The organism is Litoribacillus peritrichatus, from assembly GCF_039537985.1.
GTDB lineage: Bacteria > Pseudomonadota > Gammaproteobacteria > Pseudomonadales > Litoribrevibacteraceae > Litoribacillus > Litoribacillus peritrichatus.
Genome location: NZ_BAABBN010000007.1, coordinates 241,802 through 299,472, shown reverse-complemented (window position 1 = coordinate 299,472; position 57,671 = coordinate 241,802). Strand labels below are relative to the sequence as shown.

At 46.2% G+C, this 57,671-nt stretch carries 43 protein-coding genes and 2 pseudogenes; 26 read left to right on the top strand and 19 right to left on the bottom strand.

Annotated features, from left to right (window positions below; all coding sequences use genetic code 11):
- The first annotated feature begins 23 nt into the window (after positions 1-23).
- Both ABD744_RS11055 and ABD744_RS11050 read left to right on the top strand, forming a co-directional pair.
- Positions 24-980: a DMT family transporter gene (locus ABD744_RS11055; RefSeq protein WP_344798471.1), complete on the top strand. Its 957-nt coding sequence runs from the start codon at positions 24-26 to the stop codon at positions 978-980.
- Between the two features lie 231 nt (positions 981-1,211).
- A complete protein-coding gene (locus ABD744_RS11050) occupies positions 1,212-3,125 on the top strand; it encodes a beta-ketoacyl synthase (RefSeq protein ID WP_344798469.1) in 1,914 nt (637 codons plus the stop codon).
- Positions 3,126-3,178: 53 nt separating this feature from the next.
- On the opposite strand, the gene ABD744_RS11045 is transcribed toward ABD744_RS11050, so the two are convergent.
- Entirely contained in the window at positions 3,179-6,898 is a 3,720-nt protein-coding gene (locus tag ABD744_RS11045; protein ID WP_344798467.1) for a hypothetical protein, read from the bottom strand.
- A 213-nt stretch (positions 6,899-7,111) separates the two neighbouring features.
- On the opposite strand from ABD744_RS11045, the gene ABD744_RS11040 reads away from it, so the two are divergent.
- From ABD744_RS11040 to gshB, 3 genes are all read left to right on the top strand, one after another.
- Complete coding sequence (locus ABD744_RS11040; protein WP_344798465.1) at positions 7,112-8,071, top strand: ABC transporter substrate-binding protein; 960 nt, start codon at positions 7,112-7,114, stop codon at positions 8,069-8,071.
- 150 nt (positions 8,072-8,221) lie between these two features.
- Positions 8,222-9,067, top strand: a complete 846-nt coding sequence (locus ABD744_RS11035) for a crotonase/enoyl-CoA hydratase family protein (protein WP_344798463.1) — start codon at positions 8,222-8,224, stop codon at positions 9,065-9,067.
- Positions 9,068-9,174: 107 nt separating this feature from the next.
- On the top strand, positions 9,175-10,215 hold the full coding sequence (gene gshB, locus ABD744_RS11030; protein WP_344798461.1) for a glutathione synthase: 1,041 nt from the start codon (positions 9,175-9,177) through the stop codon (positions 10,213-10,215).
- 39 nt (positions 10,216-10,254) lie between these two features.
- Here the strand turns inward: gshB and ABD744_RS11025 are convergent, their stop codons facing one another.
- Positions 10,255-10,689 (bottom strand): hypothetical protein, encoded by a 435-nt coding sequence (locus ABD744_RS11025; RefSeq protein ID WP_344798459.1) that lies wholly within the window; start codon positions 10,687-10,689, stop codon positions 10,255-10,257.
- Between the two features lie 64 nt (positions 10,690-10,753).
- On the opposite strand from ABD744_RS11025, the gene ABD744_RS11020 reads away from it, so the two are divergent.
- The 4 genes from ABD744_RS11020 (at position 10,754) to ABD744_RS11005 (ending at position 17,132) form a co-directional block, all read left to right on the top strand.
- Positions 10,754-12,703, top strand: a complete 1,950-nt coding sequence (locus tag ABD744_RS11020) for a DNA topoisomerase III (protein WP_344798457.1) — start codon at positions 10,754-10,756, stop codon at positions 12,701-12,703.
- A gap of 175 nt (positions 12,704-12,878) precedes the next feature.
- Positions 12,879-14,498 (top strand): alkaline phosphatase, encoded by a 1,620-nt coding sequence (locus ABD744_RS11015; RefSeq protein WP_344798455.1) that lies wholly within the window; start codon positions 12,879-12,881, stop codon positions 14,496-14,498.
- A gap of 228 nt (positions 14,499-14,726) precedes the next feature.
- On the top strand, positions 14,727-16,769 hold the full coding sequence (locus ABD744_RS11010; protein WP_344798453.1) for an oxidoreductase: 2,043 nt from the start codon (positions 14,727-14,729) through the stop codon (positions 16,767-16,769).
- Positions 16,770-16,892: 123 nt separating this feature from the next.
- A complete protein-coding gene (locus tag ABD744_RS11005; RefSeq protein WP_344798451.1) occupies positions 16,893-17,132 on the top strand; it encodes a ribosomal protein L7/L12 in 240 nt (79 codons plus the stop codon).
- 47 nt (positions 17,133-17,179) lie between these two features.
- Here the strand turns inward: ABD744_RS11005 and ABD744_RS11000 are convergent, their stop codons facing one another.
- Entirely contained in the window at positions 17,180-17,974 is a 795-nt protein-coding gene (locus ABD744_RS11000; protein WP_344798449.1) for a substrate-binding periplasmic protein, read from the bottom strand.
- Positions 17,975-18,111: 137 nt separating this feature from the next.
- Positions 18,112-18,528 (bottom strand): hypothetical protein, encoded by a 417-nt coding sequence (locus tag ABD744_RS10995; protein ID WP_344798447.1) that lies wholly within the window; start codon positions 18,526-18,528, stop codon positions 18,112-18,114.
- 109 nt (positions 18,529-18,637) lie between these two features.
- Between ABD744_RS10995 and ABD744_RS10990 the strand changes: the two genes are divergently transcribed.
- Positions 18,638-19,204, top strand: a complete 567-nt coding sequence (locus ABD744_RS10990) for an NADPH-dependent FMN reductase (RefSeq protein WP_344798445.1) — start codon at positions 18,638-18,640, stop codon at positions 19,202-19,204.
- A 4-nt stretch (positions 19,205-19,208) separates the two neighbouring features.
- Here ABD744_RS10990 and ABD744_RS10985 read toward each other — a convergent pair whose 3' ends face one another.
- On the bottom strand, positions 19,209-21,023 hold the full coding sequence (locus ABD744_RS10985) for a GMC oxidoreductase (RefSeq protein WP_344798443.1): 1,815 nt from the start codon (positions 21,021-21,023) through the stop codon (positions 19,209-19,211).
- Between the two features lie 174 nt (positions 21,024-21,197).
- Here ABD744_RS10985 and ABD744_RS10980 point away from each other — a divergent pair, with 174 nt between their 5' ends.
- Complete coding sequence (locus ABD744_RS10980; protein WP_344798441.1) at positions 21,198-21,881, top strand: DNA-3-methyladenine glycosylase I; 684 nt, start codon at positions 21,198-21,200, stop codon at positions 21,879-21,881.
- A gap of 54 nt (positions 21,882-21,935) precedes the next feature.
- On the opposite strand, the gene ABD744_RS10975 is transcribed toward ABD744_RS10980, so the two are convergent.
- From ABD744_RS10975 to ABD744_RS10965, 3 genes are all read right to left on the bottom strand, one after another.
- Complete coding sequence (locus tag ABD744_RS10975) at positions 21,936-24,017, bottom strand: TonB-dependent receptor plug domain-containing protein (RefSeq protein ID WP_344798439.1); 2,082 nt, start codon at positions 24,015-24,017, stop codon at positions 21,936-21,938.
- A 259-nt stretch (positions 24,018-24,276) separates the two neighbouring features.
- A complete protein-coding gene (locus ABD744_RS10970) occupies positions 24,277-24,510 on the bottom strand; it encodes a DUF3565 domain-containing protein (RefSeq protein WP_425562163.1) in 234 nt (77 codons plus the stop codon).
- 48 nt (positions 24,511-24,558) lie between these two features.
- A complete protein-coding gene (locus ABD744_RS10965; RefSeq protein WP_344798437.1) occupies positions 24,559-25,359 on the bottom strand; it encodes a type IV pili methyl-accepting chemotaxis transducer N-terminal domain-containing protein in 801 nt (266 codons plus the stop codon).
- A 462-nt stretch (positions 25,360-25,821) separates the two neighbouring features.
- Here ABD744_RS10965 and ABD744_RS10960 point away from each other — a divergent pair, with 462 nt between their 5' ends.
- The 4 genes from ABD744_RS10960 to ABD744_RS10945 all read left to right on the top strand — a co-directional run bounded on the left by ABD744_RS10960 (position 25,822) and on the right by ABD744_RS10945 (position 34,532).
- The gene (locus ABD744_RS10960) at positions 25,822-26,976 is read left to right on the top strand and encodes a substrate-binding domain-containing protein (protein WP_344798435.1); all 1,155 of its coding nucleotides are present in this window, start codon (positions 25,822-25,824) and stop codon (positions 26,974-26,976) included.
- Positions 26,963-29,371 carry a sensor histidine kinase gene (locus ABD744_RS10955; protein WP_344798433.1) on the top strand — a complete coding sequence of 803 codons (2,409 nt, stop codon included), beginning with the start codon at positions 26,963-26,965 and terminating at the stop codon, positions 29,369-29,371. Before ABD744_RS10960 ends, ABD744_RS10955 begins: the two co-directional genes overlap by 14 nt.
- Positions 29,372-29,598: 227 nt before the next feature.
- The gene (locus ABD744_RS10950) at positions 29,599-32,103 is read left to right on the top strand and encodes an EAL domain-containing protein (RefSeq protein WP_344798431.1); all 2,505 of its coding nucleotides are present in this window, start codon (positions 29,599-29,601) and stop codon (positions 32,101-32,103) included.
- Positions 32,104-32,333: 230 nt separating this feature from the next.
- Complete coding sequence (locus ABD744_RS10945; RefSeq protein ID WP_344798429.1) at positions 32,334-34,532, top strand: DUF7151 family protein; 2,199 nt, start codon at positions 32,334-32,336, stop codon at positions 34,530-34,532.
- Between the two features lie 98 nt (positions 34,533-34,630).
- On the opposite strand, the gene ABD744_RS10940 is transcribed toward ABD744_RS10945, so the two are convergent.
- On the bottom strand, positions 34,631-35,743 hold the full coding sequence (locus tag ABD744_RS10940; protein ID WP_344798427.1) for a cyclic nucleotide-binding domain-containing protein: 1,113 nt from the start codon (positions 35,741-35,743) through the stop codon (positions 34,631-34,633).
- A 27-nt stretch (positions 35,744-35,770) separates the two neighbouring features.
- A complete protein-coding gene (locus ABD744_RS10935) occupies positions 35,771-37,081 on the bottom strand; it encodes a cation:proton antiporter (protein WP_344798424.1) in 1,311 nt (436 codons plus the stop codon).
- Positions 37,082-37,396: 315 nt separating this feature from the next.
- On the opposite strand from ABD744_RS10935, the gene ABD744_RS10930 reads away from it, so the two are divergent.
- Positions 37,397-38,224 carry a substrate-binding periplasmic protein gene (locus ABD744_RS10930; RefSeq protein WP_344798422.1) on the top strand — a complete coding sequence of 276 codons (828 nt, stop codon included), beginning with the start codon at positions 37,397-37,399 and terminating at the stop codon, positions 38,222-38,224.
- A gap of 74 nt (positions 38,225-38,298) precedes the next feature.
- Here ABD744_RS10930 and ABD744_RS10925 read toward each other — a convergent pair whose 3' ends face one another.
- From ABD744_RS10925 to fabR, 3 genes are all read right to left on the bottom strand, one after another.
- Positions 38,299-39,447 carry an acyl-CoA dehydrogenase family protein gene (locus ABD744_RS10925; protein WP_344798420.1) on the bottom strand — a complete coding sequence of 383 codons (1,149 nt, stop codon included), beginning with the start codon at positions 39,445-39,447 and terminating at the stop codon, positions 38,299-38,301.
- Positions 39,448-39,539: 92 nt separating this feature from the next.
- Entirely contained in the window at positions 39,540-40,628 is a 1,089-nt protein-coding gene (locus tag ABD744_RS10920) for a DUF4344 domain-containing metallopeptidase (RefSeq protein ID WP_344798418.1), read from the bottom strand.
- A 67-nt stretch (positions 40,629-40,695) separates the two neighbouring features.
- A complete protein-coding gene (gene fabR, locus ABD744_RS10915; RefSeq protein WP_344798416.1) occupies positions 40,696-41,313 on the bottom strand; it encodes an HTH-type transcriptional repressor FabR in 618 nt (205 codons plus the stop codon).
- A gap of 256 nt (positions 41,314-41,569) precedes the next feature.
- Here fabR and ABD744_RS10910 point away from each other — a divergent pair, with 256 nt between their 5' ends.
- From ABD744_RS10910 to ABD744_RS10895, 4 genes are all read left to right on the top strand, one after another.
- Positions 41,570-42,814 carry a ferredoxin reductase gene (locus ABD744_RS10910; RefSeq protein ID WP_344798415.1) on the top strand — a complete coding sequence of 415 codons (1,245 nt, stop codon included), beginning with the start codon at positions 41,570-41,572 and terminating at the stop codon, positions 42,812-42,814.
- 39 nt (positions 42,815-42,853) lie between these two features.
- Positions 42,854-43,969 (top strand): fatty acid desaturase family protein, encoded by a 1,116-nt coding sequence (locus ABD744_RS10905; RefSeq protein ID WP_344798413.1) that lies wholly within the window; start codon positions 42,854-42,856, stop codon positions 43,967-43,969.
- A 67-nt stretch (positions 43,970-44,036) separates the two neighbouring features.
- Positions 44,037-44,357, top strand: a complete 321-nt coding sequence (locus ABD744_RS10900) for a hypothetical protein (RefSeq protein WP_344798411.1) — start codon at positions 44,037-44,039, stop codon at positions 44,355-44,357.
- 33 nt (positions 44,358-44,390) lie between these two features.
- Positions 44,391-45,425 carry a hypothetical protein gene (locus tag ABD744_RS10895; protein WP_344798409.1) on the top strand — a complete coding sequence of 345 codons (1,035 nt, stop codon included), beginning with the start codon at positions 44,391-44,393 and terminating at the stop codon, positions 45,423-45,425.
- A 297-nt stretch (positions 45,426-45,722) separates the two neighbouring features.
- On the opposite strand, the gene ABD744_RS10890 is transcribed toward ABD744_RS10895, so the two are convergent.
- Both ABD744_RS10890 and ABD744_RS10885 read right to left on the bottom strand, forming a co-directional pair.
- Entirely contained in the window at positions 45,723-46,007 is a 285-nt protein-coding gene (locus tag ABD744_RS10890) for a cytochrome C oxidase subunit IV family protein (protein ID WP_344798406.1), read from the bottom strand.
- A gap of 7 nt (positions 46,008-46,014) precedes the next feature.
- Positions 46,015-46,629 (bottom strand): cytochrome c oxidase subunit 3 family protein, encoded by a 615-nt coding sequence (locus ABD744_RS10885; RefSeq protein WP_344798404.1) that lies wholly within the window; start codon positions 46,627-46,629, stop codon positions 46,015-46,017.
- Positions 46,630-47,081: 452 nt separating this feature from the next.
- Between ABD744_RS10885 and ABD744_RS10880 the strand changes: the two genes are divergently transcribed.
- Together ABD744_RS10880 and ABD744_RS10875 are read left to right on the top strand one after the other, a co-directional pair.
- Positions 47,082-47,351, top strand: a complete 270-nt coding sequence (locus ABD744_RS10880; protein WP_344798402.1) for a hypothetical protein — start codon at positions 47,082-47,084, stop codon at positions 47,349-47,351.
- A gap of 48 nt (positions 47,352-47,399) precedes the next feature.
- Positions 47,400-47,687, top strand: coding sequence for a c-type cytochrome (locus ABD744_RS10875; protein ID WP_344798400.1), 288 nt, complete (start codon positions 47,400-47,402; stop codon positions 47,685-47,687).
- Between the two features lie 799 nt (positions 47,688-48,486).
- Here the strand turns inward: ABD744_RS10875 and ABD744_RS10870 are convergent.
- A pseudogene (locus ABD744_RS10870) lies at positions 48,487-48,828 on the bottom strand (transposase); the annotation flags it as partial.
- Positions 48,829-49,219: 391 nt separating this feature from the next.
- Here ABD744_RS10870 and ABD744_RS10865 point away from each other — a divergent pair.
- The 3 genes from ABD744_RS10865 (at position 49,220) to ABD744_RS10855 (ending at position 54,135) form a co-directional block, all read left to right on the top strand.
- Positions 49,220-50,062, top strand: coding sequence for a hypothetical protein (locus tag ABD744_RS10865; RefSeq protein WP_344798398.1), 843 nt, complete (start codon positions 49,220-49,222; stop codon positions 50,060-50,062).
- A 204-nt stretch (positions 50,063-50,266) separates the two neighbouring features.
- Positions 50,267-52,225 (top strand): ATP-dependent nuclease, encoded by a 1,959-nt coding sequence (locus tag ABD744_RS10860; RefSeq protein ID WP_344798396.1) that lies wholly within the window; start codon positions 50,267-50,269, stop codon positions 52,223-52,225.
- Positions 52,226-52,233: 8 nt separating this feature from the next.
- Positions 52,234-54,135: a UvrD-helicase domain-containing protein gene (locus ABD744_RS10855; RefSeq protein WP_344798394.1), complete on the top strand. Its 1,902-nt coding sequence runs from the start codon at positions 52,234-52,236 to the stop codon at positions 54,133-54,135.
- Between the two features lie 426 nt (positions 54,136-54,561).
- Here ABD744_RS10855 and ABD744_RS10850 read toward each other — a convergent pair.
- The 3 genes and pseudogenes from ABD744_RS10850 to ABD744_RS10840 all read right to left on the bottom strand — a co-directional run.
- Positions 54,562-54,657: pseudogene (locus ABD744_RS10850) on the bottom strand (transposase); the annotation flags it as partial.
- A 167-nt stretch (positions 54,658-54,824) separates the two neighbouring features.
- Positions 54,825-55,361 (bottom strand): hypothetical protein, encoded by a 537-nt coding sequence (locus ABD744_RS10845; protein ID WP_344798392.1) that lies wholly within the window; start codon positions 55,359-55,361, stop codon positions 54,825-54,827.
- A gap of 38 nt (positions 55,362-55,399) precedes the next feature.
- A complete protein-coding gene (locus tag ABD744_RS10840) occupies positions 55,400-56,113 on the bottom strand; it encodes an AHH domain-containing protein (protein WP_344798390.1) in 714 nt (237 codons plus the stop codon).
- Between the two features lie 283 nt (positions 56,114-56,396).
- Here ABD744_RS10840 and ABD744_RS10835 point away from each other — a divergent pair.
- A partial coding sequence (locus ABD744_RS10835; RefSeq protein WP_344798388.1) for an IS1380 family transposase occupies positions 56,397-57,671 on the top strand: 1,275 nt, incomplete at its 3' end.

Below are 57,671 nucleotides of genomic sequence, written 5' to 3'. Positions count from 1 at the left end.
TAGGTACAACTGGAGGGTTAAACATGAACCGTTTATTCGCACAACGGAATTCACTTTCAACTGCATCCTCCTCCGGGGAGCATGCACTGACTCACACTTCAAATGCCACGATTAAAAACCCTGGCATTAAAGCGAGTCCGAAAGCCATTGGTATTACCAAAGGCTTGGTCGCTGTCATTATGTTCAGCCTGACCGTACCTATGACTAAAATTGCACTCACCGGTTTCAGTCCGGAAACCATAGCCGCTTTCCGAATATTACTGGCAGGCATCTTTAGTCTGACACTGATCGGTAAACTGTCGTCCAGATTGCCAACACTGAAAGAAACCTTTGGCTTACTCGTGGCCGGACTGGGCGTTTGTATTGGTTTTCCTTACGGCATCAGCTTGGCACTGCAACAAACCACAGCCACTGAAATGGGCGTAGCGTTAGCTGCATTACCCTTGCTTACGGCTGTCATTGCGGTATTTGTGGCCAAAGAACGCCATAACATCGGATTTTGGATCAGTGCCTTTGCAGGCTTTGGGTTGTTGGTGCATTACTTCAGCAACGATTTATCGGTATCACTGCCTTTCTCATTGTTGGTGACATTAATCTCGGCCGCTGGCGGATACGCTGTCGGCGCTCGGGTAGCTCAAACTCTGGGCGGATGGCAAACCATTTGCTGGATGACTATTCTGTACTTGCCGGTTTCTGCGCTTGCGTTCGGTTACAACGCCAGCTTCGAGGCAACCTGGAACCTGGAAGCAGGCCTGGCATTGATCTTTCTGGCTTTCGTCAGCCAATGGTTAGGGTTCCATTTCTGGTATGACGGCATGGCCAAAGCGGGCATTGGCAGAATCAGTCAACTGCAATTACTACAACCGTTTTTGACGCTAACGTTTGCAGCACTGCTGTTAGGCGAAGCCATCACCCTGAGCCAATTAGGCTATGTGTTGCTCATCGGCATTGCGGTCGCCGGCGCGCTGAAATTCCGATAACAAAGATCAAAAAAGCGTCGTATTTTGTGCTCGTCTCAAGAACGTTTTGACCCTTACAGCAAAACGTTCTTGTTTTCCCTTTGGTCAGTTATTCATTAACTGGCCTTTTTTATGCCTGACCTTTTCATGTCTCAAGCGCCCGCATTTCACATTCGATAACATAAAATTCACCCATTTTTCATCAAAACAGCGTACACTTGCACCATTTCAAATCGGCTGTATGGAAATTTTATGACTTCATTACCTGTAATTGTCGGCATGGGAGGCATTAATGCCTCCGGAAGAACATCCTTTCATCAAGGCTTCCGTCGCATCGTTTTAGACCTGTTATCCGATGAACTTCGCCAAGAAACCTACCTTGGCTTAGCGTGTCTAATGAAATTGGTTCGTTTTGAGGACGGTCAGTTACTCGACCAACAAGGTAACCCGATTCAGGCCACTGAAATTGAATCCAAACTCGGCGAACAAGTGTTAGCCGGAACATTAATCCGCAAGATTGAAAAAGAACACTTTGACCCGGATGCAACTTATTGGCAGCAAAAAACTTCCCTCTCCTCAGAAAACGAGTCTTTAACCTTTACTATTGCCAAAAAAGACCTGCCAAGACCATTACCCGCCAGCTGGTCAATCCAGGAATTAACGAACGAAGCCAATGAAGCAACCGGCACTCTGCAAGTCTCTGTCGCTGGTAGCCTGGATGTGTTATTACCTTCCACACTCGACAACCCGATTAAAGCCGCAGGTCAATTACCGACTGGCTTTGATCCTGCCAGCTTATACAACAGCCACCACCAGCCTCGTGGTTTACAAAACGTGATCTTCGGTGCCACCGACGCCATCCGCTCAACGGGCATCGACTGGCAAGACATTCTGAATACAGTGAACCCGGATCAGATCGGCACGTACTCCAGCTCCACTCAAGGTCAGCTGCATGACGAAGGTTTGGGCAACGCCATGCAAGGCCGCCTGAAAGGCAAACGCGTGGGTTCTAAAAACGCTGCGATGAGCTTAAATACCGCTCCCAGTGACTTCATCAACGCATACGTGACAGGCAATGTCGGCTCCACCATCAGCGCCACCGGTGCTTGTGCCAGCTTTCTTTACAACTTAAAAGCCGCCGTTCACGACATTCAAAGCGGAAAAATACGCGCCGCCATTGTAGGCAACTCCGATGCCCTGATTGTGCCCGAAGCCGCTGAGAGTTTCGGCAACATGGGGGCTCTGGCCAATGAAAAATACCTCAAAATGATCGGCGGCTCAGACACCATCGACTACACCCGCACCAGCCGCCCGTTTGGTGAAAACTGCGGTTTCACGTTAGGCGAAGGGGCGCAATATTTTATCCTGATGGACGATGCCCTCGCCCTTGAACTAGGCGCAAACGTATTGGGTGCCGCCGCTGACGTGTTTGTAAATGCCGACGGAGTGAAAAAATCCATTACCTCGCCAGGCCCGGGCAACTACATTTCCATGGCCAAAGCAGTAGCGCTGGCAACAAATATTCTGGGAGAAAAAACCGTTCAGCAAGACAGCTTCATCTTGGCTCATGGCTCCAGCACCCCTCAGAACCGAACCACCGAATCCCACATTTTCCATACCGTGGCAGAAACCTTTGGCATAGAAAACTGGCCGGTGACCGCGCCCAAAGCGTACCTAGGTCACTCGCTCGGACCTGCCAGCGGCGACCAGCTTGCCTGGGCGCTCGGGATCTTCGAACACGACATCATGCCGGGCATCACCACCATTGATAAAGTCGCGGACGATGTGTTCACTCAACACCTGAACATATCCACCACTCATGAAACATGTGCGCCGAAAGACGTGGCCTTCATTAACTCCAAAGGATTTGGCGGCAACAACGCCACCGCCGTGATTTTTTCGCCGAAAGCAACCTTAAACATGATGGCAAAACGTCATGGTGAAGAAGCAATTAAAACGTATCAAGAAAAACTGGAAGCCACCAAGGCCAACCAAAACGCATACCGCGAACAGGCCAATCTGGCGCAATTCGATTTATTCTACCGTTTCGGTGAAGGCATGATTGATGCTGAAAAGATTGAGATCACCAAGAAATCGATGACGTTGCCGGGTTACGCAAATCCGATTTCTTTGGATCTGAAAAACCCGTTTGAGGATATGGTTTAAAACACTTACCCAATAAATAAGGGGCTTTTTTAGCCCCTTATTTATCAGTTTTATTATCTGGTCATATACATAGCTTCATTTGTACCGAAGACTAAACTATTATTATCTTTTCCGTAACGTAAACTTCTGTCAGGAACAACACCCACTAAATCAGGACTAGACCAGATTTTTTGGCCTGTTTTAGATGAGTACAACCCGACATTGTACTTATCTTGATAATAATTATTATTTGAATGACTCGATGTCCTGGTTGTAGAGGCTACCAATAAATTACATAAACCTGGTTTACAACCTTTTTTAATGGTGATATCAATAACTTGATCAGTCACTGCTATTTCCTCTATTACCTCAAGAGAAGTGTTAAAATATTTAACTGCCGAAAAACGATCAGACCTTTGAAGGTATTCACTCCAAGAATAACCATAATAACCTAAGCACAGAATGTCTTTCGACTCTTTCGAGATAACATTACCAACGAGTAGTCTTTTACATTCTTGATTTACAGTTGCTGTATTGGTAAATCTATTCTCTGTATTTGTCCAGAGATAGATTCTACTCGATACATAAATAACAACATCTAAATCCCCATCTGAATCAACATCATCTACAACAAAATCTTTAATTGATCCATTCGATGGGCTCGTCCATAAAATCGACTCAGCTACCGTATCTCGTATTATTAATTGACTATTATCTGAATAAATAACTTCCGACACGTCGTCATTGTTAAAATCATGCGCTGTCACATGCCTAATATTATTGCTATGCTCTCCGGAACTCCAAATTTCAGCATATGAATCTAAGTCAACTAGGTTAACCGCGCCGCTATAGGTTTGCGTAAAAAATAAAAGCTCAACATTACCATCAGAGTTGTAATCGACAAGCTCACCATAACCATCAGAATGACCTGAGCTCAGACGAGAGCTTAATTCAATATTTCCTTCTGCATCCATAGTTATCAATCGCTGACCCGTTTGACTATTACTTGCGTGAGGAACTAAAAAAGCCGCCTCACCGTTCAACGGCGGTAGATCAGAGACACCTAACGCTATAAATTTATTAAAGTTAGGTAGATGGTCTCGATTATCTATAATTTCAGGGTCATCAAGTGAAATATCAGCCATATAAAGACTGTTATTTGAGATATCATGTAAAACCAGATCTTTTGTTCTGTCACCAATCACACCTAAACCCACTATGTTTAAACGCGAGCCTAGGTTCGTATTAAAAGAATATGAATTAGAAAAACCTTGATTATAGTCAAGAATTGCTAGTTTATTGTATGAAAAACAATTAGACGTCACCACTTCCAAGGCACTGTCTTCATCTAAATTCAACGCTTTAATGGAACAAGAAGAATGACTCCAGCCACTCTCAGTATACGAAGCCATTATTGAGCGAGATTGCGCATCTAATACTTCAAGAATCCGGCCTTGAGACTTATACACTAAGATTTCATCTATACCATCCCCATTAATATCGCCTACATCATTAGTGTTTCCGAATCCGTCTGAATAGAACCATTGATTGTCCAAATGCTGACCATCAAAAACATGACCTGTTTTTAACACAACTTCAAGGTATGCGTCATTATCCACATTACCTACTTTAATGGTTCCTGCATTTCCTTGAAAAGCAGCAGTTGAAGCTACTTCAAATGTACCCATATTAATAACATGGATTTCACCTGAACTATAATTACTATATGAAGACTCGCTGACTGAAAGAACTAACTCATTCACATCATCATTATTTAAATCGGCATACTCAGCCGAATATATATACTCAGTTTCATAGCTGTATACTTTTCTGGCAATAGAAGACAAATCATCCAGAACAAAAATCTCTTTTTGAGTCACCACAATTAATTCCGGTGTTGGATCATTATCTAACTCCCCGGATAACACAGTAACAATGCGATGCTCCGTATCTAGCGCAAATGGATACATCCAATCTTGCTGAAAAAAACCGTCCTTATATTCGGCCGTATAAAACTTTCCTTTAGAGTCATGTAAAAGAAGTTCATCAACATCATCCCCATCAAAATCAGCAGCAATGAGATCCTGAGAATTAGTCATCAGATCCAAACCGGATTTAACTATCGGACGTTTCGCAGGATTCCCTTTCACTAAAACGTTCTGAACATCACCAACAGGAAGGCCTTCTGCATCAGCAAACTGAAAATGCACGTTTTGATCAACACCAAACTCTATGGTTTCAGCTTGCCAGGAGACATTACCTTGCTCGTCGATGGTCATCCCTGACGGGCCAAAATATAAATTAGGAATCAGAGAGGGTTCTTCACTGTCCGGGTCTGTAATTTGTGCTGAAAATTGCACACTTGCGTTTTGTTCAACAGATACGGGTATATTAGAAACCGTAATAACTGCGGGTGCATCACCCACAGTCAAAGATTTAAACTGCGTGTAAACAATATTCACACCATCACTGACACGACCCCTTACTGAAACACTGTCCCCTTTCTTTGCAGTACCGGCCGATAGAACGTTTGATGTTTCTATTACCGATTCGTTATTAATCAACCACTGATAACTGAGAGTTAGCTCTTGGTTTTCAGGGTCGGAATACCCATAAGATTCAACTTCAATTTCATCTAGGGTATTAACATCTGACGTTATAAATCTGACATTACCTGCCGCAGGAGGCAGACTTAGTTCTTCAGAAGCCACAAAACTGATTTGCTCACCGTCATAGTTTGCGGTTCTTAAAGTCTCGTCATCCAAATAAATACCTAAGGCCGACTCCCCTTCAATATTTGAATCAACTTGAAGTTTGATATTAGAGTCTTGAAACTCAACAGAAACCAAAGACTCATTTTCACCTATCAGGTTTATGGTTCCACCTATAAATGTTCTCCAATTCTTAGTTAATGTTTGCGGGGTGGAAATTGAAACAGAACCAGAATCGGATAAACTCAGAGACCCTTGGATTGAAACTTGCTCATTGGAGTTGGCATAAATGGTTGTTGTAGCATAGTCTTCAAATTTGAGTGACCTACCGCTATCCATGTTCTTAATGACATAATTATTCAAAGTAACATTCGGCTCGATAGCATTTTGTACCTCAATCCAGCCATTCATGGAAAAAGTACCGATATATTCTTTTGTTACTAAATTTTCATAATGATAAACAACGTTCGTACCTTCCGAATCCAAATAAGACACGACGATTCGTCCGCTGACTACAGTTCCGTTCATTTCACAGTCGGTGTATTCAGTAACCACATTTCCAACACCAAACTCATCAAACTGCCTAAGCGAATTGCTACTGCCTGTGCGACATAAATGATTCAGTTGATTATTACTTATTGAAACACCACCTGACGCTGCCTTCGCGCTTAAGTCTTGCTGTCGTAACGCATAAGAATACGAATGCAATGTATCATCGAGAGAAACAGAGGCACTCGTTGCTCCCAGTTCGATGGGCTCAAACCCCGTCACCTGTTTTTCAGAAAGCAGCAATTTTAAATCTTCACCGTAAGCGGCGCTGGCAAAGTCCAGAGCGTTGGCTTCATTAAGAGAAGCTTCCTGGCTCTCGCCCACATAATGCTCGTCTACCATTGCGGCAAAAGCGACCTTCAATTCCTCCGAAGGCATTTCAAGTAATTCTTGATTACTAAAGCTAGGTTTAGCTGTACTCGGCGCGTCAGAGCTACTGCCCCCGCCTCCACCACCACATGCGGTCAGCACGAAGGGTAGTGTTAATATTACCCACTTGGTATTGATTCCCTTCTTAAATTTAACGTCCTTCACTTAATTACCTCTTGGCTTATAGCTCATATTTCAATCAATTGCGCCAAATAATAAACTCTGTAGTCCACTTTTCCAAACAATACTGTGCAGTAGAGAAATAAAGTAAACACCCAAGCGCCAACAGATGGTTCTTATGACCCATTAAAAAGTATTATTTCGCAATTAAAAGTTAACTATACTTATCAACCTGAGCCTCTCATAACCGAGCTCTTTATGTATAAATATCTCTATCACAGCCGCATATCGCTCTGTTTATTACTGTCTTTTTGCTCATTACTTTCTCTTAGCAAGCCAGTCTTTGCCGACGACCCTGTCACCCTTTTAAAACTGGACTGGTCCAGCCAACAGGTACTGAGCCACATTGCAGGTGAACTCTTAACAGAAAAAGGGATCGCCGTGGACTACATTCAAGCCAGGGCCAACGGCCAATGGTTTTTGTTAAGTAGTGGTTCTGCAGATGTCCAAATGGAGGTTTGGGAAGGGTCTATGGCCAAGCAATTTGAACGGCAAGTGCAACAAGGTCGTGTCGTTGATGCCGGAGACCATAATACCATTACCCGAGAAGAATGGTGGTTTCCAGCCTATGTCACCCAGTTGTGCCCTGGACTGCCGAATTGGCAAGCGCTCAACGCCTGTGCATCTCTGTTCGCCACACCAGACTCCGACGGCAAAGGCGTTTATTACACCGGCCCTTGGGAAAAGCCCGACCGAGCTCGTATTCATGCCTTAAACCTTAACTATACAGTCATTGAGCTGAAGGACGGCCCAGCCATCAACCAAGTTCTGACTCAAGCCATTGCAAAGCAACAACCCATTCTTATTTTTAACTGGACTCCGAACTGGGTTGAGGTCATCCACGAAGGTGCTTTTGTCGAGTTCCCACCCTATGATCCGGCATGTGAAAGTGATCCTGGTTGGGGAATAAATAACCAATATCCCTGGGATTGCGGCAACCCCTCCGGAGGCTGGCTAAAAAAGGCAATCTCTGCACAACTTCCCAAAAAATCCCCTTGCGCAGCCAAGCTCATTAAAGCAATGGTGTTCACCAATCAGGACATTGCAGAAATCACTTTGCAGGTTGATATCAACAACCTCTCGGTGGAAGCAGCAGCGAAGCACTGGCTTGAAAACAATGATGATCGCAAAACGCAATGGTTAACCCTTTGTGACTGATTCGCACAACAGGCTTACACCCAAAATCTGACACCGAGCCTGACATTGACACAGGTTAAGTTTGATCGTATCTTCTTTAACACCAATATTTACACTGTATAGTTAACTGTTTCTGAACGAACACTGACACGCCATTCGGGAGAAAGGTCCATGGAATTAAAAAGCTTAAAAGTTGAAATCAAAGACCACATAGCTCATGTAATTTTGAATCGCCCGGATGCGTTAAACGCCATGAATATCGACTTTTGGCGGGAGTTCCGAGGCGTCATTGAAGAAATAGACGCTAAGGCTGAAGCCAGAGTCATTGTTTTATCCTCAACCGGTAAACACTTTTGCGCAGGTATGGACCTTTCCGTATTCAGTAACCCAAAAGCTCTGCCCACCAAAGGTGACCCCGCCCGTATGGCTGAAAGCCTGAGACGTTTGGTGTTGGATTTACAAGACGTATTTAATGTTCTGGAAAGTGCCCGTATGCCGGTTTTGTCGGCCATTCACGGCGGTTGCATCGGAGGCGCTGTGGATATGATATGTGCCACCGACAGCCGATACTGTACCGAAGATGCGTTTTTCACCATCAAAGAAACACAATTGGGCATGACCGCCGACCTGGGCACCTTGCAACGCTTTCCTAAATTAGTCCCCGGAGGCATCGCTCGTGAACTTGCTTACACCGGCCGAAAATTCTCTGCCCAAGAAGCGAAAGAAATGGGTTTTGTGAACCGGGTATTCGAAACTCAGGAAGCCTTATTAGAGGGAGTAATGACCGTCGCAAAACAGATTGCCGAACAATCCCCAATGGCTGTGGCAGGCTGCAAAGAAATGATTAACTTCAGCCGAGATCATTCCATAGCAGACAGTTTAAAGTACATGGCAACCTGGCAGTCAGGGATGTTCCGCCCCAACGACATGATGAAAAGTTTTGCCGCCAACGCTCAAAAAACCACCGCTGATTTTGAGCCAATTTTACCGAAAAAAACGCTGTTTGAGGATTTATAAGCCATTTTAACGTTTGCAGTAAATATCCGTATAAATTGCTTTTCAAAGTCGTGTTTCTGGAGTTAAATTGAAGTCCATTTAACTCTATAATTTGTGAGATCACGACTTTGTACATCGGATTTATCATCAATGCCTGGGAAGACATCGAGCCGGGCAAAAGTGCGACGCTTTCGATTATCCAGGAATGCATCACCCGTAAGCATAAGGTAGCGGTTTTGTACCCACAGAACCTGACCGTCAGGGAGAACATTGTTCATGGTTTCGTCAAAATCATCGACCCTCTGGACCGTGTACCCGATAAATACGACAGCTTTTATCGTAAGGTAACTTTTCAGGAAAAAATGGTGCCGCTGCATGCGTTTGATGCTTTGTTTATTCGCAAAGACCCTCCATTAGACCCGATTCTGCTCAACTTTTTGGACTCCATAAAAAATGAAACCGTGGTATTGAATGATGTTGACGGCTTACGCAAAGCCAGCAACAAACTGTACACCACCACCTTTCACGATCCGAACAACACCTTTTTACCCATTACCCACGTTTCCAAGAACAAGGATTACTTGCGCCGAGTCGTCAAGGACTCCAACAAAGACAAAATGATTTTGAAACCGCTGGATGGCTCAGGTGGTCGTGGTGTCATCGTCCTGGAGAAAAACGCACAATCCAATATCAACTCCCTGCTGGATTTCTACATCAGTGGCCAAGGCAACAGTAACTACGTAATTCTTCAGGAGTTTCTGGAAGGAGCGGAAGAAGGCGACGTTCGGGTACTGATGCTGAACGGCAAGTTCATTGGCGCCTACCAAAGAAAACCGGCAGAAGGCGATATCCGGGCCAACATTCAACAAGGCGGCTCTGCTCATAAGTACGTCATGACAGAAAGCCAACTGCATGTATGTAAGAAAGTCGGGCCAAAACTTGCTGCCGATGGCTTATTCCTAGTTGGCCTGGATATGATCGGCGATAAGATTTTAGAAGTAAACGTTTGCAACCCTGGCGGCATTACCAACATCAATCGACTCAATAAAGTCAAACTTCAGAGACAAGTAGTGGACGAAATTGAGGAAAAGGTTAATGAAAAGCAAGAACAACGCGCCGAGTTGGAGTTTTTAATTAAACGCCTCAACGACATCCGAAATCAACACTAGAAAATGATTCCTAGTGACTAAATACCAGGGTCAACGAAACTAACGTTTGGCCCTGACCTTTCGGGTATACACTATTCTTTTCCCAAACAACGCCTTACGATTATAAGTCACAAACGAGCCCAATAACGGTAACCAAGCCAGCATAAACGTCGCAAATTCATTCAACATGTGCAAATCGAACCAGGCAACCCACACCGAACCTTCCAACCCATAAAACAGCACCAGACTCAGCAGCGTAAAACTGATGCCATAGTCCAATTCAGCGATATCATCCGACTGACCATACTCCACCAGGTTGGCCTGACACTTAGGACAAAGAAAACCCTCTTCGTAGCCCTCTTTAAAACCATCCACAGCATCGGTGCACTTAAAACACTGTCCACAACCAGCACATTGATATTGTTCTGTTATTCGTCGAATCATCTGGCTTTCCGGCCCTGCCTGTCTGTCGAAGTCACAAGATGATTCTAACAAACATTGAACACCTGGCTCCATTTGGTTATATTGCAAAGATACTGTTTATTTATACATAAGAATCATGATTTTATACATCGCCGAAAAACCAAGTCTGGGCAGAGCCATCGCCAACGCACTGCCAAAACCTCATAAAAAAGAAGACGGTTTCATTCGTGTCGGCAACGGCGATTGCGTCAGTTGGTGCATTGGCCACCTTCTCGAACAAGCTGAACCCGATGCTTACGGCAGCCAATATAAATCATGGAAAATGGATACCTTGCCGATCATTCCTGAACAGTGGGCATTAAAAGCCAAAACCAAAACCCGTAAACAACTCAGCGTCCTCAGAAAGCTCATCAAGGAAGCCGACGCATTAGTACACGCAGGCGACCCGGATCGCGAAGGTCAGCTGTTGGTCGATGAAGTCATTAATTTTCTGAAAACCCCAAAAACCAAACAGGCAAACACTCAACGTTTATTAGTCAATGACCTCAACCCTCCTGCCATCAAAAAAGCCTTGTCGGATTTACGACCTAATCGCGATTTTATTCCGTTATCGACCTCGGCCTTAGCACGCTCGCGTGCGGATTGGTTGTACGGCATTAACATGACCCGCGCCTACACACTGCAAGGCCGTCAAGCCGGTTTCAACAGTGTGCTCTCTGTTGGCCGGGTGCAAACGCCTATTTTGGGGTTAGTCGCAAAACGGGATGAAGAGATTGAACACTTTGTCTCCAAGCCGTTTTATGAGGTCTTGGCTCATTTAGAAACCGAACAGAAAGAAGCGTTTACTGCCAAATGGCAACCCAGCGAAGCCTGCCAGCCCTACATGGATGAAGACAACCGGGTTCTCTCCAAGCCCTTAGCTGAAAATGTGGTGCAGCGGATCAGCCACCAACCCGCGACCGTTAAACGTTTTGAGAACAAACAGAAACAACAGGCACAGCCATTACCCTACAATTTATCGAGCCTTCAAATTGACGCGTCTAAGCGATTCAACATGTCCGCTCAACAAACGCTGGACACCTGCCAAAGCTTGTACGAGAAACATAACCTGATCACCTACCCCCGATCGGACAACCGTTATTTACCGACAGAACACCACGCACAGGCTTCCTCCGTATTAGCAGCCATAGAACACAACCAGGGCGCAACCTCAGAAGTCGTCCAAAACGCCAACCCGGATATCAAAACCAAAGCCTGGAACAGCAATAAAGTAGAAGCGCACCACGCTATTATTCCCACAGAAAAACGTACTCAGCCAAACAAACTGTCTCAAGCCGAACAAAACATATATCAGTTGATCAGTCGCCAGTATTTGGCTTTGTTCTATCCCGTCTATAAGTACGCCGAACGCAGTGCTGAAATCGAAATTCAACAAGGAAAGTTCAGCGCTAAATCTAAACAAGATCTTGATTTGGGCTGGAAACAACTGTTCCCTTCGGCTTCTAAAAATTTAACCGAAGAAGCGCCCACCCTCATTCCCGAATTAGCGCCCGGGCAACCTCTGCAAAGCCTTCAGGCTCAACTGCTTGAGAAAAACACTCAGCCACCCCAGCATTTCACCGATGCCACCTTGTTAAGCGCCATGACCGGCATTGCCCGATACGTCAAAGACCCGGCCATTCGTAAAATACTGCGAGAAACCGATGGCCTTGGCACAGAAGCCACCCGCTCAGGCATCATCGAATTATTATTTAAACGTAAGTTTCTAAGTCGCTCCGGCAAACAGATTCGTGCCACAGACACCGGCAAACAGTTAATTCAAGCCCTGCCGGACAGTGCTTCCACTCCAGACATGACCGCACAATGGGAGGCGACTCTCAATGCCATCAGCCAAAAAGACGCGTCTTACCACGCCTTCATGACGCCACTGAGTCAACAACTGCACCAATTGATTGAGCAAGCCAAAAATACGACCATGGCGCCAATGACCCCAATCAAAAACGCACCAAATAAATACAAATCAAGCCAAAGAGTACGAAATAAGTACCAGAAAAAATCTACTTCACCTCGTAAAAAAGCGTCTTAAACGACGTTTCCCATAGCCGATTCATCCCATCTTAAGTCCGTTATTGAATAATCATTCAACAAAAGCTTTACTGTCATCAAATTGACATCAAAATATTGTTTTTTGGACATCAAATTGCAATACGCTTCACGTTAATAAGAAGTAAATCAACGCTATACCCAACAGGGAAGACTCTATGAATACCAATTTTAAACTCAAGAAGACCTTTGCTCTGACCGGTCTTTTATCCTCCGTTATTTTATTTGCTGGTTGTCAAACCGCAGAGAAGTCAGAACCCCAGGCTGACGCTAAAGTCAAAAATGTGATCATGATGATTGGTGACGGCATGGGCCCACAACAAGTGGGCTTGCTTCAGGAATACGCGACCAATGCACCAAACTCCATCTACAAAGACGCTCCAACAGGTATCAGTAAGTTCATGGAAGCAGGTGTTGTGGGGTTATCACAACATAACCCGGCTTATAACATCGTTGTAGATTCCGCCAGCTCTGCATCTCAGTTAGCCACAGGGGTTCCGTCTCCTTCCGAATCCGTTGGTTTGGACGCGCAAGGCAACCCAGCTGAAACCATTCTGGAACTGGCTCAAAAATCAGGCAAAGCCACCGGCTTGGTGTCTGACACTCGCCTGACCCACGCAACTCCGGCTTCTTTTGCTGCCCACCGAGCGCATCGCTCTTTGGAAAACAGAATCGCCGAAGACATGTTAGAAACCAAAGCAGACGTCATGCTATCGGGTGGCCTTCGTCACTGGATTCCGAAAAGTGCCAACGACAAGGGCGAGTTGTATCAACAGCTGACCAAGCGTACCGACGGTACAGTGAAAATTAAATCCAAACGAAAAGATGAGAAAAACTTACTGACCGAAGCCGAACAATCGGGTTACCAGGTTGCACTGACTCGCGCCGAACTGGATTCCGTGAAAGACGGCAAACTACTAGGCTTATTCGCTTACTCTGGAATGGCGGATGGAATCCAACACACACTGAACAAAGACAACCCGGCACGTACTCAGCCAACGCTGAAAGAAATGACGGAAAAAGCGCTGAATATTTTGTCACAAGATCCGGACGGCTTCTTCCTGATGATCGAAGGCGGCCGTATTGACTGGGCTGGCCACGACAACGATGCTTCCACCATGTTGCATGAAATGCTGAAATTTGACGAAACCATCAACTACGTTTACGAGTGGGTCAAAGACCGTAACGACACCTTAGTGGTTATTACGGCTGACCATGAAACCGGCGGTTTCGGTTTCTCATATACCCGTGCCAACATACCTTCACCGGAAGCACTGAACGGCGAAGGCTTTAAAGAGCAAGCCTATAAGCCAAACTTCAACTTCGGTTCATTCGACATTCTGGACAAGATGTACGCTCAGAAAATGAGCTACCCGGACATGTTCTCTGCGTTCTCAAAAACCGACAAAACCGCTGCGGACTTGATGAAAATCGTCAATGAAAACAGCGCTTTCGACATCACACTGGCACAAGCGGAAGAAATCCTGGCGTCTGAGCCAAACTTCTATCAGGTGGACGACCACAAATACCTGAGCGCAAAAAGCTTCCCGAAAGTGAGCGACTTCAAAGCATTCTATGTTTACGGTGAAGAAGTTCGTCATGACCTGCTTGGTCGTGCGGTTGCTGAAGAACAAAACGTCATCTGGGGAACAGGAACGCACACCAGCACACCGGTACCAGTGATTGCGTTCGGTCCGGAATCTGCATCCAAGCAATTTGGTAAAATGATTCACCACACAGACCTTGGCCGTATGGCTAAAGAAGTGGTTGCTAACTAATCTCGTATACAAACGGTTAGAAAGTCTCTTTTTTTAAGAGGCTTACCGTTGGGTAAAGCCTGAACAGGCCTTACCCAACCTCTCATCTTCTGCTAATCAAATTATCTCTCCGATGTCAATTACATATGATGTCGCTTTCCCGCATACGATCTGTATAGTTAGCCTGATATAAATTCGTCTGAATTATTGATCTATCAACATCGAACAACTAAAAACGAGCTTGATGAAATGAACAAACATTACCCGAATCTACTGCAACCGTTGGATCTAGGTTTTACCACATTAAAGAACCGCGTCATCATGGGTTCTATGCACACTGGCCTGGAAGACCGCTTCTACCACATTGAAAAATTAGCAGCGTATTTTGCTGAACGTGCTCGTGGTGGTGTTGGTTTATCAATCACAGGCGGTTATTCACCAAACCGTCGTGGTGAGTTATTACCGCTTGGTTCACGCATGGACAACAAAATGACGGCCCTTTTACACCGTCGCGTTACCTCTGCGGTGCACAATGAAGGCGGTAAGATTGCCCTTCAGCTGCTTCACGCCGGTCGATATGGCTACACCCCTTACAGTGTGTCTGCTTCCAATAAAAAATCGCCAATTACGCCGTTCAAACCAAGCAAACTTTCTGGCAAACAAATCGAGAAAACCATTGCTGATTACGCCAATGCTGCAAAAATGGCGCAATACGCCAACTACGACGGCATTGAAATCATGGCTTCGGAAGGTTACCTGATTAACCAATTCCTGACCGAGCGTGTGAATGACCGTAAAGACAAATGGGGTGGCAGCGCCGAAAACCGTATGCGCTTCGCAATCGAAACTGTAAAGGCCGTTCGTAAAGCCGTCGGTGAAAAGTTCATCATCGTTTATCGTATGTCATTGATGGACATGGTTGAAGGCGGCCAGAGCTGGGACGAAGTAGCCGCCCTGGCCAAGGAAATCGAAAAAGCCGGTGTAAACATCATCAACACAGGTATCGGCTGGCACGAAGCCCGCATTCCGACCATCGTAACCTCCGTACCTCGTGCTGCGTTCTCTTTTGCGACAGCAAAGCTTAAAAACGAAGTAAACATTCCGGTCTGTGCAAGTAACCGTATTAATACCCCGGAAATTGCCGAAGGCATCATCGCTAACGGCGAAGCGGATATGGTTTCTATGGCGCGTCCTTTATTGGCCGATCCGTTCTTCGTCGCCAAAGCCGAAGCAGGCAAGGCAGACGAAATCAACACCTGCATTGCATGTAATCAGGCATGTTTGGATCACACCTTCCAGATGAAGCGTGCTTCTTGTTTGGTCAACCCGCGAGCGTGTCACGAAACCGAGCTTCGTTATCTTCCAACCCAGGATAAGAAGAAAGTTGCGGTGATTGGTTCAGGTCCTGCGGGCATGGCCTCTTCCACAGTTTTGGCGGAACGCGGCCATGATGTCACCTTGTTCGACGCAGATGACAAGATCGGAGGCCAGTTCAACATTGCCAAGCAAGTGCCGGGTAAAGACGACTTCAACGAAACCATGCGTTACTTCGGTAAAATGATCGAAAAATATGGTGTTAAAGTCCAACTGAATACATTTGTTTCTGCTGATGACCTAATCAAAGAGGGCTTTGACGAAGTCATCGTCGCAACCGGTATCACGCCTCGTAAGCCTGGTATCCCGGGCGTAGATCACGATAAAGTCATGTCTTACCTAGACGTCCTTCGCGATAAAAAGCCCGTCGGTAAAAAAGTCGCCATCATCGGTGCTGGCGGCATCGGTTTCGACGTGGGTGAATACCTGGTACACAGCCACGCCGGAGATGCCGAAGCAGAAAAGCAGCAGTGGTATAAAGAATGGGGCGTGGACACTTCGCTTGAAAACCGTTCAGCGTTGGCTCAACCTGAAGTACTGCCAGCAGAGCGTGAAGTATTCTTACTGCAGCGTAAAGAAAGCTCTGTGGGTAAAAACCTGGGGAAAACTTCCGGCTGGGTTCACCGTGCTACATTGAAGCAAAAAGACGTAACTATGATTCCAGGTTGCAGCTATGACCTCATCGACGACAAAGGTCTTCACATCACCGTCGATGGCGAAAAGCGCATTCTGGACGTCGACAACATCATCATGTGTGCAGGCCAAACATCTAACCGCTCGTTAGCAGATGATCTGATCGCCGCCGGTGCCGAAGATAAAGGCATGAAAGTGCATGTTATCGGTGGTGCCGACGTTGCCGCAGAACTGGACGCAAAACGCGCCATCAACCAAGGCTCTCGCCTGGCAGCAGAGATTTAATTCTCAGCTAGGCAAGAACTTAAAGTGGAACTTCGGTTCCACTTTTAAATCCTCCCTATTTTTTTCTCAGCACGACTGTTTATACTCTGTAAAGAACGCCACTCATAAACCAGAGCAATCAAAATGAACGACCTTTCTCCTGAAGTTACTGACGCAATCAATCGCGGCCGTAAGATTGAAGCCATTAAAATACTGCGCGAACAACAAAATTTGGGGCTTAAAGAAGCAAAGGACATCATTGATCAATACATCACAGACAACCCCGATAAACTCTCTACTCATGCGAACCCAAAAGGAAAGTTGAGCTGGTCACTGATTATGATGGTTATTATTTTAGCGGCGATATTTTGGGTGAACAGATAAAAATGAGAGTGTTCAAAACACCGTGTCAGCTAATAAACTTGAAAAGGTTATTTGCCTCGGTATCTTTCTTTGCCGAACTTTTCTTTTGCTAACATCCATTTACGATAAATTCTTTCAATAGCACCAGACTCGACCAGTTGCGCCATTCTGCTATCAAAAATTGTAAGCAGCTCTTCTGATCTGGCCGTATTAGAGTAAGCCAAATAAAGCTTGCTCCCTAACTTAACAACTTTCATTTCAAAATCTTTTACTAAAGAAATCTCAAGTTCATGAGCCGCTTTTCTGATCCCGGATTCATAGTCCAATAGCCCATCTACCCGACCATGATTTACCATTGATAATCCCTGCTTGACGTTCCTTATCTCAAAACTGTTCACAGAAAAGTCCTTCAAGAACGATTGGTCGAAGTCGTATCCACTGATCCAGGCCAAACTTGTATGTTCTAGTGTTTGAATTCCCTCTTTGGCCCAATTTGGCAGACGATCCTTTTTGAAAACAATCATCACAGGGTCCTCTACACTTATATGCCATTCAGGGTAAAGGAACTCTTTTCCATCTTTTTCTTGTGAGTAATAGGCCCCTAAAACAGCGTCTGCTTTTTTTTCTGCCACCGCTAACAGCGCACGTTTCCAAGGGACTATTCTCGTATTTACTCTGATACCTATTGGCTCATAAACTTCTTTGACCACTTCCCAATAAACACCACTTCCGTCTTTATTGGTATAACCTTCCCAGTCTTCGCATAAGACCTCTATGGAAGTAACCGGATCTGCCGATCCATGTACAACCGAAAATTGAGCCAACCCCAAAACAGCAAGAAAAATAGGTAGCAAAGTCCTCAAGCACCCACCCCTTAGGAATACAACTTTTATTCTGAACAAGTCTCCATAAAGAGTAGCAACCTTTTAGCCAAACAGTGCTTTATAGTTGATAGCATCATCAAAAGACCATGCAACCCCAGGTCAGGCATGAAAAAGAATTAATTCCAGGACGCCAAACAGCCGTCTCTGAAATACAAATACAGGGAGGAATCAGAATACTGATACACCCATTGTTCCATCCCGCCAGAATCACGGTTCACGACCGCAGGCTTACCTCTCGCTTTAATCACGTCCGACGCCATCATGCCTTTTTCAATGTCGTTTTTAATGATCATACGTCGTAATTTGGTGGAGTTAATAAACACACACGGTGATGCGGAATCATCCGAAGTGACTAATGCATTCTGCATCGCTGCCTGCCGGTCTTTCAGCGCTCTGATCTCCTGAACGCTTAGTTCTTGATAATCCTTTGAGCCGGCATACACGCCCTGAACAATGAATCCTTGAGACAGGGTCAGCAACAGCGCCCAACCAAATAATTTTTTACTCCGAAACACCTTTAATCTCCAGTTCATAACTTTCTCCTTCCGTTGGACATCCTTTGATTATACTAGTTCTGTCACTCATCCGTTTCTCAGCATCCGGTAGACAACACACAACGTCAATACGACTAAGGAAAAGATCATGACAAAAATACTGGCATTTTCTGGCAGTACTCGCACAGATTCAGTGAATTCAAAGCTCGTCAAGATCGCCGCCGAAGGCGCCAAACAGGCTGGCGCAGAGGTGTCCGTCGTCGATTTGGCCGATTATCCGATGCCGATTTTTAATCAGGATTTAGAGGCCAGTCAAGGCGTACCAGAGCCCGCCAAACAATTTAAAAAATTGCTGATGGAGCACGACGGCTTGTTGATTGCCTCACCAGAGTACAACAGCGCCTTCAGCCCGCTCCTCAAAAACGTCATTGACTGGGCCTCTCGTGCCACGGAAGACAACGAGCCGCCGCTCGTCGCTTACCAAGGAAAGTCAGCCTGTATTATGTCGGCCTCACCAGGCGGTCTGGGAGGGCTTAGAGGACTGGTTTTCTTAAGGATGTTGTTAGCAAACCTCGGAATTCTGGTATTGCCAGAACAACAGGCCATTGCTCAGGCATTCAAAGCGTTTGACGAACACGGTCAGCTCATCGACCCCGCCCAACAACAAAGTATTTTAAGGTTAGGGTCGAATTTAGCCGCGCACTTACAAAGGTAACGGCTTAGTTCGTTCCGGAGGAAATATGAATAACGTTTGCATCCTCCGCAGCCTGTGAACGCTTAATGGCTTCAGCCAGCAAGTCTCCTTCGCCGTCCAGGGCAGACACCATGCCCGGTAACGGCTTGGAAAACTGTACGTGCGCCTTATGCTCACAACCTTCTTTCTCTGGAACATGCGACATTGCAAACTCGCTCAGTGCTAAAATGGTTAACGAAGGATTCACCGCTAAGTTCCCCGGAATGACGGAACCGTCCAGCACACGCAGCCCCTGATAACCAAACACTTCTCCGGACTCATTGACCACGCCGTCTTTAGCACTTTTGCCTATCGGTACACCACCCATGATATGAGCAGTGACCGGCGTATTGACCAAAATATCCAGCGCCACATTACCCACTTCACCCTGGGATTTTTCGGCGTATTTCCGAGCCACCTTTTGGCCAACGTCAAAATAAGTGGTCAGCTTTTGGTCGCCCGCTTCCTGTTCAATGGTTAAACGCTTTCGAAACAGCTTAGTCCAGGCTCTCTTCCATTTTGCATGCACGTAACTGTCTGCACTCTGCATGATCATCAGCACATTATTGCGCTTGGCTTTGCCTACCGGGTTAATCAGTTTCAGGGTGGTCAACGGTTGCATAATCATATTGATCAACAAGCGAATTCCCCGGGGAATCCCGCCTGCATCCGTCAGAGGTACCATACCAAAGCTGAGCCAGGCAGAATCCGAGCCTTTATTAAATCGAACCGGTTCGATGGTGGTAATGTCATCTGGCTTAAAAGAAGAAGTAATCGCCAGACCTTTTGAAATATCCGCTTCTTTGAATGTATTTTTAGTATCAAAACCCACCGAATAAAAGGTTTCGGAGTTGGTGCGCACCTGTCGACCAATCAAATCCGAGATATTGGTCAAAGTACCTTGTTTGTATTTGCTGGCCATCAATAAATTTAATGACCCCACCACCCCAGCAGAAAGCACCACACCTTTGGTTCGAATGCGATACGTCTCACCAAACCAGCCGGTGGATGTTTTCACTGTTAATTCATAACCACCGGAGCCATCGCGTTCTCCATTCTCACCTGGCAAAGGTTCAATCCGCGTAACCTGTGATTCCGAGCGAATTTCAGCGCCATTTTTTTCTGCAAAATACAGATAATTTTTTTCTAACGTATTCTTGGCATTTTTGGGGCACCCCACCATACACCGGGCGCATAAATTACAGGCCGCTCGCTCAGGCCCTTCACCGGAAAAATACGGTTCCGCTTTGTTGTCGGCGGCTTGATATTGATCTTCGTAATAGACCCCGGTATCCACCAGCTCATAGGTATCTTCCCGCCCCATATCCTGGGCAACTTCTTTCAGCAGCTTATCCGCCACCCCTTCGTAACGGCCTTCACTGGTGCCTAACATTCGCTGAGCCAACCCGTAATAAGGTAACAATACGTCGTACCAGTTTTTGCGGGTTCGGGTCCATTGTTCCGACTCAAAGATGGTTTTATTAGGAATGTAATGGGTATTGGCGTAAATCAGAGAGCCACCACCCACACCAGACCCATGAATGGCCACTACTTTGCGGGTAAACGACATCTGCCATGGGCCGGTGAAACCAATTTTAGGTGCCCACAGGTATTTTTTGAAATTCCAGTTGGACGAGGGAAAATCCTGATCCTGCCAGCGCTTCCCTTTCTCAAGTACGAGTACCTTGTAACCTTTTTCGGTCAGGCGCAGTGCACTGCACGAACCACCAAAACCAGAACCGATGACCACCTGATCATAATCAAATTGAGTATTTATCGTCTCTGAGTGTTGCTGGTTCATACTTCTTTCCCCACACGGTAAAATCTTTTGGAACCTTCTTTCGTTATAGTGTTCTAGAAGGCATTCTATTATCGTTATTATTTGATTATTTCTTGAACCACAGGACGCCGTCAATCAAAAACTGAGTAATTACTCTAATTTATCGCCATATGGTAAGTTCCAGGACGAATCCCCATGACCAGTTTTAATAGCATTTACCAAAACGCCATTGAGCAAAAGGGCTCCGAAGCCAACCTGAAAGCACTGATCAAAGGCCGATATTCGTATCAGCCACACACCATTTCGGACATCAATAACATCACGGATGACCGCTATTTATCCACCATCAGCCTGCGCATCTTCCGGGCCGGATTAAAACACAGCTTGGTGGACGCCAAATGGCCGGCGTTTGAAAAAGCCTTTCACAACTTTAATATCCTTGGCAACGCACACCTCAGTGACGATGCCATTGCAGAACACATGCAGAACACCGACTTGATCCGTCATTTGGGCAAAATTAAAGCCATTCGAATCAATGCAGGCATGATCCTTCACGCCTCTGAAGAGCACGGCAGTTTTGCTCAATTCATCCGGCAATGGCCGGAAAATGACGTCATCGGATTATGGGCCTATCTGAAAAAACACGGCTCTCAGTTAGGTGGCGTGTCCGGCGCCTATGTATTAAGAATGACGGGCAGAGATACCTTCATGTTCACCAATGACGTAGTAACCGCGCTCATTGCTCGAAAGATCATCGATAAGAAACCCACCGCCCAACGCGATTTACTGGCCGTCCAGGAAAAATTTAATCAATGGCGGGAAGAGTCCGGCTGGTCTTACGCAGACCTCAGTTTATTACTGGCACTCACGGTCGGCTAACGCTAGGGAGCTTCTGAACAAGTCCGCTCTATCTCTGCGGGTGCTAGAGGCTCCCTAGAAGTCAAGCTCGACGCCTGCCATCCACAGACTGTCCAAACGATCCATGTACTGCAACTGTGGCTGGCGGCTATTCACCAGATTTCGACCATTGATGAACACGCTGCCCACGCGATGAAATTGATAGCTCAGCTTCGTGTTTAAGATCCAACGACTGTCTTCTTGGTAGACCGAATCGTCCAAGGTTCGCTCGTCCAACATACGGTAATCAAACGCTTGCTCATCCAGATAGTAAGCATTTACATTCCAGTTCCAAACGGCCGTAGGCCGGTAATTAACAACCACACCGCCATAATAAGTCGGGGTACCTTTGTGATGCCGGTCTTCCAGCGTTCCCGTAAACGTAGGGGCATCGTTCAAGTCCGTGTTTTGTGCAGTGACATAAACGTGGCTGGAAACCTGCGAACTCCAGGACGATTGCCAGGACAAAGTACTGCCGATGATCCTGGCCTTCAACCTGAGCGTCTCAAACTTTGAGTCGGTCACGACCACACCATTGTCTACGGAGATGTCGGTCTCAATATCCGGATAGGAGTCTGCTTGCATAACAAACAACTCCCAGTCCAGATTGTGACCTTCCCGAATACGATACCGAAAACCGACTTCACCGCTTTCGATAGTGGTCAGCGCCATATTGTCATTGCCCTGAAATTTTAGTCTGCGATTGCTGCTCGGCATGACATCGGCATTCACATTCGTTTCAATAAAAAACGGGCTTTGATAGGCTCGGCCCAAATAAGCCCGACCATTCAGATCATCACTTATTTGATAATTCATTCCCCCTGAAAAGGACCAGAAAACATCGTTCGGCGTTTCAAAATAATCACCTCGAACGGCCGCTGTTACACGCAGTTTCGAATTCAACTGATGATGCAGTTGGCTGAACAGCGCGCTGTTAAACTGATCTGCTTTACCATTATGCCCTAAGAAGCCGGATTTATACTCTGTGCCACTCAGCGCGCCACCCAGCGTCAAAGACGAGGTGCCATCTGACCAGGTTTTATGCTCCAACGTTGTGTCGTACACCTGATAGTCAAAATCAAACCCCATAACCGATAACGCCACCAATTCACCCTGCTTCACACTACCAGCCCAATGCAGTGCCTGGCTGTCGTAGACCGCACTCAAATACTGATGCTGACTTTTATAACTGCCCAAAGGCGTTGCTCTGCTGTCGTGAAAAACTGACTGGTAGCTCGAATGAGCAAGGCCTGCTGACAACCTTAACGATTGACCCGCAGCGGGCGTCATATCCAAAAAAAGATTCAGTCCTTGTTTATCAAGGGATAAGCGCTGATCAGGATAACGCTTATCCAGCTCGGTAAGGGGTAGGTCGGTCACTAATGAATTCACCGATGCCAAAGGCCGGTAACCCAAGGCATCAAAACTGTAATATTGATCGTCACTTCGATCCCGTTGGCTGCGATGAAATGACCCGGAAAAAGCCGCCGTATCGCTCAACTTAGAAGAAAATCGCGCCCGTAAATCTTCACTGTGATTTTCACCCCGGGCAACACTGACATGGTTGGCTTCCTCAAACGCATCCTGAGTAATGAAGTGAATCACACCGGAAGCGGCGTTTGCGCCGTACAAAGAACCGGATGACCCCCGCACCAACTCAATTCGGGCAAGATCATGCAACTCAATAGGCAATTCTTGCCAAATCACAGCACCATTGAAGTAATTATAAACCGGCCTGTGATCAATCATGACCAACGCCGATTTGTTGAACATATCCGGATAACCTTTATTGGGTGGAACACTGTCCAACCCACGGATATGCACATCATAATGACCGCTAGCCATTTCCCGAACGATCACTCCGGGCATCAGTCTTAATGCTTCGGGTAAACTGGTGACACCACTCTGTCGAATTTGCTGCTGGGTTAATACGGAGGTGGATACGGTCACCCGGGACAACCGCTGAGCTCGACGCCCCGGAGTCACCACCGAAATATTCATCAGCTCTTCGAAATCAGCCTCCAACAACTGATCGAAGTCCAGTTCATCGCCATGTAACCAAGCCGTGTTGAAAATCAAAAAGGCGACCAGGCAAGCCTTCAAAATAAACAATCCCATAATGAGCCGTCTATTTTCGTTAACGTCACTTCACTATAGTAGAAATTTACAGAAGGCTATTTACAGAAGATTTTTACAGACGGTTTTTTACAGACCTAGCTAGCAGGCTGTTGATTTCGTTATCGAGGCAGGACTAACAAGGCAAAATCAGACGAAAAAGCGGAGTCAGTGTGCCCCTTGGGTATTATGTTCATAAATGAGCATTTTGAGCCTGATTTTAACGCCGTTAGGGCAACACAGATAGAAAATCAACAACCTGCTAGAGGTGCTTTCGGGCAATCGACTCATTCACCGGCTCTCGCCGATCGCAACGAACACAGTTCAACCTGTGCCCTAACATGCTTTGACGCCCCGCCTCATTCACGACCCAAGGGCGGTTAATGAACGGAGGCTGATGACGAACATGTTGACCGTGGAAACAAGCCAATTCGGCAACCCAGTCACCCTGTTCGTCTTGATGGTATCCGATGATGGGTTGTTGCATACAAGTCATTATAAATGAATTTCAGGCAACCAACGCACTCGCTTAATTTGTTGCCCGCTAATTCGCTGCCACTTGTCGGCTTTGTGTGATCATCAATTGCTCGTATTGCTTGGTGATCTGATCCATCTTTTTCAGAATCGACTCGGTCGTCACCGCAATCACGGTCGGTACATACCGGCCGTCGTCGCCCAATTTAAAACCGGACTGAGAGAACTTCCACTGGTTGTTTACCTTACGCAATGACTTTAACAACGCATCCGTATTGCGAGAGTAGTCATTCAGGGTTGTTAACGACTCATCAAATAACTTAACCGCCTGCGTAAACTCTTGTTCCAGTACCTCAGAGCTCACTTTCCAGTACAACGCCATGTAAGCCTTGGCTATTTTCTGAGACAACATCCGTTGTCTACCAGACATATCAACCAGCTGAGCGCTGTCAATTTTCGCGTATTTAGCAATGGCCTTCACCACATCATCGCATGCTTTCAATAAAGATAAATTCTCAGCCATCAATTCAGCAGCCATATCTTTATTCGGCGTCGAAATAATTTTCGCTCTGTGGATTTGCCACAGCGACTCCACCTTATCCAGTTGTTTATTCACCGCAGACGTTGGCGCGTAATCTCTCAGTTCTAAGAGCTGCTCTTCAAACAGAGCCACACTGGCATCCAGCTGCTTTATCGCCACATCCACTTTTACGTCAGCGCCCACCATCAAATAACTCTTCATCATTCGCTGAGACAACATACGCTGTCGCCCCGACTTATTGATCGCCTCTGCATCCGTCATGCCCCAGCTGTAATTCGGTGTTAACAGGGGAATTAAACTTAAAATCACAAGCCTGATAAATAATTTCACTGACGTACCCTCTTTTAAGAAATGCGAAGCCATGATCTCTGAAAATCACTTTGGAACCACTGATTTGCATCATAACTGTGTAAACTCTTTCCCTGACTAGCATTTAACGCGCCAACTAATAAAAAAGAATGATCTCAATAAAATTTGTTTTCAACAGAGTTACCCACAAGAAAAACACCAAATAAACCCATTAATAAACAGAGTTATCCACAGTAATCACAAATACGCTTCACACCTTAAATGTCTGCCTTGCCGTTTATGTTTATAGATAAATGAACTGCACTATTTCAGGGCATCCAGCAGCTTGCCATCAGAAATAAACACCTGACAAAAAGATCAAGAAATCCTTTTAAATACAGAAAGATAGAATCAATTTTAATTTGAAGACTTACTACTTTTGAACTATGTTAAAGAACGTTTAAAACAATAATAAAACAACAGCATTATGAAGCAGGAGCAGGCATGTTATCAGTGCAAACGCCCGATCAATATCAAAGACTTCTCCAATGCAGTTGCCTGATACTATGGCTGGCAATTTCACCTCTGGGTTTGGCCGATATCCGGTTTAACGGCTACTGGATGATCGATGAATATCACGAGCAATACCCTGAACAGCGTGCTATCTCCGAAGCATTTAATCTGAGAGTACAAAGCCAGGTCGAGCCCATACCAACTCACCCGGACGCCATCAAGATCATGGTCGTTTATCCAGGGCTTCAAGTCTCTGATTATTGGCGAAGAAGTGTAGCCGCGTTGACCAAAAGGCTGGATTTAATTGGCATCAACTATGTGCTGGATTCTCAATTCACCAAGCCAGGCACAGATCTCAACCTGCAATCGAAACTGATCGGCAACGCCTTCCATGACACCCCTGATTACCTCATATTTACGCTGGACGCCATCAAACACAAAAAACTGATCGAACGTGTGATGAGCCAAGGGAAGACCAAAATCATTCTCCAGAACATCACCACACCATTAAAGTCGTTTGGCAACAACCAACCGTTTTTATACGTCGGATTTGACCACGCCACCGGCACCCAGCTGCTAGTCAAAGAGTATCAGTCAAGGTTTCCTTCCGGGGCCAACTACGCGATTTTATTCGGTACTCAAGGTTATGTGAGTAAAATCAGAGGCGGTGTATTTGAAAGCCAGATGAATGCCACCGTCAATTACCAGCTGCGCGACAGTTACTACGTCAACTTCAACCGCAACATGGCTAAGGAAGCCACCCTACAGCTCATTCAAAACCACCTAGAAAACGATGAATTTAAGCTGGACTTTATCTACGCTGCTTCCACCGACATAGCGTTAGGTGCCATTGATGCCCTTCAGCAGCATGATTTAAAAGAACAAGTAATCGTCAATGGCTGGGGAGGCGGTTCCAACGAATTGGCCAGCATCAAAAACAAAGTACTGGATTTCACCGTCATGCGAATGAACGATGACAACGGCGTCGCTATGGCCGAAGCCATAGCTCTCGACCTGTCTGGGCGAGCATCCCAAGTGCCCACCATTTACTCCGGCAGCTTTCGGTTAATCCAGCAAGGCATAGACCCGGAACAATTGCAGCGATTTGAAAAACGTGCCTTCAGGTATTCCAATGAAACTCCCTAACCCATTCCAGCCACTGTTCCCCAAACAAGGAATTGCCTTCAGTAAGCTGATTGCCCTTTGTCTGATCACTGCGCTCGGCATTACTGCGGCCACCACACTGAGCCTGTATTATTTAAACGCGCTGGAAATTGCAAAACAAAGCACCTACGAGCACAACCAGCAGCAAGCCGAAATCACCAACCTCCGCTTTGAAGAACTGTTGAGTCAGACCAAAAATGCGGTCATCGCATTCAATAACAAGGGGTCGTTTCAGACCGCTATTCAGGACAACCCGGCGCAGAAAAGTAAGGCTCAGGACATTCAAGCGCTGATGAATCAATCGCTTCGCTCAAATGCGGCGGACACTCTGGATTTAATGGTGTTCATGAAGTCCAAATACAGCACGCCCATTATTGGCGGCGCCTCACCGTACCCTACGCAATCCCTGTTCGCTCCGTTGCCACACAGCTTACCTTCCGCCGGATTCCATTTCCTTCATGCGCCATCGCCAGACGGCAGCATGGGCGCTGTCTCTGCGATCAGTTATGGCATTGAGATCGTCTCCGGAAAACTCAATCGCCGTCAAGGCTACCTGTTCGGTATTGTGATTCTCAACGACAACGTGTCGTTGCTGAACCGAATCATGAAAAGCACCCGTAGCGATGCCGTAACCTTGTTTTCATCCACCGCGTCTGCTCCAAACCAAAACAGCTCAAACACCCAAGTTGAATGGCCTCAACACCCCCCTATAGCGTGGGTAAACGCCGTCAGTTCAACGGCCAAATATACGCCAAACAACGAATCCAATCATGATCATTTTAATCAATTTGAGCTTACACCACTGTCGTTAAATTCGGGGCTGACAATGGTGTTATGGCAACAACAATCCTGGCTTGAAACCCACCAGTTTCTGTTCTGGGAAACCCTGGCTTACGTCACTTTGATCGTCCTGATTCTGATCCTCAGTATCATCAGTTTCGTTACCATGGTCAGCAGTAAATCCTTGCAGTACCTGAACCAATTTGCCCAAGCCAAAACACAACACACGCCTCGAATTCGATTCGAAGCCACCCTGATCTCCGAAATAAACCAGGTTGGTAACCGCTTAGAAAAAGCCATTCATGACCTCGCCGTTAATGAAGAGATGTATCGAAATATTCTCAATAACTCTGGGGCTGTGGTGTACCTGAAAGACTTAGAGGGCCGTTATCACTTCGTAAATACCGAGTTTGAATGCGTTACCGGTATCAGCTTACAAAAAGCCCTGTCCAAACGGGACGATGAACTCTTTGACAAAGCACAAGCAGAACACTTCATGAATCACGATCAGCAAGTGGCAAAAGCACAAAGAATGCTGACCTTTCGTGAAGAAGTTCAACAGAATAACGAAAACATTTCGTTCATCAGTGTGAAGTTTCCTATTAAAGACGCACAAGGCAACATTCGATATATCTGCGGCTTTTCCACCGACATTACCGGGATCATTCAAACTCAGGAAGAACTAAAACGCGAAAAAGAGCGTGCAGAACAAGCCACCCAGACAATCAATGCCTTAAACAAAAATCTGGCCGACACCATCGCTAAAAAGACGTTAGAGCTTGAAGCAACCCAAAAAACACTGATTCAATCAGAAAAGCTGGCCTCTTTGGGTGCCTTAGTCGCAGGCATTTCACACGAATTAAACACCCCTATTGGCACTGCGCTTACGGTCGCCTCCACCTTAGAAACCAAAACCGCTGCTCTGGCGGATCAGTTTAAGACCAACAAACTCACCAAACAAACCATGGCAGAATACATTGACGACTTAACCACTTCGGAGCAAATTCTAACACGCGCATTGAGCTCCGCCATTAACATCATCAGCAGCTTTAAACAGATATCCGTAGACCAAACCAGCGAACACCGACGAACCTTCAATCTTGCTCAAACCATCCGGGAAATTGCCACCACTCACAGCTTCCTATGTGATGATAAAAACATTCAGTTGATTGATTTGGTCACCATCAACGGAGAACTGGATTCGTATCCGGGCGCGTTTACCCAAGTACTCAACAACCTGATCAACAACGCCGCCACCCATGCCTTTGATGAGCATGAACACGGCACCATATCAATCAGTGCCAGTTGTGAGCATGAAAAAGCCTATATCGTCGTCAGCGACAACGGAAAAGGCATCCCCAGAGAAAATCAGAATAAAGTCTTCGACCCTTTCTTCACCACCCGTTTAGGTCAGGGCGGCAGTGGTCTTGGCCTTCACATCGTCCACACGATCGTCACCGGCATCTTGGGCGGTTCCATCGAATTGCACAGCCGGCAAGGTGGCATAAACAGCGGCACCGATATTCGTATCACCGTTCCTCTGACGGCGCCAAAGGCTGAACACCGTCAGGACTTAGCAACAGAATCCAAGCAATAACATCAGTTAGGACCTGTTAACACCAATGAAGACCAGCTAAAACACAAAGACTCGTCATACAGAAAAAGCTGACCTAATGATCTGTTTATTAATCCAGATCAACAGGTTCCATCCATAAGACAATATAATGCCCCGTTCTGTTTCAAGCCCGCTCTGACCCCACCCTGTCATGATGATGGTCACAGTCGAGAGCGTCTTATGTATCTTCAAAACTCGATGTAATTAATATGCACTTTGATCTTCCTGTCGGCAACGTCGCCAGCCGTAATCTCGTTTATTGTTCACCGGACGACACCTTGGCGCACGCGGCACACGCCATGAGAACACACCAATGCAGCTCTATTCTGGTGAAAGACAACCACAAGATCATTGGTATTTGGACAGAAGCAGACACCATTAAACTGAACTTCAACCGGGCGGACATTATTTATCAATCGGTTGGCTCTCATATGACCAGCCCGGTGGAGAGTGTTCCCAGTCAAACGCGAATCGGCGAAGTGGTGGCGCTGTTTCGTCGGAAAGGATTCCGTCACTGCCTGGTAGACTACCCCGACGGCTCACAGGGCATAATGAGCCAAACCGACATTACCTTGAACATCAATGTCGACCACTTCTTAACGCTTTATAAAGTGAAAACCGTTCAAGAACTCTGTTTAACGATGGATTCCAGCCTGGCATTTGCCAAAGCGGTGGACATCATGCGCCTGCGCCAGACCGATGCCGCTGTGGTCATTGACGCGCACGCCAAGCCCATTGGCATCATCACTCAGGCGGATCTGGTCAAAGTCATAGCCAACGGCAATATCTCGCTCACATTAGAACACGTCGCGTTAAAAGATCTCATTGTCATCAATAAAAACGATTCTTTACTGGCCGCACGAGAAGCCTTGTCCTCGAACCGAATTCGGCACCTGGTCGTAACGAATGATGAAGGCCGGGTTGAAGGCATGCTGTCCATGCGGCATATCCTTCACTTTCTTCAGCTGGAGTACTCCTCCCAGCTTCAGGTGGCCCTGTCAAAACGAGACGAAGCCCTGAAGCAATCCATGCAAGACCTCAATCTGGCCGAGCGCGTCTTTGAGTTCGCCATGGAAGGCATTATCATTACCGGTCCCGAGGGACAAATCATCCGAACCAATCCAGCCTTCACCCTATTGACCGGTTACAGCGAAGAAGACGTGGTAGGCCAAACGATGAGCATACTGGCCTCCGGCAAACACGACCCTGCATTTTACGGTCAAATGTGGCACAGCTTAAAACACGAAGGCAAATGGAGCGGTGAAATATGGAACAAGCGAAAAAACGGCGAACTCTTTTTAGAGTGGCTGACCATCACCGCTGTTTATAATGAATTCAACGACATCACCCATTACACCGGGCTATTCAGAGACGTTACCGAACACAGAGAGCAAGAAGAACAAATTCGGCATCTGGCCTATTTCGACGAATTGACCAGCCTGCCTAACCGTCGGTTATTAAAAGACCGCGTTTCACTGGCCATCGCCAGTGCGCACAGAAAGCAGCACCAACTGGCCGTAATGTTCATCGACCTGGATCAATTCAAGCGGATTAATGATAATTTCGGTCACAGTTGTGGCGATGATGTATTGGTTGAGCTGGCTGACCGACTGAAACGCATCACCCGAGAAGACGACACTCTGGCTCGCTTGGGCGGTGACGAATTTGTCATCTTAATGCCAATGATTCACAGCTACAAAGACATCTCAACGCTAGGAAAACGCATCAACCACGTTCTGAAAGAGCCATTTCAGCTTACAGAAAACCAAACCATGCACGTCACCACCAGCATCGGCGCCAGTGTTTACCCGGACGACGGTTCAACCGTTGAAGACTTATTAAAAAATGCCGATACCGCCATGTACAGCGTCAAAGCCAATGGCCGCAACGGTTTACAACTGTTTCAGGAAGAGATGGCACAACGCTCCATGCAGCATTTCACTCTGGAAGCCGCGCTGAGAAATGCAATCGACAACCATGAATTAGAGGTTCATTATCAACCCAAGGTGGACGTGAAGACCGGTGCCATTTGCAGTTCAGAAGCCTTACTGCGCTGGACTCACCCCGAACTGGGCCATGTATCGCCAGCGAAGTTCATTCCTCTGGCAGAAGAAAACGGCTTGATTGAAAGCATCGACCAGTGGGTCATGAATCAAGTCTGTCAGCAATTGAAACAATGGCAGACTCAGGGCATCGCCGTCACCACCGCCATCAATGTTTCTCCCATCAGTTTGCGGCATCGTAATCTGGTGAAAGAAGTGAAAGACTTACTGAACCACTACGACATCCAACCTGAGCTGTTACAACTTGAAATCACCGAAAGCGCTTTCATCGACGACATCGAGGGCGTTGCCACGCAATTAAAAACCCTCAATGATTTTGGGGTGACGGTGGCGCTGGACGACTTCGGAACCGGCTACTCCAGCCTAAGCTATTTAGCATTGCTGCCCATCAATGAACTCAAGATTGACGGCAGCTTCATCCAAAACATCCCCGACTGTAAAAACAGCGACATGCTGTTCAAAGCCATCACCGGAATGGCCAAGAATCTCAAGCTCAAAGTGGTGGTTGAAGGGGTTGAGACCCAACGCCAATTAGATTACGTGAAGCAGCTGGGCTGCGATGTGGTGCAAGGCTACTTAACAGGTCGCCCCTCAACCGCCTCAGTACTGGAGGCCGCTTTGCTAAAGCAGAATGCTCTGGAAACCGTTTGACCCAAGTAGCCGAATTCATACCAAAAATTATCAAACCATTCCCTTAGAAGCCCGACCTGGCTCACCCGAAAAGTGAGAACCAGGTCACACATTCTTGCCATAATAGGTCAGTGACCAATTTCCTTCCTCGTACTATTTCGACCAGCGCTGAAACACCCTGTTTCCATGCGCTGTCACCCATCTGAATTTACAGATGAGACTCATAACTCTCGAGTAAAAGGAATTATTCAATGATCAAACAACCCGGCTTTCGATTGCCCGCCGTTGTTGTGCTCTCCGGCGCGCTGCTAACGGGCTGTAACCTCTTTGACGACGACAAAGATCACGACAGCAATAACGACGACCCCACCGGAAGCGCTGTGCTCTCGGTGGCATCCGGCGTTGCCCCCAATGAAGCCTGCCCCACAGGCGGACAAGCGTTTTCTGCCGGTATCGACACTAACGGCGACAGCACCCTCGGCAACGACGAAATCACTGAGAATCTGGTGATTTGCGATGGAGCGATTCTGGAGGAAGACACGTCGGACATCATTCATACCACCAGCATAGGCTTTGGCGATTTGCGCTGCCCGACAGGTGGCTACCTGGTGACGTTTGACCACAACGACGCCAGCCGGGAGGAAGTGGTTTGTAACCCGAACGATGCCGTCGACGACTCCATTGACCTGATTTCAAGTTTCTCCGCCAATCCTGCCAACCCAGAAACAAACAGCCAGGTGACCATGACCGTCGCACTGTCTCGCCAACCGGAGGAAAATGAAACCTTCAGCTACATTTGGGAAAACAGTACAACCTCTGAAATCATTGACAACAATACCCCCACACTGACCATCACCACACCGGAAACCGCCGGAGCCGTGACGTATCAGGCAAAAGTGGTCAGCTCCGCAGGTCAGGAAGAAATCGCTCAATTGACCCTGAATGTACGGGAACAGACTGAACCGGCCTCGGTAGACTCCGTCACCACCACCTCCAAACAAGTGTTTATTCCATCGGGTTATGAGCAACCGGAAGTCCAACCACAAGGCGATTTTGATGGGGTTATGTTGTACGCCGGTGAGTCCGAAGGGGTGAGCATTGCCAGTGTCCGCGCGGCGGCTCTTACCATCCGCCAAGTGTCTGCTTTCGTCGCAGAACGACCCACATTAAACGCAGGTTCAAACGCGCAGGAAGTACTCGCTAACTTTGCAAACACCGTGGCTCAGGAAGCCGAGTACGCAGTGCAAAACATTTCAACCTCTCAGTTGAATGCCGGTGGCATCTCACTGGGCAGTTACCAGCTGATCTCAGCCACCGAAAAAGCCCCAACGGACGTGGCCAATGATTTGGTGCAACTGCTCGGCATCAACAAACTGGGCGGAGTCATCACGAATCTGCCTGCTGCGCTGAACTCCGAAGTGAAAACAACCAATTATCGCCTGAACATGACAGTGGTCTTTTTAGAGAATGACCCGAATGCCATGGACGACAATAAAGTACTGCTGTTAGTCAGCCTTGTCAGTGAAACCGAGCTGGAGTCTTTCGAAGGTCTGATCAGTGGCCTGACGGACGGAACGAATATCGCTGAGCCCACCGATACGACCACCGTCGGCACCAGCACCTTCACCGGCTCGTCCACTCAGACCAAAGCCGACTTCCTGTTTGTGATTGATAATTCCGGCAGTATGCGTGATGAACAGCAAGCCGTTGCAGAAGCAGCCGATGCTTTCGAAGCCAGAATCAACAACTCAGGACTGGACATTAAAATCGGCACCATCAACACAGGCATTTCCGTAACGCTTGCGGACACCAACCAGGATGGCGCATTCACCTCTGACCTGAACGAATTCAAAGACGATGTGATCAATCAGGGGATTCGAGGCTCAGGCACAGAAACGGGCATTTATAATGCGGAGGTGGCGTTACGCTCCATCGCGTTAGGTGATGAAAACGATGGTGTGGTCACTGCCGCAGGCTTCCCAAGAGCAGACTCTTCGATGTCGGTGGTTATCCTGAGTGATGAACCAAGCCAATACCCGTCTCGTGCCAACGCTCAGTTTGATGTCAGCAATAACCTGTTTCTGAGCCGCAACTATCGCGTATACGCCATCGTCGAGCCGGATTCTCAATTCTCGACCAGTCAATACGATGATTTGGCACTGGCCAGTGGGGGTTCGGTCGCGGATATATCCAACACCTCCAGCTTTGATGCCATCATGGACGACATTGCAACTAAAGCAGGCGCGGCCGCCAGCGCCTTCCAGCTACCCAACGCACCCATATCAGGGTCGATTAAGGTCACCGTCAACGGTTTGGAAATTGCCAAAAACAGCATCAATGGCTGGAACTACATCAGTTTATCCAATTCGGTGGTATTTTACGGGACGGCCGTACCGGAAGAAGGCGACAACATTGAAATTGTTTATGATTACTTAACCATCAATAACTAAGGCAAATCAAAGCCTTAACTTTTGCAACCCGGTTGCAGTAAGCAAACGGCCCAGCCCGTTTGCTTACCTTTCTATTTCCGCCCCTACGGCCTGAGACTTCAAGCCGACATCAACGCGGCTAACGCTCTCGCCAAATCGCCGTCTTTATTGACCAACACTTTCATTTTTTCCACAGAAAACCAAATAATTTCCACTGGGGATTCCGCCCGGTAGGTTGCCGGGCTGCGCCCCGATAAGAGCGCCAACACCGCAATGGTTTCACCCGGGCCGTAACTGGTGACACTGACGGTGGCGTCTTGTTTGATTTTGGCTTCAACCGTGCCCCGGATGATCACGCCCACCGCCGATTGCGGTTTATCCTGCACCGCAACCATATCATCAGGGTTGTAAATGCGCTGATCCATCATTGCCGACAACTTCTCCTTGGTTTCATTGCATAAGGCGCGACTCCAGGGCATACAATCCACTAACTGATCCGATTTTATTGCCAGCAACACCGGCCGGCGTTGCAGGTCTAACATACGCCGCTCAACGTCATGCACTAAGCGCTCGGCTTCTGGCTTATCCAGCACGGCCAATTTCAGCTGATGCTGAACCAAAGCGCGCTCACGGTTCAACAGCAAGCGCGTCGCCGCCTGGGTTTCCAGGGCGTGAATAATTTCGGGAAAGCTCTCACGCAGGTGATGAATTTGTTTCAGCGTGTCCTGTTCATTTTGTGCCACTTCCTTACGCACCAACGCCGCCGCATCCGGGTTAGGTGCCAAGGTATCAATATGCTCAGCCAAGGCTTCTTGCGCTTGAATAAACCCTCGCGCTACGTCGTAGCCCTGAGCCAACCGATCAAAGGCAAACGATGTTGCAATTCGCTTTAATCCTTTAATTTCCCGTAATTGATTCAGTAATTTCGGCGTCTGCCAGGCTTGATATAACTCCGGCCTTGGGCCTATCACAGGGTCACCATCCAGCGCATGCTCCACCGCTTCCACCAGCCTGGAAGTGGCCTGTTTACCCAGCGTGCCCTGTTCAAATTGATTCCAGTAATGTTGTCGTTCGGTTTCTAACAAGCGTCGTTTGAACGCCACCATCATGTCACTTTCCGAAATAGTTTCTTCAGCACTCACCTGTACATCCGCACGCAATCCCGCGACCTCCTTGACCGAGTCCCAGTCCGCCCCTTTCAAAAAATGATTGGTCATCATCTCAGGCAACATCACGTTAAGCCCTTGATTGATGGTACTTTACGCTTTGTCCACCGTTGCTTGTTTGGCAGGCGGAAGTTGATCCAGTCCAAGTTGATGCAGCACCCAGCCCATCGTTGAGCCATTAATTAAAATGGTCAATACGACAATGCCGGCCGATAAAAACATGACCTGATCGCCAATCGCTTTGGGTATCTGATCGTTCGCTACAACGGTTAACGCCAACGCCAAAGAAACGGCCCCTCGTAAGCCACCCCATACCAACACCGTCGCCTTTTCACGGTTAATACCTATTCCTATTCGCTTCAAAATTGGCATAAACAGCGTCACCGAAAAAGTACGAATTAACATGATTCCCACATACAAAATAGCTAACGAACGCCACAATTCGATATCATTCAAGGGAACCCGAACCGCCACCAGGATACCAACCAGTAAGAAAATCAAAGTGTTAGCTATATGTGCCATCATTTCCCAAAAATGATGAAGGAATCCAGCCACCTCTGGGGAGATTCGAGTTCGCCCAATACTGGCGTACACAAGGGCCAAAGTTACTACCGCAACCACACCAGAAACATGAATACTTTCAGCGAACATAAAGACCAAATACGCCACCATGATCGACAACGAAATCTCAATCATGGGGTCATTAAATACCCGCCCAAGCCAAATGATGCTCCAGCCACCCACCGCCAAGCCAATCACCAACCCAGCAGAGACCACCCAGGTAAACTGAGCCGCCACGGCAAATACATTCACAGGTTGCGCTGAAGCACTGAGCACCCAACCGTAAAACAACGAGAAGAACACAATGGCGGTGCCATCATTAAGTAACGATTCGCCTTCAATCAGAGTTTCCAAACGCTTCCGAGAACTGACCTCCTTCAGCAGAGCCACCACTGCCACCGGGTCTGTGGCACTGATCAAGGCCCCAAACATCAGACACATGGCCCAACTCCATTCAAACGGGAACGCCCACTGGGCCAGCCCTGCAGTCAACATGGTCGCAACGATTAAGCCAGGCACCGCCAGCACCGCTATCTGAACAAACATACGACGGAACAGGTGCACTTCCATCGCAAATGCACTTTCGAAAATCAGCGTAGGCAGGAACACAAACAAAATAAGATGTGGACTGACATCCACCACCAGATCCAGCGTCTCTGCCAGCATCGGCGTTTGCTGCGCAAAAAAATCGGTCCGATGCACCAACCCCAGACACAAGCCAATGATCAGCAAAGCCACCGTATAGGGGATTTGAGTGCCTTTCAGCAGATCTCGAGTGGCCGCGCCGATAAACAACGATAAAACCACAAACACCAATACCAGCAAACCCGTCTCGTAATGCATAAGCGCCACCCAATCGGACCATCGTTTTACTATAGACCGATCTTTGAAGCCTGAATAAAAACCACACAATTTCCGAGTAACGGCGCTTTATTTCATATACGCCATGCCCCGTAACGTATGCCAGACGTTCACTCGATGCAGCTCAACCCACTGAAACTCGCACGACCAAAAAGCTATGCTATGGTTTTTATACGGAAACCTTGGCGTGCTGAGTCACATCATTAAATGCCTTCAGCCCTATAGAGTCTGGGATACGTCAGCGGGTTCTTCGTTGCTTTTACCCATAAGCAAAACAGAACGAGGAGACTGAATAACATGAAAAAAATTAGCTTGTGCCTGCTGGTTTATTTTCTTTCTAACTCATGGGCCTTTTCCGCTCAAAACGTGGAGATCTACACCTATGATTCTCTGCCCCCCTTGAGTTTCAGAAATGAACAAAATGCACTCGACGGGATTTATATAGAAATTGTCAAAACCGCCGTTTCCAGAATGCCTGGCTATACGGTTTCATTTAATGTGGTTCCCTGGGTCAGAGCCAAAGCGTACGCCGAAGACGGCACCGCCTTTGCGATACTGCCACCGTATTTTCATGCCCATGACTGGCTGACTCAAGCAGAGCCGAAGCGCCCTTATCTCTGGCCTTATTCGCAGGCATTATATACTCAGCGTGACGTCGTGATTTGCAATGAAAAGGCATTGAATACGCCTCGTACCGCCTTTCCAAAGGACTTTCAGGGGTTAAAGTTTGCCATGACCCGGGGTGACGGACGGGCCGGAGAAGCATTCAGTCAGATGGTAAAAAATAAACAAGTCCAGCTCCACGAGCTGAAAGATATTAAAGCCCTCATTCCGTATTTACTGAAAGAGCGGGCGGACTGCATCGTCACCTCCCAAACGCCTTTTAGCTGGTATCTGAAACAGCTCAAAGAGACAGGTGAATACTATCAACATAATGAAAAAAACGTCGTTCTGAAAGAGGCCGCCGTCATCTCAAGCAACGAAGGGTATTTGGGGTATACCGACATTAATGCAGACAAAAACTTTCCATTTAAAAAAGATTTCTCAATCAAGTTTGATATTGAAATATACAAAATGAAAAAAGAAGGTGTGATTCAGGACATCGTCGATCGGTTCATCAAATAACCAAACGGCGCGGCTCATCAACAGAGCAGCGCCTCTCTTACTCATCTTGCTTATACACTGGCAACACAACCAAGCTATAACCCCATCTGCTTGGCAATCATTTCTTTCATGATTTCGGTGGTTCCGCCACCAATGGCCAGAATTCGCGCGTCTCTCGACAAACGCTCCACCACAGACTCGCGCATGTAGCCCATACCGCCAAACAACTGCACCGCCTGATAAGTTACGCGCTCCGCTACGCCAGTGGCAAAATTCTTGGCCATCGCCACTTGCTTGATTGGACTTTGACCCGCCTGCATCATAGCCGCCGCCCGGTAGGTGTATTCTCTGGCAATATCGATGTCCGTTGCCATGTCCACCAGCTTGTGGCGATTCACCTGAAACTTACCAATTGGGCGACCAAAAGCCTCCCGTTGTTTGATGTACGCCAGACTTTCTTCCAGTGCTATTTGCGCCGTCATGTAGCCCATAATCGCCAGCATCAGACGCTCGTTCAGGAAGTTACTCATAATACAACCAAAGCCGGTGTTCTCCGCACCGATCAGGTTATCCACAGGCACCCGGCAGTCATCAAAAAACAACTCGGCCGTATCACTGCAACGCCAACCGGTTTTCTTTAAGCGCCTGCCCACCTGAAATCCTGGTGTGTCTTTTTCAATCAATAACAAACTGATGCCTTGATGCCCTTCGCCACCGGTACGAACTGCGACCGTATAATAATCTGCACGTACCCCGCTGGTAATGAACGTCTTACTGCCATTCACCCGGTAGTATTCGCCCTCCCGGACAGCACGGGTTTTTAAACTGGCAACATCCGAACCACCACTTGGCTCAGTAATGGCCAAAGCTGCGATCTTATTTCCGGCAATCACTTCTGGCACAACCCGTTCTTTGAGTTCTGTTGTCGCCCAATTAACCACCGGCGGCAATGCAATATCGATGGACCCCAGGCCCGCCACCAAGCCACCTGAGGTTGAACGCATAATTTCTTCTGTGAAGGCCACCTTCATAAACACATCGCCTTCCCCCGTTCCACCCAAGGCTTCCGGGTAGCCAATGCCCAATAAACCGGCCTGACCTGCCGTTTGATACAAGGCAACAGGAAACGACTCCTGCTCTTCCCAGTCCGCTACGAACGGCAATACATGCCGAGCCACAAACTGTTGTACGGTTTGACGAACTAACTGATGGGTCTCATTGAAATAGCTAAGAGGGTCGGACATCGTCGCTTCCATTTATAATCATTAATGTAAATGGAAGTTTAGTTGAAGGCACAAGAAAACCAAGCATACGCTTGGTTTAATTTTTCATGGGTTTACTCGGCCAGTTTTTGCTTTAACCAGGATTTAATTAATCTTGTGATTTCCGAATAGCGGTCATCCCGGTCATTGATAAAGGCCGCTTCCTGCGCCGTCAGCGGCACAATCAAATTACGGGCAGAGACGGTTTTCATTTCATCAATCAACGACGAAACCCGGGTTGAGTTATCGGCAAATTGTTCGAGCAACTCATAACAAATAATCACAATATTCTGTTTTGAATTCCACCAGGCATCAGGCCCCGCGCACATGGTTTCAATGTACACAGGAATGTCGTTTTTGAGCTTTAAGACGTCGTTAATACTGGCCAATAAGCGCTTGAGACGTGTTGAGTTTTTTAACGACTGGTAGAGTGCTGGCTGTTCACCCTTGGTACGGTTTGTCCAATGAATGTTCACCTGCCCTTCTGAATCAGAAGCGGCACTGACGCGTTTGAGCTTCCACTCAGGGTCAAATTGATAGTGACTGACTTTGGTGGCCAACCAGGCTAAGGCCTGTTGGTTTTCCTTGAATTCCAGATCGCAATCCCAGGCTCTTTCTATCGGTAGCCAGCTGTCCTTACGCAGAGATTCCAGCACATCCGGGTTCGAACCATACGCCAGACAGGTTACTTCATAGAAGCGCTGTATGGGCAAAGGATGAACATCCCAAAAGACAGTGTTTTGATTCTTTAAATCCATCTGCCACTGAATCATCCAGTCCGCAGACACCGCCAACAGCCGATCCAACAACTGGGGGTCCAAGCCATCATGCATCAGAATGAGCAACATCACGGCAATTTGATCCGCCGCTTGCTCTTGCCCACCCAACACCGGAATCTGATGGTGATCTATGACCGCATGAGCCAGCTCATGCAACAGCGTAAATTCAAGATTACTTTCGACGTAAAACTGAGCATCGTACACTTTAAAAGGATGGTAGTGCTCAATGTCGTCGGCTCGCAACGCGCCACTGATCCCGATCAGACACATGATCATGGCAGCACATACACCATGGCGCCAATCCGTACCAGAAAAATGCGTACCTGCTAAATACTTACCTACTAAATACTTACCTACTAAATACCTGCGATAGCCTTGTTTCATTGTTCACGATCCTCCCAGACAAGCCAGCAGCATACGTTCAAAATAACAAACCAAAAGCAGCAGTCCGCTAGGAACGCCACTCGCCTGCGCCCAGCCAAATCAGACGCAATTTCTTCACCATCAGGTTAATAAATTCTTGCCTGAAATTCGGGCTGGTATCGGCCTGATCGAGAAAGTCTATGGTGGACTCAAAAACCGTTTCGACCATCAATTGAGCCATCATATCTAAATCTAGGCTATTCACCTGATTCAGCAATGGCAGTGCCCGAATATCTGTCGCTAACTCACTGGCAAAATATTTAAACTCATTCCGAATGGCACTTCTTAACGCCAAAGTACCTCCGGTTCGGCACTGGCACATGAAGTAAAAATAGTTTTTATGCTCGCTGACAAAATCCGTGTACACCTCAATGGAGCTGCGATTCAGCGCTTCCGCGTAGGCACCCGACTGACGGGAGTTTCGCATCAGCTTGCGCAGCAGCAAGCCAAGGTCGTCCACCACATTCAGGCCCAGTTCTTCCATATCCGTAAAGTGACGATAGAACGAAGTCGGAACGACCCCCGCATTTTTTGCCACTTCCCTTAAACTGATACTGGAGAAGTTTTCACCCCCGCCGACCAAGCCAAGAGCGGCGTCCATTAGGGACTTCCGTGTTTGCCGTTTCTTTTCTTCTCTCGTTAACATTCAAAAATATATCCAATTCACACTTACAACAGTGTCCAACCGTACACAAAAAACTAAAAATCAAACGGTCATCAATATTTAATAATACGCCGTATACTCAGCTAAAACCAGGACTTAGCGGGTATTTCAGCCTAAAAACACACCCAACAGTTTAAATAGTACACACCATATTAGTGTACAAGTGTTGACTCAAAGAAACTTCAAGAATATATTTAGTGCACACTTGTACACCAAACAAGTTTTTAGGAGAGTCTTCATGTTTTTTACTCAACTGCGTTCAACGGCTATTAGCACACAAAAGAACACCCGAATACAACCCGGTGCGTTCATGCTTCAACATTTACAAAGCCGTGCCGTTTTCCTTGGCACTACAACATCGGACTATCTCGCGGGTATTTCACGTCGTTTCTGGGCACAAACCGGTACTTTGCAAAGCTACCTTGATTTCATGCTTTGCGAAATAGACCCCTTATTCAGCCGAAAAAGAATTGCCGCCAAAGTACTTAAAGTCACGACCCAAACCAGCTCAGCGACGTCTTTTCGGATTCTGCCAGCCTCACACTGGCAAGGCTTTGTACCAGGTCAATATATTACCTTAGAAGTAGAAGTAAATGGGGTTCGGTTACTGCGCAATTACTCCATTTCATCAACAACCGCAGAATTTAATCGAAGTGGAACCATCGACATTACCGTCAAAGCCGTCGATCAAGGCAAGGTTTCTAACTACCTGAATAAAAAGCTGACCGCCGGTGACACCCTTCATATCAGTCAAGCGAAAGGCGAATTTACGCTCGCTGACCATCAACAGCAGCCCATCACCTTTTTGGCGGCGGGCAGTGGCATAACGCCGATCATGTCGATGCTGGAAAGTCTGTGTCTTCAGCACAGAACCGCCCCGGTCACCCTTCTGTACAGCGTCCCTACAGAAAAAGACCTGATCTTTGCATCGCAGCTTCAAACGCTATCCCAAACACACCGTTTCTTGCGTTTTATTCCTTATTACAGCCGAACACAAGGCCGGTTAAACCAAGAGGCACTCAGCGACCTGCTCAACCTTTCTAAGGAAAGCGCCACCCAACAACGGGTGTACCTCTGCGGTCCCAATGAGTTTATGGCTGCACAAACGACGCACTTAACGCATATGGGCGTATTGCCCGCCAACATACATCAGGAAAGTTTCGGATCGGCCAACGTCCTGCGAACACCGGATGCCTCGTCGCTGGCAGCGCTGAACACAGACACACCTTCTACAGTGCACTTTCAACGCTCCAACACCACCATCACCAGCCAGACCAATAAATCGTTATTAGAGCTTGCAGAACAAGCAGGCCTGAAACCTAAATACGGTTGCCGAAGCGGCATTTGCCATGAATGCAAATGCACCCGAACGCAGGGCAGGCTGTTCAATACATTAACCGGCGAATGGATACCCGACGAACAACCAAACGTTCAGGCCTGCATCGCCGTTCCGGCCGGCCCTGTGGCCATCGAAAACTTATAACAAGATCCATCCGATTGTATGCGGGTGAAGGAGAGCATTATGGATATGAAAACCAATCAGCTGGACATTTTATTACCGGACGAACTGGACGCATTTGGCCAAGAGTTGGATCAGTTGCGCCAAGACACGTTAGCCAAACTCGGCGAGGAAGACATCAACCACATTCGGAACATCATGCGGATTCACAAGCGGTGTGAAATCGCCGGCCGAACCCTGATTCACTTCAGCCTGACCCCCGTCACCTGGGTTGCGGGAATTGGATTGTTGTCCACCGCTAAAATCCTGGAAAATATGGAAATAGGCCACAACATTATGCATGGCCAATACGACTGGAGTAACGACCCAGAACTTCAGTCACAGAGTTACGAATGGGACACCGTCTGTGATTCAGAATCCTGGCGGAACACCCACAATTACGAACACCATACCTACACCAACATTCTGGGCAAAGACCGGGATTACGGCTATGCCGTGTTACGCCTGTCAGAAGAAGACGAGTGGCGCCCTAAACATTTATTCCAATTTTTAAACTACGGTTTACTGAGCGTATTTTTTGAGTGGGGGGTCGGTTTACACGAGCTGGAAGTGGACCGAATCAAGCGCAAAGAAATCACACTCAAAGATAAACTCCCGTTCATTAAACGCTTTTCCAAAAAAGCCGGCAAACAAGTGGCCAAAGACTATGTGCTGTTTCCTTTGCTGGCCGGGCCGTTGGCACCCAAAGTATTAATCGCCAATGCCATTGCCAACCTGAACCGCAATCTCTGGACATCCACCATCATTTTCTGTGGCCACTTCACCGAAGACGCCCAGACCTTTAAACCGGAGCAATGTGAAAATGAATCACGCGGCCAATGGTATTACCGTCAGTTGCTCGGCTCCAGTAACTTTGAAGGCAGCCGTTGGTTGCATATCATGAGCGGGCACCTCAGCTATCAGGTCGAGCATCATATGTTTCCCGACATACCAGCGCACAGATACCCGGAAATGTCGTCCAAAGTCATAAAAATCTGCGAAAAATATGGTATACCCTACAACACAGGTTCTTTTGGCCATCAATATCTCACGGTATTAAAACGAATTGCACGATGTTCATTGCCACCAAAAGACACCCTAAATAAATTCAAATTTTCACGAATATTCAAAACCGCCTAACCCGACTCAAGGCATCATCCTACCGATGAATCGCCAGGGCTTAGCGTTAAACAGAAAGGTACCGACCATGACAACATTGCTTCAACGCCTGGAAATTGCGAAAGATTTTGCCCAAACGGCCATCGACACCACCGTCACTGCCATTGAAAACGTTCATACCGCCATCGCAGATACCAGCTACCAGGTCATGAACCAAAGCCCGATCAGTTCGGACAAACTGAAAACGCTGAAAGAAACTCACGATTCAACCGCCGGAAACATTTACAGCACCATCCGGACAGTCAATCACAGCTTGGGCGAATTAGCCTCAGACTATTTCGAATCTCTGGAAGACAGTGCAAAAGTGGCTGATGTCATGTCCAAAAACAATGAAAAAGCGACTCCTTAGCCTACCACTCAACCCTCAGGACGGACCCAATTTATGAGTAATCCAGCCACGCCGGCAGACAACCAACTGCACACACTGCTCGACCTTCACGTTCAACACGAACTGGCTGGCTTCGAAACAGACACCTTCATCAACTGGGTACAGCAAGAGTCTGGCCCATTGTTTGAGTGGTTCAAAACCACAAATTTAAAACAGTGGGTAACGCCGGAACAAATCAAACAAATCATTCACCGCAATGTGGTTGAACAGGAAATCCCCGGCGCAATAGCAGAAATTGCCGGCGAAGCTGCAACACGTTTATTCACATCCGAAAAACACAGAAATACCCAACTGAACGAAGTCATCACCGCCCATCAATTTGAAGAGTTTGTGGATAAGTTGCTTGAGCTGGAGCAACAGCGGATTGACGGTCTGGATCACATCATCGACCTGCCAATCTATGGCGACCTGATATCCAGCGTGGTTTACCAAGCCATCACCCGTTACATTTACGAAAGTAATGTGCTTACTAAAAAAGTACCGGGCGTGTCTTCTGTGCTAAAAATGAGCCGGGCGGTGGTGAATAAAACTGCGCCTAAACTCGGCGGTGCCGTGGAAGAAAGCGTCAAACGCTACATCACCAACAACCTCGACTTCATTCTTGAGCAAAGCAAATCCTTTCTGGAGTTCTCCATCACCGAAGAACAACTGAAAGCCTCTGCCATGGATCTGTGGGATATTTACGAACACAAAACCTTGGGCGAGATTCAACAAGGCATGGACAGCATCGATTTATCGGAGTTTGTCGTCTTAGGATACGAATTCTGGCTACGTTACCGCACTACCGAGCACTTTAAAGATAACTACGAACTGATCGTTGACTACCTGTTTGAAACCTACGCCGATGAGAATCTCAGCACCCTGCTGGAAGATTTCATGATTACGCCGGAACGGTTATTAACGGAGGTAGAACATATCGCGCCACTAGCACTTAATACGCTAAAAGAAAGTGGTCAACTGGAAGGTCTTATTCGACGAAGACTGGAAAGCTTTTATTGCTCTGAAGTGGCGACCTCAGCACTTCAATGATCTCGTTCCTTACTTTAATAATCCGAAAAAACAAAGGGGAGCCGAAGCTCCCCTTTGCCAACCAAAACAAACTTCTAACCAATAACTAACGGAAAAGAAGTGTCGTAGCAAGACACCTAAATCCTAATCAGATTTCGACTTATCCTTATCGGATTTCTGATCATCTTTAGGTTTATTGTCCTGGCCACCACAGCCTCCGCAACAACTCATAGGCATTTCCTCTCTTGATTTCAGCGACAGGATCATAATAACCAAGTGTTTTACTCAAGTAATTGATCCAGATCATTTATTAAACACTTAACGGCTTCCGATTAACAAAATAGCGCCGGTGATTCCCGGAATCAGAATCACATAGCTCAACATCAACCTGCGCCATAGCTTAGGCGCCTTCATTAATCCCATGTAAACATCTGAAACAATGATGCCTTTCAGAGCCGTAATCACCACCGCACAAGTAATGATGATTTGCCCCGAAATGAACTGTTGCCCCAGAACAATGGCGGCGACCGTCAAACTGATCAACACCAACCAACTTAGGGTGTCTCTGACCACTCCGGCTTTAACCCCTGTAGATGCAGACATAACTCACCTAGATCACGTAAATTAACGGGAAAAGAATAATCCACAGCAAATCCACCATATGCCAATAACAGGCACCGGCTTCAACGCTGGCAAAGTTTTCGTTCAAATAAGATTCATTTTGCAGACAAAACACAAATATCACCAAAACCACCATGCCCAATAAAACATGCATGAAGTGAAACCCAGTCATAAAGAAATAGAACATATAGAAAGTATTGGTGCTTAAATCGTATCCCGCTTCGATGAGTAAGTTGTATTCCCACAACTTACTGACCACATAAACGCCTGCAATCAACACCGCCAGCATTAAGCCCTGCTGGCAACGTTTACGGTTGCCTTCTCTGGCCGCAATCATCGCCAACGCAACCACGTAACTGCTGGTAATCAACGAGACCGTGTTAATGAGGCCTGCAATCGGATGAAGTGTCGCCTGACCGGCACTGAACATTTCACTGTTCTGGGTGTGCATCCAACTGTAAGCAATGAAGAAAATCGCAAATACCGTCAACTCCGCCAAGATAAAAAACCAAACCGCCAGATCGCCCGGCAATTCTTTTTCTGAAGACACAGATTGAGCGGCAGGAAAAGTTGAATGAGATCCAGATTCAATGACCGTAGACATGTGAAGAGCACCCCTCGTTGTTTTAAAAAGGGCATAGAGAGCCAGTAGACTCTCTGTTGCCAACCATTCGAACCATCAGGCATACCCACCTGATAAGTTCGAGCAGGCTGTAGAGTTTCGTAATCGAGGCAGGACTAACAAGGCAAAATCAGACGAAAACGCGGAATTTATAGTTCATAAATGAGCATTTTGAGCCTGATTTTAACGCCGTTAGTGCAACACAGATAGAAAATCAACAACCTGCCAGAGCATCAGACCCATCCGATACTCTTACCTGGAGTGAGAACTCAATAATAACCAACTGTTTTACTCAGGTATTTGACTTAGATCATTTCTAGGTGAATTCAGGAAAAGGATATTTTGCCCGGCCTTTTTACTTAGAGTGTTCGGTAAGGTTCGGTTAAGCTAACGCTGATAAGCTTGCATGGATTCGACCTGAAAAGAGAATAATGATGAAAAACAATTTGCGTACAATACTGGCCTTCACATTAGGTGCGTTTACTTGCTTACTATACGCGGGCGAGTCTGTTACCAAACAATGTGAGCAGTGCCATGCTGAAAACGCACAGGCAAGTGTTCTTGCACCCGTTTTAAACGGTATGCCAGCCTGGTACATCAAAGACCAGATACAAAATTTTCAAACAGGTCAGCGAAATTCAACGTCAGAAAACGCACAGTTCATTGATGCCGCACATCAGGCTCATACATTTAACTCACCATAACTGGACGACATTGCCGATCATTACGAAGACAATGACCGAACCATATCCATGCTGACCGTTACAGGTGACCCGCAAAAAGGCGCGCCTCATTTTGATAAAGATTGCGCCAGTTGCCACACCAGCGCTTTTGGCCGATTCCTGAGCGATAGCCCTGAAATCACACAACTGGAAGGCCCTTATATTTTCAGCCAGCTGAAAGCTTTCAAATCCGGCCAAAGGAACTTCACAGAAGAAACCAAATCTCATCGGAAAATGATCGACCGCATCAAACAATACAGTGATGAAGAGCTGGCCGACATCGTGGCCTACATCAAAGCCAATGCGCATACGCTTTGAGGTCTAAATAAGAAAATACAAATAAGGCACTAATAATGGACAATAGTATAACCTCACCCAATGGATTTAAGCCGTCAAAAGGACTCAAATACTTAAACCGGTTTTTGCTCTTTCTTCAGGTATTCATACTCTGAGGGCTAGCAACAATGATGACCTCTCGGGAACACTTTCAGCAAATAAGTGATTCTATATTTGAAGGTACCAGCCTACTAATGGACTCTCGACTTGCGGACGTATTTGTAAGAGATGAGGCTGTCATCCTGCTGTGCCTTTTTTTGGGCTTACTTTTCTTTAAGGAAAGGAAGTTAAAAAAACAAGGTGAAAGAGTATTATCGAATGCGGTTGGTTCAGTTGTTCTTTGTCTGTTTGCAGCCGCTTTAATAAATAGTCTTTACCCGTGGTGCATTTAGGATTTTAAGAAAAGAGTAAGCCACTCACCCTCATAAAGAGGTTATCATTAGTTGTCGAAAAAAATGGTAACAAGATGAGTGACTTACAAGCAGTTTATAGCAAAATATTGGCGCTTTTGCACGAAATTGAGCCAAATGATAATTTCTTAAAGCAGATTCGAAAACCTAAGCTGTCACCTGAATCCGTGACTTAAAGCCCTTTTAAACTTTTGTCTCTGAAGACTTCCCATTTTTCACATTCCATGGTGACTTACCATTCCATTACAGCTTGGCTATTCTGCTAATCATTGCCAGAACAGCCCGTTTTTTTGCACACTCCAGCCTTGCGGACGTGCAGATGCCTCAGCCCTCACTCGCTGATACTATTAAGTGTAATGCAGGGCGTGAATTCAGCTCAGTAACTGGCTCAACTGTCTGTGCGCATTGAAACCAGGGCTGTGTTGACCAAAGCGTAAGACCAATTGACGGCCCGACTCGATCATTCGGCTTGCCACACCAATCACTTCTTGCATGACGGTACGCAATCTTCGTCGTTTGGCTGGATGACGGACTGGGGAGTCTTTACCCATCAAACTTTGAAGCCCCATCCAACGTAAAATATTATACGCCAGTACGCCAAAAGCCATGACTAAATCATTGGTGTCGAACTTTCCTGAAGGCAGGCGTTCAAGGTCCAGGTCGGTCTTAAATTCACTGTGAAATTGTTCGCTAGTCGCATGCCCTCGGTACAATTAATAATTTCCGATCATCTTCAAGCCATTAAACGACTCCTAATTGATCGATTAAGTGACCAGTAAAAATACATAAACTTTTCATTTTTTTGGTGTGAGATAAGGATTGTAGTTGTTACTTGAACTTGCGTATTACCAATACCAAATTCATTGAACGAATTTTTAGCGGACTTTAAAGGCGTTTTTCTAAGTACCGCTATTGGCTGATAGCTAGAGCCTTGAATATGTAATAAGTTTTTTCGTTAAAACCATGCACAATTCGCATGACTTAAGCTAATCAGTTTATCCAACTAGTTACCTATTTTTATGCACTTGATTAGACTGGCTATAGAAAAATATGAACTCTATGAAATAACTGTGGATAAAAAGCTAAAGGAATAGGCTCAGAAATATGAACTCTACCAACACAAGCATATCGAATTCTAAAGAACGATTAATTAATCAAGTTAAACAAGCAATTACGGCAAAAGCAATAATTTCGGCAGCATCGATCGGTATGTTTATCCCGTTCGTGAAACTTGTTTACTGGGTTTTCGATACTTCGTATTTAGGCGGATTTGGAGTGAGTCCCGATATATTTAGCCGACCCGTTTTTTCTAGTGGTTTTGTTAGCTCTTGGTTAGTCGTAAAGTCTATGGGGATCGTAGTCGCCACATGGAGTATTGTCGCTCTTATATTTTTTATTATTTTAACTACGGTCAACATCGGCCCGGGCGAAGAACAAATACCTGACCAGTCACATTCTCAAGGAGCTGATAAGCAGAAAGATGGGATTGCTAAAACTAAGCTATCGAAGTTCTTAGTTCGTTTGGTCGATGCAATTGAGAGGTCTTTTGACTGGCCGATGTATACATGGGTTGGAGGATTAGCTGTATTTTTTCTCCTAGCATTTTCTACTATATGGGCTTCAAATAAAGGAAACGAGTTAGCTGAACAACAAAGAGATTTATATCTTGAGTCAGGTTTTTGCGCTGACAAATTTAACTCAAGTAACGTTGGCTGTTTTAGAATTCAAGGTGTTGATGGCCAAGGGCACTTTATTATCGCAAATAGTCAGACGCATATCATTTACCTCTCAAGGAACAGTAAAGAGAACTGTCAGCCTGAAATTATACTGAATATTCTTGAGAGGGATTCCAAAGCGCAATACTCAATTAATAGGCAATTTATACAGCAGAATGATTTGACAAATACATTAGATACAAGAGCCTCAGTAAAGCATAAACCATGTTAGAAAAAAAGAGAGCAAAGGTAATAGGTCTATCTCTTCGAAGCTCATTTGTGATATGACACACACCCAACTTCAGGCCATATGTCACCTTTCACAAACTTGCTCGCTTAGCTAAACTGGCTCTAACTAATATTCTACTGTGCGAAGAGTCTGTGTGATTTGAAAGCAGCGTACTGTTTGTAAGTGGCCACAAGAAGGGAATCGGCTTTGCATATTGAGACACTCAAACTAAAAAACTTTAGAAGCTTTGGACCAGAAGGCCAGAGCATAGCTGTCGATCCGGATCTAACCACTTTGGTTGGAGCAAATGGTGCAGGCAAAACGGTCTTAATGCAGGCCCTGCAACGAATGTTTGGGATATCCAATGAACAGCGGATCATTCGTCGTCAGGATTTTTATATTCCTTCTTCTGAAGAAGAAACACCTAGTCATCGAACTTTAACGCTTGAAGCCATTGTCGCTTTCCCTGAATTGGATGATGAAGACGGAGATCACTCTGTAATACCAGACTTCTTTCACCATATGAGCGTGACAGATGAGGGTGGCCAACTGAAGTGCCGTTTGCGCTTGGACGCGGAATGGGAAGATGATGGCTCAATAGATGGGTACATTACTAGCCAATTTCGCGCGGTTACGACATCGGGTAATCCAGAAGAGGCTGATTTTCACAATGTGCGTCCAGCGGATCGCTCTAGAATCCAATTGATTTACGTACCTGCAACAAGATGCGCAGCCTCCCAAGTATCAGCATTTCTGAAAGGCCGACTTTGGAAGGCCATTAACTGGTCAGAGCAAGTTCGGTCATCTTTTATTGAGAAGGCTACTGAGCTCAATGAGGTCTTTGAAGGGGAAAATGCGATTAGTGCCGTTACCGGAAAGCTCACTGAGCGATGGCAGGAGTTGCACTCTGCTGGAACTGATAGTACACCGAAGTTTCGTCCGATAGACCTGCGCTTTGAAGAATTTGTTCGTAAGGTAGAGGTACTGTTGCATCCAGATGAAAGTGGTCGAGATCGGAGCATCGATGAATTAAGTGATGGCCAAAGCTCCCTGTTTCATATAGCCATGACTTCAGCCACCCTAGATGTTGAAACTGAGATCCTGTCCCAACCAGAGTGTGAAGACTTTCTCGGTGCAGAATTGCCCTTGCCTTCGTTGACTATTTTGGCGCTTGAGGAGCCGGAGAATAATTTGGCTCCATACTATCTATCTCGAATCATAAGTCAGATCAGTAGCTTAGTGCATGGCTTAAGAGCACAAGCCGTACTATCCAGCCATTCGCCTAGCATCCTCGCTAGAATCCAACCAACGCAAATAAGACACTTCAGACTAACAGTTGAATCAAACACCACAGTTGTTCGTCAACTGACTTTACCCGATGAAGAGAACGAAGTTGCAAAGTACATTCAGCAAGCGGTGAGAGCCTATCCTGAGTTGTATTTTGCTAAGGTCGTGGTTCTTGGGGAGGGGGCTTCCGAGGAGGTAATTCTTCCAGCTATATCAGAAGCGATGGGCATTCCAATTGATAAGTCTTTTGTCGCCATGGTTCCATTAGGGGGCCGTCATGTGAATCACATGTGGCGTTTGCTGACAGACCTAAAGATACCTTTTATTACATTGCTTGATTTGGATTGGGGACGATATGGCGGTGGCTGGGGAAGAATAAAGAACGCAGTCACCAAGTTGATAGAGTTTGGAATACCGGCTGAGAGTATTTTCACTCAAGGAGTGAATGCTGATGGGGTAGCTGTCAATCTGGCTGAGTTTGATACCTTCAGGCGTGATGATTATGAATTTATGAGTCGTTGGGTGAGTTATCTTCGTCACCCCCGTTTTAACGTATATTTCTCCAGCCCGTTAGATATTGATTATTCGATGCTGAAAGCCTTCCCTGAGCAATACCAGGTTGCTCCGGATGAAAGCTCTTCCGGGCCATCTAGCCGTAGTGAACCTGGTGACGCCGTCATGGGAGATGAGGGAAATCCTGAATTTTACGCTGACGATCTTCTTAATCTGCGCTGGTATAGATATCTGTTCTTAGGAAGAGGTAAACCAAGTACGCATATCCGAGTGCTGGGGGCTATCCCTTCAGATCAGTTGGCCCTGAACGCACCAGAAGAACTACGAGCTTTAGTTCAATCTATTCACACCGCTCTTCAAAACTAGGGGGCACAGTGAAGTTCATTAAACTAGAAGACTGGCATCCCAAGGGGATCGATGATCTTGAGCCAAATGCTTGGTTAGCACTAAGGCGACGAGAGTCCACTAGCGTCATTGCAGGTCCTGGTGCGGGAAAGACAGAATTTTTAGCACAGAAAGCTGCATATTTGCTTGAGACAGGCCTGTGCCCTCCAAACAAGAAAATTCTTGCCATATCATTCAAGACCGACGCAGCAAAAAATCTTGCAGACAGAGTAACAGAACGCTGTCCTCAGGAACTGGGCAGTCGATTTGTTTCTATGACTTTTGATGCATTTACTAAGAACATAGTTGACCGATTTTATTCTGCAATTCATGGTGACTGGAAGCCAACACAACAGTACGAAGTCTTCTTTCCAAATAAAAGAAGTGTAAGTGATTTTTGGCGAAGGCTACAGAGCAGCGTTCCTGATAATTATCAGTTTTCAATTATGAGTGAAGTCAGACAGATGACTGATAGTACATTTGAAAGCAATGTGGTCGGCTCTTGGAGGATTCCTGCACACGGGATTCATGCTCCTCAATCAGCTAGAGACTATATCATTGTCAGCTGGCTACTTGAGCAAATTAAAGTTTCAAATGATGGTCAATCAAGCATCTCTTTCACAACATTAAATAGGCTAGCTGAATATATTATTCGCACTAATAATCATGTGCACCGAGCTATTAAGGGAACCTACCCTTTTGTCTTTGTAGATGAATTTCAGGACACAACTTATGCCCAGTATGACTTACTATTGTCTGCTTTTGGTTTAAGTGAGATAGCTGTAACAGCTGTTGGAGATTATAAACAAAGGATTATGGGTTGGGCGGGAGCTAAGGATGATGCGTTTCATCAATTTGAGGCCGATTTTTCGGCACAACGATATCCGCTACGTCTCAATCACCGGTCTTCACCTGAATTAGTCAGGATACAACAGGTTATTGCACAAGCAATTGACTACGAGGTGAGCGAGCTTCAAACAAATAATCACAATCAAATATCAGGCGATGCCGCATGGGTTTGTGTTAGTCGTAACATAGATAATGAGGCAAGTTACTTGGCTCAGTGGATTGCAAGTGACTTGCGAAGTAGCACACTGAAGCCAAGGGACTATTGCGTTCTTGTACGTCAAAAACCTGAGGATTATGAACAACAGCTATCTTCTTATTTAACTCAGTATGGACTTAGCTTACGCAATGAAAGTGTGAAAATAGGCAAAACTACACTTCAAGATTTACTTGCCGAAGAGTTGACTATTTTGTTCTCTACCCTGCTAAGGTTGGGGCTTGGACAGCGAAATGCAAAAGTTTGGAGTCAATTATCAGCAGCCATACAGCTACTTCGTAATAAAAACCAAGAAGATGAGAAAGCACTGAGACAGGTTGAGCACCAACTAACGAACTTTATTTCTGAGCTCAGGGATGCGATGTTGCAACCATTTACATCAGAAAATACTCGTCATGTTTTTGAGCGAGTCATAGATTTCATTAATTTAAAAGATCTTCGAAAAGCATATGCGCGTTACGCTACAGGTGACCTTCTTGAAATAAACCGGTCAGCACTTGAAGTTTTTTTTACTCACTGTGTTGAGAGCCAAAGCTCATGGGCAAATTTTTTGGATGAATTTGAAGGTATAAATCATATACCACTAATGACAATTCATAAAAGCAAAGGACTAGAATTCGACACAGTTATTTTTCTGGGGATTGATGATAATGCTTGGTGGTCTTATCAACCAGGGAATACTGAAGGATTAGCGACTTTTTTTGTGGCTTTGTCACGCGCTAAACAAAGAACGATATTTTTTTATTGCCAGCAAAGGGGAAGCAGGCGTCGGGTTTCTGATTTCTACGCCCTGTTAACTTCTGCTGGTGTAAAAGAATATGAAATCTAACTAGTAATCTAGAAGTTTGGCTCTGTGAGGATTCAGAAACTCGTAATGTTGTCGATGACAGCCGCATCTTTATTTTGTCAATCGCGTTAAAGTCGGTAAAATGCAGAACTACTGATTTCACAGATTAAGCACACTCAGACTAAACTCAAGTCCGATTCAACGAGATAGTTAGCACATTGTTTTTTCTCCTCTGTCACCATTCCTTTTTTGTGAATAGATCTTTCATCGCTTGGTTTTCCAAGCTGACTTCTGCAAACATTTTCTTGTACTCGGTCAAGGATTCCTCATAGGTCAGTGACATCTAAGATTAAATATCAATGTGTGCATATATTTGCACATTTCGTTGGTTTTAATGGATCATTTGTGCATATAGGTTCACAACGATAGTGCTATGCAGGTATTAGATGGGGTTTGTTGAACGCTTACTTTCCAGTTGTAGTAAGTGGCATTGCTAGTACCGTGTCTGCGACATACATCCTCAACTGATTTGTCTGCATCGGCTTCTTTGAGGACAGTGATAATCTAAGATCCAGTAAATCGTATTTTCTTCATTATGGTTTCCTGCTGTTACTATTATGAGGTTGACCTTTTCATCTGTAAATTTAGTCGGATGTAAACTCTTGGAGATGATATTGCAGCCACTTGAAACAGAAAGAGCATAGGAAAGAAGGGGCCTTCTCTGTTGAGGGTTAAAATGAGTTAACTAAACTATCTTCGAACATTAGCCCTTCTAGGTTGAACTTTTCGCATAACTCTTTGAAAGTTGAAGTAGCAAATAAATGGGCGCAATAATCCATATTCGACTTGAAAAGTAATTTTGATTTTATATCATCTTCTTCGAATGCCAGTGATTTCAAACCGTTTTCGAATCCACCTAGAAATTTTTTCTCCGTCAGTTCAAAATCTTCTTTTGCAAAGGTCAGGCAGTTGAAGAGATACATCTGTTCACCCTCTGCTATAACTGGCAAGAATTCACCTTCGAACTCCAGGTAATCCTTCAACACCTGGAATGCTTTTTCGTTCAGGAGCAATGTAGTGTTATCCCAAACAGAAATGTCAGGGATTTCAGTACTTGTCTTCGAAAGGGGTCTGAAATCTGCAGATACATCTTTCCAAATAGGTAAAAGGCGCTCATTTGCAGAAGGGTAATTCATCAAAGTCGGCAACATTTCATCAATATCACCCAGTTGTTCTGCTAGCATCATGATATCAAGCCCAAAAGTCATAAACTTTTCCGGACTATGCCTCAGTCGGAATACTTTCATTAGTTAATAGTCCCATCAGTACCTTTTGCTTGTGTAATTCGGTCTGGATAAGAGCCATTTTTTAGTTGGCGCTTTTTCTCTTTCAATTGGTTTAGAACCATTTCTTTAGAGAGACCGTTGGCGCGTAAAACTTCAGTGACCCAGTCTTCGTAATTGTAGCGGTGGATGGGTCTATGGGGCGCTGAATTTGGGGTCGCCCAGTGTCCGTGGTCTGACATATAGCGAGGGAGCCAAACTCCGTTAATAGGGTCGTTAATACCAATTCCGTGTACATGGAGGTTTAATCTAGCTCTCATCATTTCCATTACTAACCACCGGCCTTTCCCCATAATGATATGATGAGGTTCATGACTTGTAGAAGGTTTTGGCTCTGCAATAGCTGCTAGATTATTTGACAAAGTATGAGTCGGATGGTGAGGTTCTCTTTGTAATTCGCTTAATGACTTGGATGCACTTTCTTCTCTGTACTTTTTTAAGTTCTCTGCTAGTGCTAAGGCAGATAGTCGTTCTTTCTCTTTTTGCAGATGATTCCAATCTTCTTCGAATGCTTTTTCACGGTTTTTTTTCTGAGCAAGAGACTCATTGGCAGGAGCGGCTAAAGCCTTGTCATAATGGTACTTCCTAGCCTTCAGCTCGAAGCGGTAAATTGATAATTGAAGGGGGCTAGGGTTACTCGGACGTGGGTGTGGGATAAAAGGTCCTTGGGGTATCATAAGTCTCATCCTTGAGGTTAAAAGTGGAGATCATATCAGCAGTGAGGTCTTATCTCAGAGTTCTTGGTTCACACTTTTGGGAATTTACGAATTCTGACTGATTCCAATTTTTTTACTGTAAAACCGATCGTTATTCTAATGCTCCTGGTTTGTCTTTTATTAAAGTGTTCTCTAATCCCTGAATCCGTGACTTAAAAACTACCTTAAGGCCCCGTACCCCTCTGATTTACTGAAGTTTCTGATAAAATACCCTCTTTCAAAAAACTCACTCACCAGGTGAATAATGCGAAAGTTTATTCTTGAACAATCGGACTCAGAAATTTACACCTCAAGCGCAGGGTTAGCCCTGGCTGGTAGGTGTATGAATAAGCACACGCCATTACCTAAAACAACACGAACCATAACCAAGCGCCATGGCATTGCTAACATTGATTTAGTTCGGACATACCTTGGACTGATTCTGTCGGGTAAAAGTGACTTTGAAGCCGTAGAGCAAGTTCGTCATGACCCTTTTTTCAAGCAAGCTATGGAGATCAAACAAAGTATTTCCTCCTCTCGATTGCGTCAACGATTTGATGAAGACGCTAAAGCACTCATTCCTTTACTGGATGAAGCCAGTGTCGCCTTTCTTCAATCCGTAAACGCGCCAATTACGCCACTTAAAACCGGGCATGTACCATTGGACATTAATGCGTTCCCGCAAGATAACAGTCACACGAAAAAAGAGGGTGTATCCCGTACTTACAAGAGTAACATTGACGGCTATACCCCAATGGCGGCCTACTTAGGGAATGAAGGGTGGTGTGTGGCTTGTGAACTACGAACAGGGAGCCAGCATGCGCAAAAAGAATTTGATTACACTCTGGAACGGGTACTACCCCGGGTGAGAACCCTCACTTCTGCGCCCATTCTGGCCCGATTAGACAGCGCCCATGACGCACGTAATAACCGTGATATCTTTAACAATCATGACATGGACTTCTTAATCAAATGGAATCCACGCAAGCAAGACCCACAGAGCTGGTATCAACTTGCACAAGAAAATAATGTGGCTTGGGAAGAGCCCCGATCTGGCAAGAAAGTGTTTGTCTTCAGCGTGGTGAAAGACGATTACCGGTTAGTGGTGCGCTTGGTGGTTCGAGAGTCAGTCCGTCATGGTCAGTTGTTTCTGAATCCTGAATTTGAGCTGGAGGGCTGGACGACATCACTCCCTGAAGCGTCATATGATAATGAAACGATTATTCAGCTGTACCGAGGGCATGCGACTAGCGAACAATTTCACAGTGAATTTAAGACCGACCTGGACCTTGAACGCCTGCCTTCAGGAAAGTTCGACACCAATGATTTGGTCATGGCTTTTGGCGTACTGGCGTATAATATTTTACGTTGGATGGGGCTTCAAAGTTTGATGGGTAAAGACTCCCCAGTCCGTCATCCAGCCAAACGACGAAGATTGCGTACCGTCATGCAAGAAGTGATTGGTGTGGCAAGCCGAATGATCGAGTCGGGCCGTCAATTGGTCTTACGCTTTGGTCAACACAGCCCTGGTTTCAATGCA

Coding starts and splice junctions, on each gene's coding strand:
- ABD744_RS11055 (WP_344798471.1), top strand. CDS start 24: ATGAACCGTTTATTCGCACAACGGAATTCACTTTCAACTGCATCCTCC.
- ABD744_RS11050 (WP_344798469.1), top strand. CDS start 1,212: ATGACTTCATTACCTGTAATTGTCGGCATGGGAGGCATTAATGCCTCC.
- ABD744_RS11040 (WP_344798465.1), top strand. CDS start 7,112: ATGTATAAATATCTCTATCACAGCCGCATATCGCTCTGTTTATTACTG.
- ABD744_RS11035 (WP_344798463.1), top strand. CDS start 8,222: ATGGAATTAAAAAGCTTAAAAGTTGAAATCAAAGACCACATAGCTCAT.
- ABD744_RS11020 (WP_344798457.1), top strand. CDS start 10,754: ATGATTTTATACATCGCCGAAAAACCAAGTCTGGGCAGAGCCATCGCC.
- ABD744_RS11015 (WP_344798455.1), top strand. CDS start 12,879: ATGAATACCAATTTTAAACTCAAGAAGACCTTTGCTCTGACCGGTCTT.
- ABD744_RS11010 (WP_344798453.1), top strand. CDS start 14,727: ATGAACAAACATTACCCGAATCTACTGCAACCGTTGGATCTAGGTTTT.
- ABD744_RS11005 (WP_344798451.1), top strand. CDS start 16,893: ATGAACGACCTTTCTCCTGAAGTTACTGACGCAATCAATCGCGGCCGT.
- ABD744_RS10995 (WP_344798447.1), bottom strand. CDS start 18,528: ATGAACTGGAGATTAAAGGTGTTTCGGAGTAAAAAATTATTTGGTTGG.
- ABD744_RS10990 (WP_344798445.1), top strand. CDS start 18,638: ATGACAAAAATACTGGCATTTTCTGGCAGTACTCGCACAGATTCAGTG.
- ABD744_RS10985 (WP_344798443.1), bottom strand. CDS start 21,023: ATGAACCAGCAACACTCAGAGACGATAAATACTCAATTTGATTATGAT.
- ABD744_RS10980 (WP_344798441.1), top strand. CDS start 21,198: ATGACCAGTTTTAATAGCATTTACCAAAACGCCATTGAGCAAAAGGGC.
- ABD744_RS10975 (WP_344798439.1), bottom strand. CDS start 24,017: ATGGGATTGTTTATTTTGAAGGCTTGCCTGGTCGCCTTTTTGATTTTC.
- ABD744_RS10970 (WP_425562163.1), bottom strand. CDS start 24,510: ATGACTTGTATGCAACAACCCATCATCGGATACCATCAAGACGAACAG.
- ABD744_RS10960 (WP_344798435.1), top strand. CDS start 25,822: ATGTTATCAGTGCAAACGCCCGATCAATATCAAAGACTTCTCCAATGC.
- ABD744_RS10955 (WP_344798433.1), top strand. CDS start 26,963: ATGAAACTCCCTAACCCATTCCAGCCACTGTTCCCCAAACAAGGAATT.
- ABD744_RS10950 (WP_344798431.1), top strand. CDS start 29,599: ATGCACTTTGATCTTCCTGTCGGCAACGTCGCCAGCCGTAATCTCGTT.
- ABD744_RS10945 (WP_344798429.1), top strand. CDS start 32,334: ATGATCAAACAACCCGGCTTTCGATTGCCCGCCGTTGTTGTGCTCTCC.
- ABD744_RS10940 (WP_344798427.1), bottom strand. CDS start 35,743: ATGTTGCCTGAGATGATGACCAATCATTTTTTGAAAGGGGCGGACTGG.
- ABD744_RS10935 (WP_344798424.1), bottom strand. CDS start 37,081: ATGCATTACGAGACGGGTTTGCTGGTATTGGTGTTTGTGGTTTTATCG.
- ABD744_RS10930 (WP_344798422.1), top strand. CDS start 37,397: ATGAAAAAAATTAGCTTGTGCCTGCTGGTTTATTTTCTTTCTAACTCA.
- ABD744_RS10925 (WP_344798420.1), bottom strand. CDS start 39,447: ATGTCCGACCCTCTTAGCTATTTCAATGAGACCCATCAGTTAGTTCGT.
- ABD744_RS10920 (WP_344798418.1), bottom strand. CDS start 40,628: ATGAAACAAGGCTATCGCAGGTATTTAGTAGGTAAGTATTTAGTAGGT.
- fabR (WP_344798416.1), bottom strand. CDS start 41,313: ATGTTAACGAGAGAAGAAAAGAAACGGCAAACACGGAAGTCCCTAATG.
- ABD744_RS10910 (WP_344798415.1), top strand. CDS start 41,570: ATGTTTTTTACTCAACTGCGTTCAACGGCTATTAGCACACAAAAGAAC.
- ABD744_RS10905 (WP_344798413.1), top strand. CDS start 42,854: ATGGATATGAAAACCAATCAGCTGGACATTTTATTACCGGACGAACTG.
- ABD744_RS10900 (WP_344798411.1), top strand. CDS start 44,037: ATGACAACATTGCTTCAACGCCTGGAAATTGCGAAAGATTTTGCCCAA.
- ABD744_RS10895 (WP_344798409.1), top strand. CDS start 44,391: ATGAGTAATCCAGCCACGCCGGCAGACAACCAACTGCACACACTGCTC.
- ABD744_RS10890 (WP_344798406.1), bottom strand. CDS start 46,007: ATGTCTGCATCTACAGGGGTTAAAGCCGGAGTGGTCAGAGACACCCTA.
- ABD744_RS10885 (WP_344798404.1), bottom strand. CDS start 46,629: ATGTCTACGGTCATTGAATCTGGATCTCATTCAACTTTTCCTGCCGCT.
- ABD744_RS10880 (WP_344798402.1), top strand. CDS start 47,082: ATGAAAAACAATTTGCGTACAATACTGGCCTTCACATTAGGTGCGTTT.
- ABD744_RS10875 (WP_344798400.1), top strand. CDS start 47,400: ATGCTGACCGTTACAGGTGACCCGCAAAAAGGCGCGCCTCATTTTGAT.
- ABD744_RS10865 (WP_344798398.1), top strand. CDS start 49,220: ATGAACTCTACCAACACAAGCATATCGAATTCTAAAGAACGATTAATT.
- ABD744_RS10845 (WP_344798392.1), bottom strand. CDS start 55,361: ATGACTTTTGGGCTTGATATCATGATGCTAGCAGAACAACTGGGTGAT.
- ABD744_RS10840 (WP_344798390.1), bottom strand. CDS start 56,113: ATGATACCCCAAGGACCTTTTATCCCACACCCACGTCCGAGTAACCCT.